Annotated in this window: 56 protein-coding genes, 1 other RNA gene, 1 pseudogene and 1 CRISPR repeat array (1 of these 59 cut by a window edge); of the genes and pseudogenes, 32 read left to right on the forward strand and 26 right to left on the reverse strand. The window is 65.4% G+C overall.

Annotated features, from left to right (window positions below; translation table 11 throughout):
• Positions 1–66, forward strand: the 3' portion of a protein-coding gene (locus H7A13_06240) for a sigma-54-dependent Fis family transcriptional regulator (protein MCP5332943.1). 1329 nt of this gene lie to the left of the window's left edge; only the last 66 of its 1395 coding nucleotides appear in the window; its start codon lies off the left edge, out of view; its stop codon occupies positions 64–66.
• 129 nt (positions 67–195) lie between these two features.
• Here H7A13_06240 and H7A13_06245 read toward each other — a convergent pair whose 3' ends face one another.
• Entirely contained in the window at positions 196–483 is a 288-nt protein-coding gene (locus tag H7A13_06245; protein ID MCP5332944.1) for a hypothetical protein, read from the reverse strand.
• A 105-nt stretch (positions 484–588) separates the two neighbouring features.
• On the opposite strand from H7A13_06245, the gene pcnB reads away from it, so the two are divergent.
• From pcnB to acs, 6 genes are all read left to right on the forward strand, one after another.
• On the forward strand, positions 589–1917 hold the full coding sequence (gene pcnB, locus H7A13_06250) for a polynucleotide adenylyltransferase PcnB (protein MCP5332945.1): 1329 nt from the start codon (positions 589–591) through the stop codon (positions 1915–1917).
• A gap of 9 nt (positions 1918–1926) precedes the next feature.
• Entirely contained in the window at positions 1927–2457 is a 531-nt protein-coding gene (folK, locus tag H7A13_06255) for a 2-amino-4-hydroxy-6-hydroxymethyldihydropteridine diphosphokinase (protein MCP5332946.1), read from the forward strand.
• 51 nt (positions 2458–2508) lie between these two features.
• Entirely contained in the window at positions 2509–3294 is a 786-nt protein-coding gene (gene panB, locus H7A13_06260) for a 3-methyl-2-oxobutanoate hydroxymethyltransferase (protein ID MCP5332947.1), read from the forward strand.
• 2 nt (positions 3295–3296) lie between these two features.
• Entirely contained in the window at positions 3297–4148 is an 852-nt protein-coding gene (locus H7A13_06265; GenBank protein MCP5332948.1) for a pantoate--beta-alanine ligase, read from the forward strand.
• A 91-nt stretch (positions 4149–4239) separates the two neighbouring features.
• Positions 4240–4620, forward strand: a complete 381-nt coding sequence (locus H7A13_06270) for an aspartate 1-decarboxylase (GenBank protein ID MCP5332949.1) — start codon at positions 4240–4242, stop codon at positions 4618–4620.
• Positions 4621–4791: 171 nt separating this feature from the next.
• A complete protein-coding gene (gene acs, locus H7A13_06275; GenBank protein MCP5332950.1) occupies positions 4792–6729 on the forward strand; it encodes an acetate--CoA ligase in 1938 nt (645 codons plus the stop codon).
• 43 nt (positions 6730–6772) lie between these two features.
• Here the strand turns inward: acs and H7A13_06280 are convergent, their stop codons facing one another.
• The 4 genes from H7A13_06280 to H7A13_06295 are packed head-to-tail and all read right to left on the reverse strand — an operon-like array spanning position 6773 to position 10667.
• Positions 6773–7612 carry an alpha/beta hydrolase gene (locus H7A13_06280; protein MCP5332951.1) on the reverse strand — a complete coding sequence of 280 codons (840 nt, stop codon included), beginning with the start codon at positions 7610–7612 and terminating at the stop codon, positions 6773–6775.
• A gap of 6 nt (positions 7613–7618) precedes the next feature.
• Positions 7619–8320, reverse strand: a complete 702-nt coding sequence (locus H7A13_06285; GenBank protein MCP5332952.1) for a hypothetical protein — start codon at positions 8318–8320, stop codon at positions 7619–7621.
• Positions 8321–8337: 17 nt separating this feature from the next.
• Entirely contained in the window at positions 8338–9426 is a 1089-nt protein-coding gene (locus H7A13_06290; protein MCP5332953.1) for an alcohol dehydrogenase catalytic domain-containing protein, read from the reverse strand.
• A gap of 59 nt (positions 9427–9485) precedes the next feature.
• Positions 9486–10667 carry an acyl-CoA dehydrogenase family protein gene (locus H7A13_06295; GenBank protein ID MCP5332954.1) on the reverse strand — a complete coding sequence of 394 codons (1182 nt, stop codon included), beginning with the start codon at positions 10665–10667 and terminating at the stop codon, positions 9486–9488.
• A gap of 117 nt (positions 10668–10784) precedes the next feature.
• Between H7A13_06295 and H7A13_06300 the strand changes: the two genes are divergently transcribed.
• On the forward strand, positions 10785–11081 hold the full coding sequence (locus H7A13_06300; GenBank protein ID MCP5332955.1) for a hypothetical protein: 297 nt from the start codon (positions 10785–10787) through the stop codon (positions 11079–11081).
• A gap of 24 nt (positions 11082–11105) precedes the next feature.
• On the opposite strand, the gene thpR is transcribed toward H7A13_06300, so the two are convergent.
• The gene (gene thpR / locus H7A13_06305; GenBank protein ID MCP5332956.1) at positions 11106–11630 is read right to left on the reverse strand and encodes an RNA 2',3'-cyclic phosphodiesterase; all 525 of its coding nucleotides are present in this window, start codon (positions 11628–11630) and stop codon (positions 11106–11108) included.
• A gap of 229 nt (positions 11631–11859) precedes the next feature.
• Here thpR and cas6 point away from each other — a divergent pair, with 229 nt between their 5' ends.
• The 15 genes and pseudogenes from cas6 (at position 11860) to H7A13_06380 (ending at position 27878) form a co-directional block, all read left to right on the forward strand.
• Positions 11860–12858, forward strand: coding sequence for a CRISPR system precrRNA processing endoribonuclease RAMP protein Cas6 (gene cas6, locus H7A13_06310; GenBank protein MCP5332957.1), 999 nt, complete (start codon positions 11860–11862; stop codon positions 12856–12858).
• Positions 12859–12911: 53 nt separating this feature from the next.
• Positions 12912–14045, forward strand: a complete 1134-nt coding sequence (locus H7A13_06315) for a TIGR02584 family CRISPR-associated protein (protein MCP5332958.1) — start codon at positions 12912–12914, stop codon at positions 14043–14045.
• A gap of 3 nt (positions 14046–14048) precedes the next feature.
• Positions 14049–15203 (forward strand): DUF1887 family protein, encoded by a 1155-nt coding sequence (locus tag H7A13_06320; GenBank protein MCP5332959.1) that lies wholly within the window; start codon positions 14049–14051, stop codon positions 15201–15203.
• 73 nt (positions 15204–15276) lie between these two features.
• Entirely contained in the window at positions 15277–16335 is a 1059-nt protein-coding gene (locus tag H7A13_06325) for a hypothetical protein (protein MCP5332960.1), read from the forward strand.
• Positions 16332–19316, forward strand: coding sequence for a type III-B CRISPR-associated protein Cas10/Cmr2 (gene cas10, locus H7A13_06330; GenBank protein ID MCP5332961.1), 2985 nt, complete (start codon positions 16332–16334; stop codon positions 19314–19316). The genes H7A13_06325 and cas10 overlap by 4 nt, the downstream gene beginning before the upstream one ends.
• Complete coding sequence (locus H7A13_06335; protein ID MCP5332962.1) at positions 19313–20518, forward strand: type III-B CRISPR module-associated protein Cmr3; 1206 nt, start codon at positions 19313–19315, stop codon at positions 20516–20518. Before cas10 ends, H7A13_06335 begins: the two co-directional genes overlap by 4 nt.
• A gap of 17 nt (positions 20519–20535) precedes the next feature.
• On the forward strand, positions 20536–21450 hold the full coding sequence (gene cmr4, locus H7A13_06340; GenBank protein ID MCP5332963.1) for a type III-B CRISPR module RAMP protein Cmr4: 915 nt from the start codon (positions 20536–20538) through the stop codon (positions 21448–21450).
• A 2-nt stretch (positions 21451–21452) separates the two neighbouring features.
• On the forward strand, positions 21453–21854 hold the full coding sequence (locus H7A13_06345) for a type III-B CRISPR module-associated protein Cmr5 (GenBank protein ID MCP5332964.1): 402 nt from the start codon (positions 21453–21455) through the stop codon (positions 21852–21854).
• Positions 21851–23068 (forward strand): type III-B CRISPR module RAMP protein Cmr6, encoded by a 1218-nt coding sequence (gene cmr6 / locus H7A13_06350; GenBank protein MCP5332965.1) that lies wholly within the window; start codon positions 21851–21853, stop codon positions 23066–23068. The genes H7A13_06345 and cmr6 overlap by 4 nt, the downstream gene beginning before the upstream one ends.
• Positions 23065–23358, forward strand: coding sequence for a CRISPR-associated protein Csx16 (gene csx16 / locus H7A13_06355; GenBank protein MCP5332966.1), 294 nt, complete (start codon positions 23065–23067; stop codon positions 23356–23358). Before cmr6 ends, csx16 begins: the two co-directional genes overlap by 4 nt.
• Position 23359: 1 nt before the next feature.
• On the forward strand, positions 23360–23875 hold the full coding sequence (locus tag H7A13_06360; protein MCP5332967.1) for a hypothetical protein: 516 nt from the start codon (positions 23360–23362) through the stop codon (positions 23873–23875).
• 76 nt (positions 23876–23951) lie between these two features.
• The gene (gene cas2, locus H7A13_06365; GenBank protein MCP5332968.1) at positions 23952–24239 is read left to right on the forward strand and encodes a CRISPR-associated endonuclease Cas2; all 288 of its coding nucleotides are present in this window, start codon (positions 23952–23954) and stop codon (positions 24237–24239) included.
• A 17-nt stretch (positions 24240–24256) separates the two neighbouring features.
• A complete protein-coding gene (gene cas1 / locus H7A13_06370; GenBank protein MCP5332969.1) occupies positions 24257–25213 on the forward strand; it encodes a CRISPR-associated endonuclease Cas1 in 957 nt (318 codons plus the stop codon).
• A gap of 594 nt (positions 25214–25807) precedes the next feature.
• Positions 25808–26173, forward strand: a pseudogene (gene cas2, locus H7A13_06375) (CRISPR-associated endonuclease Cas2).
• Positions 26174–26389: 216 nt separating this feature from the next.
• Positions 26390–27464: direct repeats of the CRISPR family, unit length 36 nt; unit sequence GTTCAAACACAGACCTGATAAAGAAGGGATTAAGAC.
• Positions 27465–27560: 96 nt separating this feature from the next.
• Positions 27561–27878, forward strand: a complete 318-nt coding sequence (locus H7A13_06380) for a hypothetical protein (GenBank protein MCP5332970.1) — start codon at positions 27561–27563, stop codon at positions 27876–27878.
• Between the two features lie 167 nt (positions 27879–28045).
• Here H7A13_06380 and rmuC read toward each other — a convergent pair whose 3' ends face one another.
• Positions 28046–29569, reverse strand: coding sequence for a DNA recombination protein RmuC (gene rmuC / locus H7A13_06385; GenBank protein MCP5332971.1), 1524 nt, complete (start codon positions 29567–29569; stop codon positions 28046–28048).
• 59 nt (positions 29570–29628) lie between these two features.
• Here rmuC and H7A13_06390 point away from each other — a divergent pair, with 59 nt between their 5' ends.
• On the forward strand, positions 29629–30258 hold the full coding sequence (locus H7A13_06390) for an MBL fold metallo-hydrolase (protein MCP5332972.1): 630 nt from the start codon (positions 29629–29631) through the stop codon (positions 30256–30258).
• Here the strand turns inward: H7A13_06390 and dapB are convergent.
• The 5 genes from dapB to hrcA all read right to left on the reverse strand — a co-directional run bounded on the left by dapB (position 30255) and on the right by hrcA (position 36081).
• A complete protein-coding gene (gene dapB, locus H7A13_06395; protein MCP5332973.1) occupies positions 30255–31058 on the reverse strand; it encodes a 4-hydroxy-tetrahydrodipicolinate reductase in 804 nt (267 codons plus the stop codon). The two genes, H7A13_06390 and dapB, sit on opposite strands and share 4 nt — an antisense overlap.
• Positions 31059–31081: 23 nt before the next feature.
• Positions 31082–32215 (reverse strand): molecular chaperone DnaJ, encoded by a 1134-nt coding sequence (gene dnaJ, locus H7A13_06400; GenBank protein MCP5332974.1) that lies wholly within the window; start codon positions 32213–32215, stop codon positions 31082–31084.
• Positions 32216–32317: 102 nt separating this feature from the next.
• Positions 32318–34243: a molecular chaperone DnaK gene (dnaK, locus tag H7A13_06405; protein MCP5332975.1), complete on the reverse strand. Its 1926-nt coding sequence runs from the start codon at positions 34241–34243 to the stop codon at positions 32318–32320.
• Positions 34244–34344: 101 nt separating this feature from the next.
• Positions 34345–34926, reverse strand: coding sequence for a nucleotide exchange factor GrpE (grpE, locus tag H7A13_06410; protein ID MCP5332976.1), 582 nt, complete (start codon positions 34924–34926; stop codon positions 34345–34347).
• 84 nt (positions 34927–35010) lie between these two features.
• Positions 35011–36081: a heat-inducible transcription repressor HrcA gene (gene hrcA / locus H7A13_06415; GenBank protein MCP5332977.1), complete on the reverse strand. Its 1071-nt coding sequence runs from the start codon at positions 36079–36081 to the stop codon at positions 35011–35013.
• Positions 36082–36149: 68 nt separating this feature from the next.
• On the opposite strand from hrcA, the gene recN reads away from it, so the two are divergent.
• Positions 36150–37847, forward strand: a complete 1698-nt coding sequence (recN, locus tag H7A13_06420; protein ID MCP5332978.1) for a DNA repair protein RecN — start codon at positions 36150–36152, stop codon at positions 37845–37847.
• Here recN and fur read toward each other — a convergent pair.
• Positions 37844–38263 carry a ferric iron uptake transcriptional regulator gene (gene fur / locus H7A13_06425; protein MCP5332979.1) on the reverse strand — a complete coding sequence of 140 codons (420 nt, stop codon included), beginning with the start codon at positions 38261–38263 and terminating at the stop codon, positions 37844–37846. The genes recN and fur overlap by 4 nt on opposite strands.
• 110 nt (positions 38264–38373) lie before the next feature.
• On the opposite strand from fur, the gene H7A13_06430 reads away from it, so the two are divergent.
• Complete coding sequence (locus H7A13_06430; protein ID MCP5332980.1) at positions 38374–38730, forward strand: outer membrane protein assembly factor BamE; 357 nt, start codon at positions 38374–38376, stop codon at positions 38728–38730.
• Here H7A13_06430 and H7A13_06435 read toward each other — a convergent pair.
• Both H7A13_06435 and H7A13_06440 read right to left on the reverse strand, forming a co-directional pair.
• A complete protein-coding gene (locus H7A13_06435) occupies positions 38722–39042 on the reverse strand; it encodes an RnfH family protein (GenBank protein MCP5332981.1) in 321 nt (106 codons plus the stop codon). The two genes, H7A13_06430 and H7A13_06435, sit on opposite strands and share 9 nt — an antisense overlap.
• A gap of 14 nt (positions 39043–39056) precedes the next feature.
• Positions 39057–39500 (reverse strand): type II toxin-antitoxin system RatA family toxin, encoded by a 444-nt coding sequence (locus H7A13_06440; protein ID MCP5332982.1) that lies wholly within the window; start codon positions 39498–39500, stop codon positions 39057–39059.
• A 104-nt stretch (positions 39501–39604) separates the two neighbouring features.
• Here H7A13_06440 and smpB point away from each other — a divergent pair, with 104 nt between their 5' ends.
• Both smpB and ssrA read left to right on the forward strand, forming a co-directional pair.
• Complete coding sequence (smpB, locus tag H7A13_06445) at positions 39605–40087, forward strand: SsrA-binding protein SmpB (protein MCP5332983.1); 483 nt, start codon at positions 39605–39607, stop codon at positions 40085–40087.
• A 119-nt stretch (positions 40088–40206) separates the two neighbouring features.
• Positions 40207–40567, forward strand: a transfer-messenger RNA (tmRNA) gene (ssrA, locus tag H7A13_06450).
• A 286-nt stretch (positions 40568–40853) separates the two neighbouring features.
• Here ssrA and H7A13_06455 read toward each other — a convergent pair.
• From H7A13_06455 to H7A13_06465, 3 genes are all read right to left on the reverse strand, one after another.
• Positions 40854–41051 (reverse strand): DNA-binding protein, encoded by a 198-nt coding sequence (locus tag H7A13_06455; protein ID MCP5332984.1) that lies wholly within the window; start codon positions 41049–41051, stop codon positions 40854–40856.
• 83 nt (positions 41052–41134) lie between these two features.
• Positions 41135–42259 (reverse strand): Fic family protein, encoded by a 1125-nt coding sequence (locus H7A13_06460; GenBank protein MCP5332985.1) that lies wholly within the window; start codon positions 42257–42259, stop codon positions 41135–41137.
• On the reverse strand, positions 42252–42674 hold the full coding sequence (locus tag H7A13_06465) for a hypothetical protein (GenBank protein MCP5332986.1): 423 nt from the start codon (positions 42672–42674) through the stop codon (positions 42252–42254). Before H7A13_06465 ends, H7A13_06460 begins: the two co-directional genes overlap by 8 nt.
• Positions 42675–42788: 114 nt before the next feature.
• Between H7A13_06465 and H7A13_06470 the strand changes: the two genes are divergently transcribed.
• The 3 genes from H7A13_06470 to H7A13_06480 all read left to right on the forward strand — a co-directional run bounded on the left by H7A13_06470 (position 42789) and on the right by H7A13_06480 (position 46246).
• Positions 42789–44942, forward strand: coding sequence for a YgiQ family radical SAM protein (locus tag H7A13_06470; GenBank protein MCP5332987.1), 2154 nt, complete (start codon positions 42789–42791; stop codon positions 44940–44942).
• Positions 44943–45038: 96 nt separating this feature from the next.
• Entirely contained in the window at positions 45039–45635 is a 597-nt protein-coding gene (locus H7A13_06475) for an NUDIX hydrolase (GenBank protein ID MCP5332988.1), read from the forward strand.
• A 20-nt stretch (positions 45636–45655) separates the two neighbouring features.
• Entirely contained in the window at positions 45656–46246 is a 591-nt protein-coding gene (locus H7A13_06480; GenBank protein ID MCP5332989.1) for an NUDIX domain-containing protein, read from the forward strand.
• A 21-nt stretch (positions 46247–46267) separates the two neighbouring features.
• On the opposite strand, the gene H7A13_06485 is transcribed toward H7A13_06480, so the two are convergent.
• From H7A13_06485 to ppsA, 6 genes are all read right to left on the reverse strand, one after another.
• A complete protein-coding gene (locus H7A13_06485) occupies positions 46268–46681 on the reverse strand; it encodes a YeeE/YedE family protein (protein MCP5332990.1) in 414 nt (137 codons plus the stop codon).
• The gene (locus tag H7A13_06490; protein MCP5332991.1) at positions 46678–47109 is read right to left on the reverse strand and encodes a YeeE/YedE family protein; all 432 of its coding nucleotides are present in this window, start codon (positions 47107–47109) and stop codon (positions 46678–46680) included. Before H7A13_06490 ends, H7A13_06485 begins: the two co-directional genes overlap by 4 nt.
• 74 nt (positions 47110–47183) lie before the next feature.
• Complete coding sequence (locus H7A13_06495) at positions 47184–47987, reverse strand: sterol desaturase family protein (GenBank protein ID MCP5332992.1); 804 nt, start codon at positions 47985–47987, stop codon at positions 47184–47186.
• Positions 47988–48011: 24 nt separating this feature from the next.
• On the reverse strand, positions 48012–48914 hold the full coding sequence (locus H7A13_06500; protein ID MCP5332993.1) for an alpha/beta fold hydrolase: 903 nt from the start codon (positions 48912–48914) through the stop codon (positions 48012–48014).
• 2 nt (positions 48915–48916) lie between these two features.
• On the reverse strand, positions 48917–49174 hold the full coding sequence (gene tusA / locus H7A13_06505) for a sulfurtransferase TusA (GenBank protein MCP5332994.1): 258 nt from the start codon (positions 49172–49174) through the stop codon (positions 48917–48919).
• Positions 49167–51545 (reverse strand): phosphoenolpyruvate synthase, encoded by a 2379-nt coding sequence (gene ppsA, locus H7A13_06510; protein MCP5332995.1) that lies wholly within the window; start codon positions 51543–51545, stop codon positions 49167–49169. Before ppsA ends, tusA begins: the two co-directional genes overlap by 8 nt.
• Before the next feature lie 239 nt (positions 51546–51784).
• Here ppsA and H7A13_06515 point away from each other — a divergent pair, with 239 nt between their 5' ends.
• Positions 51785–52600, forward strand: coding sequence for a kinase/pyrophosphorylase (locus H7A13_06515; protein MCP5332996.1), 816 nt, complete (start codon positions 51785–51787; stop codon positions 52598–52600).
• A gap of 64 nt (positions 52601–52664) precedes the next feature.
• On the opposite strand, the gene prpC is transcribed toward H7A13_06515, so the two are convergent.
• The gene (prpC, locus tag H7A13_06520) at positions 52665–53795 is read right to left on the reverse strand and encodes a 2-methylcitrate synthase (protein ID MCP5332997.1); all 1131 of its coding nucleotides are present in this window, start codon (positions 53793–53795) and stop codon (positions 52665–52667) included.
• On the reverse strand, positions 53795–54682 hold the full coding sequence (prpB, locus tag H7A13_06525) for a methylisocitrate lyase (GenBank protein MCP5332998.1): 888 nt from the start codon (positions 54680–54682) through the stop codon (positions 53795–53797). The genes prpC and prpB overlap by 1 nt, the downstream gene beginning before the upstream one ends.
• Between the last annotated feature and the right edge of the window lie 58 nt (positions 54683–54740).

The following is a 54740-nucleotide window of genomic DNA, read 5'->3' on the forward strand; positions in this document are numbered from 1 at the left end:
CTGTGGGAGCGCCGGCAGCGCTTCAGCATCCCGCGCAGTCGCACACCCGCCAAGAGGGCTGGCTAGCCGCCTGTCACCGCAACGCCGTGCCGCGATGTTACCTGTCGCGCGGCGTGGTCCCCAGAACGAGGGGGACGGTAACAGAAAACTGTTTCCCCGCCGTTTAGCAAACCACGATAATATTTCAACTTGTTGTTATTTAAGTGAATTTAATTTTGGCACGCCAAATGTATAGGAAGAGGACATAACAATAACAATAAACAATAAAAACGACGCTTCGGGTACAACAACAATAATTGCGCAGCCACCTGAGCTGCCGATCCGAAGAGGCAGATCGAGGTGCAGCATCGTTGTGATAACAACAAGCAGGTTTGGCTCATAACAATAACAATCCGGCGCTGGCCGGCAAATCTGTAAAACAAAGACACGGCGCGGCAGCTTGGCTCTTGAGTGACACACCTTGCAGTGGAATGCCTCAGGCATTCCACTGCAAACTCATCTGAAATCCACTTCCCTTCTTTCGGCTCGACGCGGTATCGATGTGGCGTGGTGTATACTTCGCGCGCGGATTTTGTTGCCACAGGTCTCATTGCCATCGAACAGACGCTTGCCAAGCCGACCGTCATCCCCCGTGACGCCCACACCCTCTCCCGCAGTCAGGTCAGCGCCGCCGCGCTCAAGGTGCTCTATCGGCTGAAGGATGCCGGTTTCGCGGCCTATCTGGTGGGTGGCTGCGTGCGCGATCTGCTGTTGGGCCTGACACCCAAGGATTTCGACATTGCCACCGATGCGATGCCGGAGCAGGTCACTCAGCTCTTTCGCAATTCCCGGGTGATCGGTCGCCGTTTTCGCATCGTGCATGTCCGTTTCGGCCAGGAGACCATCGAGGTCTCGACCTTTCGCGCCCATCACTCGCCCTTCGACGAAGAAGATCCCGACACTGAACCGCTCGAGCGGCGCCGTTCCGACAGCGGCATGATCCTGCGCGACAATGTCTATGGCCGGGTCGACGAGGATGCCGGACGGCGTGACTTCACCATCAACGCGCTCTACTACGACATCCGCGACTTCACGCTGCACGACTACGCCGATGGATTGCGCGACCTGAACGCCAGGCAGATCAGGATGATCGGTGACCCGGCCATCCGCTACCGCGAGGATCCGGTGCGCATGCTGCGCGCGGTGCGCTTTGCCGCCAAACTCGACTTCACGCTGGCCGAGGAGACCCTCAAACCGATCAGGACGCTGCGCACCCTGCTGCTGCAGGTGCCTGCGGCACGCCTGTTCGATGAGGTGATCAAGCTGTTCCTGACTGGCCATGGATTGAGCTCGTTTCAACTGCTGCGGGCGCACGGCCTGTTCGAGACGCTCTTTCCAGCCACCCAGGCCAGCATCGAGGCCGCGACACCCTTTGCCGTTGCGCTCATCGAAGCGGCGATGCACAACACCGACCTGCGCCTGGCCGAGGAACGTCCGGTCAATCCGGCCTTCATCTTCGCGGTGCTGTTGTGGCCGGTCCTCACGATCCGACAGCAGCAGCTCCAGCATGACGAGGGGCTGCCGCCGATCGCGGCACTCCATCAGGCCGCCCACGAGGTGCTGGGCGAGCAGGTGCGAATCACGGCCATTCCGCGCCGCTTCTCCACCATCGTCATCGAGATCTGGGAGCTGCAGTGGCGGCTGCCCCGACGCACGCCAGCGGCGGTGGCCAAGCTGATCGCGCATCCACGCTTTCGTGCCGGCTACGACTTTCTGCTGCTGCGCGAACAGGCGGGTGAAGCGCTCGATGGTCTCGGTCAGTGGTGGAGCAGCTATCAGATTGCCGACGAGGCTGAGCGGACGGCATTGGTCGCCACTGTTACGGCCCCCAAATCCAGGCGCCGCAGCCGGGTGCGGCGGCGCAAATCCCGCGACTGAGCCATCTGCATCGTGCGTTGCCATATCGCGCTGGGCAGTAACCTGGATGAGCCGCTGGTGCAGATTCTCACCGCCTCCCGGGCGTTGGCGGAAATTCCCGACAGCACGCTGGTTGCGCTCTCCAGTTGTTACCGCAGCGCACCGCTGGATGGGATGGACCAGCCATGGTACGTCAATCGGGTCGCCGCGCTCGACACCCAGCTGTCACCGGAAGCGCTGCTCGATGCACTGCAACGGATCGAACGGCGACAGGGCCGCATCCGCACCGTGCGCTGGGCGTCCCGCACGCTCGATCTCGACCTGCTGCTCTATGGTGACCTGGTGATGGAGAGCCCCCGGCTGCGGATTCCCCATCCGGGAATGGCGACGCGGAACTTCGTGCTGCACCCTTTGGCGGAACTGGTGGGCGACCTTATACTGCCGACCGGGCAGCGGCTGAGCGAGCTGTGTCGGTGCTGTACCGATGCTGGCCTGATCCGCATCGATCTCACCGCCGTGGAACCGGCGATCGCCGGGCCCGCGCTCACCCACGGCCGCTGACCCTGCGAACCGCATGCCCAGTCAGACAGAAGGAGCCACCGCGTGAATGCCATGACCCTGAACAGCCTGCGGGCGCTCAAGCGCGACGGCAAGCGGTTTTCCTGCCTCACCGCCTATGACGCCAGCTTTGCCCACCTGCTCAGCAGCAGCGGCATCGAAGTGCTGCTGGTCGGCGACTCCCTCGGCATGGTGGTGCGCGGCCATTCGTCGACCGTGCCGGTGCGGATGGAAGAGATGGTCTACCACACCCACTGTGTTGCCGCCGGCAACCAGGGTGCGCTGCTGATGGCCGACCTGCCCTTCATGAGTTACACCACCCCAGCCCAGGCACTGGAAAATTCGGCCCGGCTGATGCAGGCCGGCGCCAACGTCGTCAAGCTGGAGGAGTGCCAGCAGCTGGTCGAGATCATCGCCGCACTCAGTGGCTGCGGCATTCCCAGTTGCGCCCACATCGGTCTGGCCCCCCAGAGCGTCAACAAATTGGGCGGCTACCGGGTGCAGGGACGCGATGCCACGGCCGCGCAGGCGATGATCGAGCATGCCGTGGCACTCGAAGAGGCCGGTGCCGACCTGCTGCTGCTCGAATGCGTGCCCAGCCGGCTGGCCGAGACCATCACCCGGCAACTGACCATTCCGGTCATCGGCATTGGTGCCGGTGCCGCCACCGATGCCCAGGTGCTGGTGCTGCATGACATGCTCGGCATCACCCCCGGCAAGCCACCAAAGTTCGTCAGGAATTTCATGATCGGGGCCGACAGCATCCAGCAGGCCATCACCGGTTATCGCGATGCCGTGCTCGACGGCACCTTCCCTGGCCCGGAGCAGAGCTTCTCCTGACGATGGAGCTGCTGCACGCCATCGAACCACTGCGCGCACGGCTGCATGCACGGCGGCGTGCCGGCCACCGCATCGGCCTGGTGCCGACCATGGGCAATCTGCATCAGGGCCATCTCGATCTGGTCGAACGGGCGCGCGCACAGTGTGACGCCGTGGTCGTCAGCATCTTCGTCAACCCGTTGCAGTTCGGACCGCAGGAGGATTACGACAGCTATCCGCGCACGCTGACCGCCGATTGCGCACTGCTGGAGCCATTGCAGGTCGATTGGCTGTTTGCCCCCAACGTCGCCGAGATGTACCCGCAGGGTCAGGGGGCTGGAGTGATCCGCGTCGGCACCCCGGCGATCGCCGACATCCTCTGTGGCGCCAACCGTCCCGGCCACTTCAGCGGCGTGACCACCGTGGTCAGCAAGCTGTTCAACATCGTTCAGCCCGACCGGGCCTATTTCGGCGAGAAGGATTACCAGCAACTGGCCATCATTCGTGCGCTGGTGCGTGACCTCGACTTTCCGATCACCATCACCGGCGTGCCGACCCGCCGCGAAGCCGATGGCCTGGCGATGAGTTCGCGCAATGGCCGCCTCAGCAGCGACGATCGGCAACGGGCGCCACTGCTTTACCGGGCGCTGTGCGAGACGGCCGACCGCCTGCGCGCCGGTGACCGGAACCTCGATCAGCTCTGCGCACAGGCCCGTGACACTCTGACGGCAGCCGGTTTTGCCGTCGATTATTTCACCGTTCTGGCCGCCGATGATCTGTCGCCGGCACTGCCAGCGCAGCGGAATCTGGTCATTCTGGTGGCGGCCAAAATCGGCTCGACCCGGCTGATTGACAATCTGGTGGTAAATGTTTGAACGGGGTAATTCTTTGCGGCATACTGCCGCCCACGCTTTCCGGCAGGAATCCGGAAAGAGGCTATAACTCCAGCTGAAGAGGTGTGGCTGTATGGAATCCATCATGCTCAAGGCCAAGTTACATCGGGCATGTGTCACCCATGCCGAGCTTGAATATGAAGGTTCGTGCGCGATCGATGGCCAGCTTCTGGATCTGGCTGGCATCCGTGAATATGAGCAGATTCAGATCTACAACGTCGCCAATGGCGAGCGTTTCACCACCTATGCCATCCGGGCCGAAGAGGGTTCGCGGGTGATCTCGGTCAATGGCGCGGCCGCGCACAAGGCCAAGCCGGGTGACCGGGTGATCATCTGTGCCTATGCCCACTACAGCGCAGCCCAGCTGGCCAGCTTCAAGCCCTCGCTGGTCTATCTGAACGAAGACAACACCGTCAGCCACGCCAGCAACTCCATTCCGGTCCAGGTGGCCTGACCCTCCGCTCTTTCTGTACCGCCCGGCGCACCGCACCGGGCGGTTGCCCGACTCCACAGGCGACGAGTACACTCTCGGCACATCCACAAGTCACGTCCTGCCTCTCTGCAAGAGGGCCAGCGTCGACTTGGCATGCCATCACCATAAGCCACGCCGATGCAGGGAGTCACAGTGTCCGAAATCCATCTCCACCAGGTTCCAGAGAGCGCCAGGGCGCGTGCGCACATCACCCGCGACGACTATTTGCGGATGTACCGCAGCTCGATCGAACAGCCCGAGCAGTTCTGGGCCGAACAGGCGCAGAAGTTCCTCGACTGGTCCAGCCCCTGGAGCACCGTGAGCGAATCGGATTTTCGCCAGGGGCAGGCCAAATGGTTCATTGGCGCGACGCTGAATGCCGCCTACAACTGCATCGACCGCCATCTGCCGCAGCGGGCTGATCAGGTCGCCATTCTCTGGGAGGGGGATGATCCGGCCGACTCGAAGAAGATCACCTACCAGGAGCTGCACCAGCAGGTCTGCCGGCTCGCCAACCTGCTGAAGGCGCGCCAGGTCAGGAAGGGGGACCGGGTCTGCATCTACATGCCGATGATTCCCGAGGCCGCCTATGCCATGCTGGCCTGCGCCCGGATCGGTGCGGTCCACTCCGTCGTCTTTGGCGGCTTCTCGCCGGAGTCACTGAAGGACCGGATTCTCGACTCCGACTGCCGGCTGGTGATCACCGCCGACGAGGGGCTGCGCGGCGGCCGGCGGGTGCCGCTCAAGCAGAACTGCAACCAGGCGCTGGAGCGCTGCCCCGATGTTCATTCGGTCATCGTCGTGCGCCGCACCGGCGGTCCGATCGACTGGGTCGATGGACGTGACATCTGGTACCACGAGGGCATTGCCAGCGTCGCCAGCGATTGTCCGGCCGAGCCGATGGATGCCGAGGATCCGCTCTTCATCCTCTACACCTCCGGTTCGACTGGCAAACCCAAGGGGGTGCTGCACACCACCGGCGGTTATCTGTTGCAGGCCGCCATGACCCACAGGTATGTCTTCGACTACCACGATGGCGACATCTACTGGTGCACGGCCGATGTGGGCTGGGTCACCGGCCACTCCTACATCGTCTATGGCCCGCTCGCCAATGGCGCCACCACTCTGGTCTTCGAGGGGGTGCCCACCTACCCCGATGCCTCGCGCTTCTGGCAGGTGATCGACAAGCATCAGGTCAACATCTTCTACACCGCACCCACGGCCCTGCGGGCCTTGATGGGGCAGGGCGACCAGTATGTGACCCGCAGCGGGCGTCAATCGCTGCGCACGCTCGGCACGGTCGGCGAACCGATCAATCCCGAAGCCTGGGAGTGGTACCACCGGGTGGTCGGCGAAGGGCGCTGCCCGGTGGTCGACACCTGGTGGCAGACCGAAACCGGCGCGATCATGATCTCGCCGCTGCCCGGTGCCACCGACCTCAAGGCCGGCTCCGCCACGCTGCCATTCTTCGGCGTCAAGCCGGAGCTGCTCGATGCCGAGGGCCACATCATCAACGGCGCCGGCAGCGGCAACCTGGTGATCGCCCGCAGTTGGCCCAGCCAGATCCGCACCGTCTTCGGTGACCACCAGCGCTGTGTCGACACCTATTTCTCGACCTATCCCGGCTATTACTTCACCGGCGATGGCGCCCGTCGCGACGAGGATGGCTACTACTGGATCACCGGTCGGGTCGATGACGTGCTCAACATCTCCGGCCATCGCCTCGGCACCGCCGAGATCGAGAGTGCCCTGGTGCTGCATCCGGCGGTGGCCGAAGCGGCGGTGGTCGGCTATCCCCACCCGATCAAGGGACAGGGCATCTATGCCTATGTCACATTGATGAACGGGGTTTCGCCCAGCGATGCGCTGCGCAAGGAGCTGATCGACCTGGTCAGCAAGGAGATCGGTGCCATCGCCAAGCCGGACATCATCCAGTGGGCACCCGGCCTGCCCAAGACCCGCTCCGGCAAGATCATGCGGCGCATCCTGCGCAAGGTGGCGGCCAATGAGCTCGACAACCTGGGCGACACCACGACGCTGGCCGAGCCGGCCGTCGTCGATGACCTGATCAAGCACCGCGCGCTGCAATAGCGCGCTTGCCGTCAGGGGGTGCTCTTGCCTCCCTGACGCAGTTTCAGCGTGGCCAGTCGCGCGGCTGGTCGTAAAAGGCCCGCTCGATGAACTCCGCCACCCGCTGCCATGCCGTGGCCGTGGGTGACGGCTGCGGCCCGCTTGGCGGCAGGTAGTCGCCATGGCCATAGCCACTTCTGATCTGCCAGGGCCGCTCGACCAGATGGGCCGACCCGGCCGACGGGCCACCGTAGCCGAGTGCCGGCCGGGCGGTGATCGACTCGCCCTGCAGCAGGTCGGAGAGCGGATCGCCGACACGGAACGCCAGCTTCAGCACCTGATCATCCCTGGAGGCGAGCACGACGATCCGCTCGGCATTGGCGGCGGCCCGCTTGAATTCGGCCTCCAGCACGTCATGGTCGACGGCGGCCGCGGTCAGACAGAGCAGATGCAGCCGCCGTGACATGCGCTGTGCCGCGCTCAGGATCAGCCGGGCACCGAGACTGTGCGAAGCGAACGAGATGCTCTGCGCCGTTGCCAGCCAGCGGTCACAGAAGTCGGCCAGCAGCCGGCCGCAGTGGTTGGCATCGTTGCCCTCGAACGGGTAGTTGACCACCGGCAGCCAGGCATCGCCGGGCCAGAGGATGCCGATGAAGAGATCGGGTTCCGGCAGCGCCAGCCGGTTGTCGAGCCGGCCCAGCGCGCGGGTCCCCTCGGCATAGTTCACATTGAAGCCATGGCTGAGGAACAGCACGTTCTTTCCGGCGAACAGCGGCGGCAGCTCATGCCACTGCAACGCGCGCAGGGCCGGCTGCGGCTGGTTGCCATCGCCCTCCAGCAGGTAGGGCTCGACGATGCCGCCGTCGATGGCCGCGGCGCGAAAGTTGAGGTAGAGGTTCTGCATTGCGGCTCAGCGGCGTTTCGAGGCGGCAATCGCCGAGACCGCCGACGACAGTGCCGAGGAGAGATCCTTGGCGATCGGCGCCAGCGGCACCGACAGCGCGCCGACCAGCAGTGCCAGCAGCGCCTGCTCGGAGCAGAGGTAGGCCAGGGTGCCTTCCGACGACAGCAGTCCGCCGCCGACCAGGGCCAGTACCATCGCGGTGACGGCCGCGAAGGCCTTGGCCGAGTTGCGGTAGAGCTGGTCGGCCCGCTCATAGCCCAGATCGAGCAGCGCGCTCAACACCGTGTCGAACTGCCCGAGCAGGTTGATCTGCGCTGGCGTCAGTGGCGTGCCGTTGGCGATGCTGTCGGCCAGCTGTTGCAGCGCAGCCGGCGCAAGGTGGGTGGCCCTGGCCAGTTTGCTGGCGTTGTCCTGGGTCAGCGTCAGCCGGATCAGCGCCTTGGCGGCGGCCTTCTGCTCGGCCTTGCCGACCCCGTTGAGCCAGTTGGCGCGCAGGGTGTCGAGAATCTGCGGCGCACCCAGCGCGCTGTCGCCGGGGTCGGGCAGAAAGGGGCGCACCGCTGTTTCGATGTGGCCAAACCCCGGGTTGGAGGCGCCGCCGCGAATCGCCTTGGAGGTGTCGACCAACCCATAGGCGGCGGTGCCCAGCGCGGCGATGGCGGCGATGAGGCTGTCGATGTTGCTCAATATCAGCTCGGGCGGTGGCATGGGCGGCTCCGTGCTGTTTACAGGGACGGATCGATGGAGATGTGCACGCCCTGCTCACCGGCCACCTCGTTGCCGAGGGTGAGCAGCGCCTTTTCGGTGTCGCGCAGTGGCAGGGTGTGGCTGTGCATCAGCTCCAGCGGGAATTTGCGGCTCTCGATGATGCGGATGGCCGCCTCGTAGGAGTCGAAGTCGACCGCCAGCGCGCCGATCAGCGTCAGCTCCTTCATCATGATCTTGTTGCTGGGGAACTCCTGCACCGGCTTGTACTTGGCGCCGGCCAGCACGATCCGGCCGGCCTGCGCGGCCAGATCGAGCGCATCGCAGACCGGCTGGGTGGCGCCGCTGGTCACCTCGACCACCACCTGCGCCATCTCGCCGTTGGTCATCTCGCGCACCACCGCGACCACATCCTCCTGCTCGACATCGACCGTGCGGTCGGCACCGAAGGCCCGCGCGATCTCCATCTTGTGCGCATCGACTGCAAGGCCGGTGACGATCACCTGGCCGGCCCCGGCCGCCTTGGCGGCAACCACCGAGGCCAGTCCACGCTGGCCGCAGCCGAGAATGACCACGGTCTCGCCGATCGCCGTCTTCGGCAGTTGGCTGGCCCAGCGCACACCGGCACCCAGTGGGTTGAACATCACCGCCAGTTCGGGCGCCAGCGCGAGATCGACCTTGTGCACCAGACTGTGCGGATCGAGGTACATGTAGTCGGCATGGCCGCCCCACAGCGATGGGCGCTCATCGACACTCTTGTAGCCATAGGCGTGGATGAAGCCGGCACCGGCACGGCAGAGGTTGTAGCGACCCTTGACACAGGGGCGGCAGAAGCCGCAGGGCAGCATGGTTTCGAGCGCCACCCGGTCGCCTTTTTTCACCCCCCAGCGCTCGCTCGCCCTGGCGCCGATCTGCTCGATGATGCCGATCGGTTCATGGCCGGGAATGACGGTCAGATGGATGCCGTTCTTGTACTGCGACCAGTCGCTGCCGCAGATACCCGACTGTTCGACGCGCATGATGGCGTCGTCGTCGCCGATCTCCGGCACTTCGTAGTGGCGCATCTCGAGCTGGCGGATGCCGGTCTGGACGATTGCCCGTGATTTCATGGTCTGCTCCCTGGCGTTGGCGCCATCTTTATTGGAAGGTCACGATCAAAAATGTTGTCTCAGCCAGGTGACCGGCGCCCCGCCTGCCGCAACCGCTCACGGGCGATCACCCAGCGATGCACCTCGCTCGGCCCCTCGAAGATGCGCATCAGCCGCACCTGCTGTGCCATCAGTTGCAGTGGCAGCTCCTTGGTCATGCCCATGGCGCCATGGACCTGCATGGCATGGTCGATCACGTCGCTGGCCAGCTCGGTGCCGTAGAGTTTGATCATGCTCGCCTCGGTGCGCACATCGCGGCCGCTGTCCTGCTTGACGGCGGCATCCCACAGCATCAGCCGCAGGCAGTGGATGCGGGTGGTGGCATCGGCCACCCACCACTGTACCGACTGCCGATCGGCCAGCAACTGGCCAAAGGTGTGGCGCTGGTTGGCGTGGTCGCACAGCATGTCGAGCGCGCGGCCGGCCATGCCGAGACACCAGGCGCCCATCTGCAGCCGGCGCACCACCAGCCGCAGTTGCATCGGTGCGAAACCTTGCCCCTCGTTGCCGAGCAGCTGGCTGGCCGGCAACCGGCACTCGTCGAGCAGCACTTCGCAGGTGTAGCCGCCGCCGACCATCGGAATCTTGCGGGCGATCCCGAATCCCGGCGTGCCGCGGTCGACCAGAAAGGCCGAGATGCCGCCACGCGACCCCTTGGCCGGGTCGGTGACCGCCATGACGATGGTGAAGTCGGCCTTGTCGGCCCGGCTGATCCAGATCTTGCGGCCATTCAGCACCCAGTCGTCGCCATCGCGGCGGGCGCGGGTGGTCATGCCGGCCGGATCGGCTCCGGCACCCGGTTCGGAGATGGCGATCGCCGAAAGCGTCTCGCCGCGCGCGTAAGGCTCCAGATACTTGCTGCGCTGTGCTGCGTTCGCAGTGGCCAGCAGCATGTGCAGATTGGGCGAATCGGGCGGAAAGCTGAACGGCACCACCGTGCGGCCGAGCAACTCGTTGACGCCGGTCAGTGCCAGCGCCGGCAGGTCGGCGCCGCCGGTCTCGGCCGGGGCATCCAGCCCCCACAGCCCGAGTTCGCGGCATTTGGCGTGCAGTGGCTGCTCTTCCTGCGGTGTCAGACCGAACCCCTGGCCGCTGGCTTCGCGGGCCAATACCACTGACTCCAGCGGCATCAGCTCCTCATTGACGAAGCGTTCGACGGTCTGGTTGAGCAGCCGGTACTCTTCATTGAGCTCGAAATCCATGGTGCGCCTTGATTGTTCTTATCGGGTCGCCACAGCTCCGCCGCATAAATACCACGCGGCGCGCAGCGAGACCAGCCCGACACCGCACAAAGCGCCTCGGCGACGGTGGACAGCACCATGAGCGAGAGCATCACCCTCAGCGAAGCGTGTCTGGACCTCTCCGAGCACTCGCTGCAGGTGATCGACCGCCTCAAAGGGCTGGTCGATGAGATCGCGCAGGGCAACATCCAGAACTCCTCGGCCACCGAGCAGCAGTCGAGCGTGGCGACCGGAATCAGCAGAAACACCCTGCAGATCTCCGAACTGGCCAGCGAGTGCGTCCAGCATGCGCGCGAAAATGCCAGCAGCAGCGACACCCTGCGGGAGATTGCCGCCGAGCTGAAGAGCCTGGTGTCGCAATACCGCCTGGGGTGATGCACGCTGCATCAGGACGCTGCATCACTGGCCGAGCGGCGCCTGCGCCAGCACCGAGTAACCGCCGCCGCCCGCGACCGGCGATTGAAAGAGTGTGACCGCTGTCACCGGTTGACGCAGTGACAGCACCTGCTCAAGTGGATGGGCAGCGGCAATGCGCCGGCTGTGCCGACCCAGCCGCGCCAGCGTCAGATGGGGCCGAAACGGCTGCGTCTGACGCGGGTGAAATGCCTGCAACAGCGCATCATGCAGTGCCGTGAGCGTCGCGCTGGCGAGGCACTCCGCCCACAACAGACGCGGCTGGCGTGGATCGGGCGCATAGGTCAGCCGTACCAGCTCCAGCGTGAAGGCAGAAAAGCCGCCGGACACCCGAGCCAGCATGCCGGTGACGGCACTGAGGTCGGTTTCGTTCCACGGCGGCACCAGCGTCAGGTGAATGTCGGCGACGGCCACCCGCCGCACCTCAGGGTCGGCCAGCACCGCGGCCCGTTCCGCCAGCGCCTCGGCCAACGCCGCCGACGCCTTCAGACCGATGAAAATGCGAGGCATTGCAGCTCACCTCATGCAGCGATGTTCATGTTGCGGCATGCTGTTCCGCATGTGAGCGCAGCGTGAGAATGCGGTCCATTCCGCACCGGACCGCTGCACTTCGGGAGCAGGCCGCGCGGCATCGAAAAGGCCACTGTTCCAGGCGCCGTTGCTGTGGCAAGCTTGCCGTGCTCCCCGGCGCCGTGCTTTGCGTCGACAATGGATGCAGCTCGAAACAGGGAAGCGAAAAATGACGCCAGCAGCATCCAGTGACATCGCGTCAGACGAGACCGATGTGCAGCACGCGGATCCAAGCATACCCCTCGCCCGCCACCGCCTGCACCTGATCGCCGAAACCGCCGTGCGCCTGCCGGCCTACGCCGGCTCCAGCTGGCGCGGCGCGCTCGGCCATGCGCTCAAACGCACGGTCTGTGTCACCGGCGGCCGCCACTGCCCGGACTGCCTGCTGTACCGCTCCTGCGTCTATCCCTATGTGTTCGAGACGCCGCCGCCCGAGCGCGCCGAGAAGCTGCGCAAGTACCCGGCGGCGCCGCATCCGTTCGTCATCGAACCCTGGCCCGACTGCCGTGACCTCGCGCCCGGTGAGACCTTTGGCGTCGACCTGGTGCTGATCGGCCGCGGCCAGGGCCAACTCGCCTACTTCATCGAGGCGCTGCGCCGCGCCGGGCAGGGCGGCATCGGCAAGGGCGCGGCGCGGGGCGAGGGCCGCTATGCCCTGGCGTACGTCGAGCAGGAGACCGCCGCCGGCTGGCAGACCATCTACACCGCCGGCGGGCGGCTGGAATCGCAACCGTCGCACACGCCGAACATCCCGCCGCTGCCGGCCGGCCCGGTGTGCATCGAACTCTCGACGCCGTTGCGCCTGAAGGTGGCCGAGGACCTGGTCACGCCGGAGCGGCTGCGGTTTCGGGATTTTTTCTCGGCGCTGCTGCGGCGGCTATCGCTGCTGAGTTATTTCCATACCGACACGCCGCTCGACACCGACTTCCGCGCCCTGGTCCAGGCCGCCGAGGCGGTCGCGCTCACCGACGCCGATCTACGCTGGCACGACTGGATGCGCTACTCGGCGCGCCAGGATGCGCTGCTGCAGATGGGCGGTCTGGTCGGCACCTTCACGCTGCCCGGCGCGGTGCTGGCGCCGTTCTGGCCCTATCTCTGGCTCGGCCAGTGGACCCACGCCGGCAAGGGCGCGGTGATGGGGCTGGGCCGTTATCGACTCATCGTGTAACGGCAAGCTTGCGGCGAGGAAGGATGGACGCGCACCGAATGCACACTGCGGACATGAACACGCCCGATCCCATTCCCCGCGACCCCCCCGACTATCCGCGCCGCGTGCTGCTGGCGGTCAGCGGCCTGTCGCCGCAGATCGTCACCGAGACGCTCTATGCACTCGCGGTGCGCACCGAGCGGCCGTGGATTCCCACCGAAATCCTTCTGCTCACCACCGCTCGCGGCGCCGAGCACGCGCGGCTGAACCTGCTCTCCGGCGATCGCTGGTTCGGGCGCCTGCGCGCCGACTACGGCCTGCCGCCGATCCATTTCGATGCCGATTGCATCGAGGTGATCCGCGATGCCACCGGCGCGCCGCTCGGCGACATCCGCAGCCAGGCCGACAACGATGCCACCGCCGATGCACTGACCGAAGCCGTGCGCGCGCTCAGCGCCGATCCGGATGCGGCGCTGCACGTCTCCATCGCCGGCGGGCGCAAGACCATGGGCTATTACCTCGGCTATGCGCTATCGCTGTTCGGCCGCGCCCAGGACCGGCTCTCGCACGTGCTGGTGGATGAAGGCTACGAGGGCCATCCGCAGTTCTACTACCCAAGCCCGGGTGAGCGCGTGATCCACACGCTCGGGCCCAACCCGCGCCCGCTCGACTGCCAGCGCGCCGAGGTGACGCTGGCCGAGATTCCCTTTGTGCGCCTGCGCGAAGGCCAGCCGCAAGCGCTGCTGGCAGGCAGCGCGCGCTTTTCGGACGTGGTCGCTGCCCTCAACCGGGCACTCGCCCCGCCGCGGCTGGTGATCGACGTCACCGACGGGCAGGTCGAAGCTGGCGGTCGGACTGTACCGATGGCGCCGGCGAATCTGGCTTTTCTGCTCTGGTTCGCCCGCCGCGCCCGCGAAGGGCTGCCCGGCCTGCGCCGGCCGGCCGAAGGCGTGCCGGATGCCGACTATGCGCAGGCGTACCGTGCCGCATACGACCACCTGCAAGGACTCAACGCGCGCATCGAAGCCCGCTACCGCGACGGCATGTCGCAGGGCGACTTCGACGAACGGCGCACACGCGTGAATCAGGCTCTTCTGGAGGCGCTCGGCCCGCGCGAGGCGGCGCCGTATCTCATCGCCGGCACCGGCCGGCCGAAAACCTATCGCCTCGACCTCCCGGCCGGGGCGATCACGATCGAGGAGAACTGAACCATGCTCCAAGCGCCGCGCCATCCCGCGCCGCAGATCCATGTGTGCCTCGTCTCCGACCAGGCCGCGGCCAACCTGCTGCCGGCGCTCGATCCCGCGCTCAAGCCGCGTGAAGTGGTGCTGATGGTCAGCGGCAAGATGCGGGCGCGGGCCGACGCGCTCGAGTCCGTGCTGCGAGAGGCCGGCGTCGGCGTGAGCCGCGTCGATCTGGCCGACGAGCATGACTACGCTCGGCTCGAAACCGCGCTGTTGGAGGTCGCCAGCGAGCGCGACGGCCAGTCCATTGCGCTCAACGTCACCGGTGGCACCAAGCTGATGGCCTTGGCCGCGCAGGCAGTGGCGGTGGCGGCCAACTGGGCGGTGTTCTATGTGGATGTCGACACCGACGAGGTCATCTGGCTGGTTCCCGACCGGCATCGCCAGCCGCTGCAACAGCAGCTGCGCCTGCGCCACTACCTGGGCGGTTACGGCTTCAGCCTGGACGAGGGCATCGAGCGCCCGCGCCGTGAGCAACGCCACGACGACCTGCTGCGCACCCTCATTACCCAGGTGGGCAGCCTGGAACAGCCGCTCGCGCAACTGAACTGGCTGGCCCAGCAGGCCGAGGACCGGCGCAGCCTGCACGCAACGCTGACCGAACAGCAGGCCGACTCGCGTGCCCTGGACGCGCTGCTGCGGGAATTCGAGGACGCTGGCGCGCTCGCCAAGGAAGGCGCCAAGCTGATCTTCGCCAGCGAAGCCGAGCGCGACTTCGTCAAGGGCGGCTGGCTGGAGCGGTATGTATTCCAGACGGTAGACGGCCTCAGCCGCGAACTGGAACTGCGCGACAAAGCCGCGAACCTCGTGGTGCGCGATCCAGGCGGCGTCAAGAACGAACTCGACGTCGCCTTTCTGGCCAGGAACCGGCTGTTCGTCATCGAGTGCAAGACCGCGCGCATGGACCAGCCCGAGGCGCCCAAGGCCAACGACACCCTGTTCAAGCTGGCCGAGATCTGCCGCCGCGTCGGCGGGCTCGGCACGCGCGGCATGCTGGTCAGCTACCGGGGGCTGCGCGAGGAGGAAAAGCGCCTTGCAGCCGCACTGCGCATCGAGCTGGCCACCGGCGGCGAGCTGGCGCGGCTGAAGGAGAAGATCAGAGGCTGGGTGGGCGTGCAATGACGGCAAGCTTGCGAATCCGCTGCCCATTGAACTCTGGCCCCCATCATGGCGACCGAAACGACGGAACCGAACGATGAAAAAACTCGAATACGAACTGCGCTTCCTGACCCCGGCCTTTCTCGGCAATGCCGAGCAGAGCGCCCAGTGGCGCACACCGCCGATCAAGGCGCTGCTGCGCCAGTGGTGGCGGGTGGTGTGGGCGGCCGAAAACGGTTTTTCCAATGACGTCGCGGCGATGCGGCGCGAGGAGGGGTTGTTGTTCGGCGTCGCCAGCGACGGTGAAGGCGACAGCCGCAAGAGCCGCATTCGCTTGCGACTGGACCGGTGGGACGAAGGGGCATTGAAAAAGAGCCAATGGCCACCGGACGACACAGTGCTTCACCCGGAGGTCCAGAATCGTCAAGGACAAGCGATGCAAGTTGGTAGCGCGCTTTATCAAGGATTTGGCCCTCTCATCTATGACAGGGAGCGCAGGTCAACGACACTCAAGGCCAACGCCGCCATCCAGTCAGGCGAATCCGCCGGGTTTTCGCTCGCCGTACCGGACACCGACACGCTGGCCCTTGAACGCGCGCTGGCGCTGATGCACGGCTTCGGCACGCTCGGCGGGCGCAGCCGCAACGGCTGGGGCTCGTTCGTGCTTACGCCGCAGGGCGACACCGGCCCGCTGGCTTTAGACCTGCCGCTGCGGCTGTGGCGCGACTGCCTGGATCGCGACTGGCCGCACGCCATCGGTGGAGACGACAAGGGCCCGCTGATCTGGCAGACCGCGCCGCAGCCAGACTGGAAAGCGCTGATGAAGACGCTGGCGGTGGTCAAGATCGGGCTGCGCACGCAGTTCGTCTTCACGACCGGCAAAAACGCACCGAATCCCGAAGATAGGCACTGGCTGAGCTACCCGGTCACCAACCATTCGGTTCAGCCGTGGGGTGGCAACGCCCGCCTGCCCAACAGCCTGCGCTTCAAGGTCCGCGCCTTGCCGGACGGCAGGCTCGCCGGCGCGATCTTCCATGTCCCCTGCCTGCCGCCAGCCGCATTCCGACCGAATCGCAGAGCAATCGAAGGCGTCTGGCAGCACGTGCATGCATTTCTGGACGCACCCCAACAACAGCTGACCCGGAGCCCGGCATGAGCAGCGATCGCCTGTGGCAAACCAAACTCGCCGCCCGCCTCCACGATCCGGCGGAAAAGGCGCTGGTGCTGCTGCGCGACCCGGCCGGGCACGAGGGCGGCAGCATCGTCGAGGTCGGCAAGGCCGTCGGGTTCGAGGCCCATTGGCACACGCGCCGCGACGGCTCGCAGGTGGAGCGTTTGAAGCTGCCTTACGACATGGAGCGCATCGTCGGCCAGGCCGATCGCTGGGCAGCGGCGGCCGACCGCGCGCAGTTCCCGCGCGACGATCAAGAGCGCTTCGTTTCCTGGGCACGGGTGCACTTCGCTGATCACGGTGAGCTGCTGCACCCACTTTCAGGCGAGCGTTACCCGGTGCACGGTATCGGCCAGGACGTACTGGCCGGCCATATCCGCGCCGCCAGCTCAGACCTGTTCAAGTCGCTCATCCATCGCGATGCGGACGGGGCGGTCGATCCGCGGCTCACGGCGCTGGCGTTCTGGCGTTTCGGCCCCGAACTCGGGCGCGAGCTGCAGGGCATCGGTCATCTGTGGAGACTGCTGCCGGCCGACACCCGCACGCCGGATCACAGCATCTGGCAGCACCTCGATCTCACCTCCGCGCTGGCCGGGGCGATGACGGACGGCGGTCGACCGGCGCTGCTGACGGTTTCGATCGGGCCGGTGCAGGAGTTCATCGCCGCCGGCCGGTCCACCTCCGACTTGTGGGCCGGCTCGCACTTTCTGTCCATGTTGGCCTGGCAGGCCATGCGGGTGGTCGCCGCCGAATACGGTCCGGATGCCATCCTGTTTCCGCAGTTGCGCGCAGTGCCGGTGGTCGATCTGTGGCTGATCGAACAAGGGCTGCGCCCTGACCTGTTCGGCCATGCCGCCTGGAACGACACCGCGACCGACTACAACCCGCTGTTCGTCGCCGCCCTGCCCAACAAATTCGTCGCCTTGGTGCCTGAGCAGGCCGGTGTGCAACTGGCCGGGCGTATCCGCGACCGGCTGCGTGAGTGGGCCATGCAGACCGGGCGGGCGATGTTGGATCGGGTGCTGCGGGAGATTGGGGAAACACCCGACGGCCAGCACTGTTACACACAGCTCGAAGACCAACTGCGCGATTTCCCGCAGGTGCACTGGTCGCTCGTGCCCTGGCTGGAACAGCCCGCACTCGAAGCCGCGCTGCGGCCTTTCTATTCTGCCGACGGCAACAAACGCCCTGGCCTGTTTGGCAGCAAGGTCTGGGAGACCCTGACCGCGCCGATCGAACCGGCGCAGGGATGGCGCTTCTGGGAGCCGAACGACGGTACGCTTTACCCGGCGGTGCACGACTTGGGCGAGCATTATCTGGCCGCCGCCAAAACTGCGCGGCCATTTGGCCAACTCCGGCAGCAGGGCTACCGCGATGCGCTGACCGGCGAGTACGAATGGCTGACGCTCGACGAAAACCAGCTCGCGCAGGGCTCGCCGCGCCAGCGCACTGACACATTGTGGGCGCGAGTGGCGTGCCGGCGTCCCAATTGGGCCAAGGGCGATAAAGACGGCCGCAAGGCCGAGCATCTTTCCGCCTTCGGCCTGATCAAGCGGCTGTGGCCCGAGCAGTTCGCCGCCTGGGTGCGCGCGAGCCGCTGGTTCCGGGAACTGGCCGACAAGGCCGACTTGTCCCGTTACGTTGTTTCGACTCATGTGATGGCGCTGGCGCCTGCACTCGAACGTCTGATGCGGCAGGGGCCGACGGACGATGAGGCGGCCAAACGCGCCTACGACGAGTTGGCGGGGGCGGTGGCAGATCAGGATCTCAAGCGCCTCGCCCTGCCGCGGCGTTTGATGCGCCGCGAACTGCGCGAAAAATCCTGGTGGGAAACGGCGTCGCGGCTCCCGACGCTGTTGGAGCAGGCGAGCGAACGCGCTGACGAGGCCGAGGAAGACCAGCGTATCGAGCGTGTCCTCGGCCGGATCGAAAAAGCCATCGGCGGCCGTGTGGAGCGCTATTACGCCCTGCTGCTGATGGACGGCGACCGGCTCGGCGCTTGGCTGGCCGGTGAGCCGTCCCTCACCTTCGAGCAGACCTTCCATGAACGGGTCAAGGCCGGTCTTAAGAACTACCGGCATCCGGCGCTCGACGCTTATTTGCAGATGCGCCGCCCCGTGTCGCCGTCCCGGCACATGGCGATTTCATCCGCGCTCAATGGCTTTGCGCTGGACCTGGTACGCCAGGTGGTCGAGAGCGAGTGCCTGGGCAAGGTGCTCTACGCCGGCGGCGATGACGTCATGGCCATGCTGAGCGTGCGCGATCTGTTCAAGGCGATGGCGCTGCTGCGCAGCGCCTATTCCGGCGGGCTGCCGCCGGATGCAGCCTTGCCTGCGCATCAAAGCGAGCTGCAACTGCAAGGCGGCTTCGTGCGCCACCGTGATCGGCTCTATCAGGTGATGGGCCGTCACGCCACCGCCTCCACCGGCGCCGTGATCGCCCACCACCAAGCGCCACTGTCCGCGGTGCTGCGCGAGCTGCGTGCGGCGGAAAAGCGCGCCAAGGCGTATCGCCGGCCGGATGAAGACGGCCAATGGGTCGATCGCGATGCGTTCTCGATCACCGTCATCAAACGTTCCGGCGGCGCGCTACACCTGACCGAGAAATGGGGCGAGCCGGTGAAGTTGCTGGACGACACCATCGCCTTTCTGGCTACCGAGGGCACCTCGCGCCGCGCCGTCTACAACACGCTGGAATGGCTGACAGATCTGCCCGACCCTAAGGCGCAGCCGGACATGCTGCACGCCCTGCTCGGCTACCAGCTCGCGCGGCAGGCGCGGGGCACGGCCAAATCGCAGGCGCCCGAGCTGGCGCGCCGGCTCGCTGCGCTCACCAGCCAGCAGGAAAGGAACGGCCTCGACTGGCTGCGCAACTTCCTGTCGGTGGCCGAATTCCTGGCCCGGGAGACCCGCACGGGCGCACCTGCCACGCAACCGGCCGCCGCGGCCCAGGGAGCCCCCGCATGAGCACCAGCGTTTTCATCGAGCCGCTGGACGTGCTGCTGCTGCGCGGCAACAAGCTGTTCGGCGACCCCGGCAGCCATGGCGAGGCGCTGATCCCGCCCTGGCCGTCGGTGGCGGCCGGCGCCTTGCGCTCGCGCATGCTGGCCGACGACGGCGTCGATCTGGCGGCCTTCTCGCGCGGGGAGGTGGATCACCCGATCCTGGGCACGCCGGCCATACCGGGGGCGTTCACCGTCGCCGGCTTTCATCTGGCGCGCCGCTACGCGGACGGGCGGGCGGAACTGCTGATGGCGCCGCCCGCCGACCTGGTCGTGTTCGAGGCGGAGGGCGATCGGCTTTTCGCCGTGGCGCGCATGGCGCCGACCCCGCCCGCCGCCGGGCTCGCCAGCTCTGCGGAGCTGCCGCTGCTGCCGGTGCTGGCGCAGGCGGATCGGCACAAGCCGGCCGGCGGCTATTGGCTGACCGAAGCAGGTTTCGGGAAATATCTAGCTGGACGAGTGCCCGACGATGCCCAGATCGACTGGGTCAAATCGAACGCGCTGTGGCAGTTTGAGCATCGCGTCGGCGTCGGGCTGGACGCCGCGCAACGCCGCGCCAAGGATGGTCAGTTGTTCTCGATGCAGGCGGTGGCGATGCTCAAACGGGGTCATCGCCTCGACAGGCGCAACGAGAAAGAGCAGCCGGTGGGGTATGACGTGGGCTTTCTCGCCACCGTCAGCGGCGCCGAGCCGCCGACCTCCGGCCTCGTGCGCCTGGGCGGTGACGGCCGCGCCGCGGCGCTGCATCCGGTGAACGACTACCGGCCACCGGCACCGGACTACGAGGCCATCGTCGCTGCCAGGTGCTGCCGCTTGCTGCTGACCAGCCCCGGCCTGTTCGCGGGCGGCTGGCTGCCCAGCGGCGCCAACGCCGCCACCCGCCGCGCCGATGGCGCCATCCGCTTCGAGTTGCACGGGGTTTCCGGCTGGCTTGTCTGCGCCGCCGTGCCGCGCGCCGAGGTGGTGTCGGGCTGGGACCTGGCGCGCTGGCAGCCCAAGCCCGCGCTGCGCGCCGCGCCCACCGGCAGCGTCTGGTGGCTCGACGAGCTGGATGCCACACCCGATGCGCTGCGCAAGCTTGCCGAAACCGGCCTGTGGCGCGAGCCCTGCGACGATGCCGCCCGCCGCGCCGAAGGCTTCAACCGTATTGCCATCGCAGCCTACTGATTCCAACGGAGTCCGCCATGTTTCAACAACAATCAGCCCTGTTCCTTTACGCGGTCAGTCCCGTCCACATGGGCGCCGGGCAGGCCATCGGCGTCATCGACAACCCGATCCAGCGCGAGCGCCACACCGGGCACCCCTGCTTTGCCGGCTCCGGCATCAAGGGCGCGCTGCGCCATGGCTTCGAGGCCATCGGCGGCGATGCCAAGCTGATCGACCGCCTGTTCGGCCCCGAATCCGGCAGCAGCGACCTGCACGCCGGCGCCGTCAGCTTCGGCGATGCCCAGCTCGTCGCGCTGCCGGTGCGTTCGCTCAAGGGCGGCTACGTCTACGCCACCTGCCCGCAGGCGCTGGCGCGGGCGCAGCGGCTGCTGGCATTGAGCGGCGCTGCGGCGAGCTGGCCCGCGCTCACCGTCGATCCCGGCCACTGCCTGCTCGCCAATCCCGCCCTGTTGTCGGGCGACAAGCTGCATCTGGAAGCCTTCGAGTACACGGCCAAGGTGAGCCAGCAGTTGCCGGCGCTGTCGACCGATCTCGCCGCCAGGGCGCTGCCGGCTGATCCCGCCTATGCGTTTTTCGTCGACAAGATCAAGACCGATCTGGTGGTGCTGTCCGACACCGACTTCGGCTACTTCGCCGAGCACGCGATGCTGGTCGAGCCCCATGTGCGCATCGACGAGAACACCGGCACGGCCAAAGGCGGCGGGCTGTTCTACACCGAGAACCTGCCGCCGGAATCGCTGCTGATCGCCCCGCTGATGGCCAGCCAGACGCGCACCCCCATGAAAAAGGAGGAAAAGGAAGGCTGGGAAAACGACGCCAAGGATGTGCTGATCAAGCTCACCAGCCTGCTCACCGCCCGGCCGCTGTTGCAGCTCGGCGGCGATGCCACCACCGGCCGCGGGCTGGTGCTGGCCAAAGTGGTGGAGGGCTGAGCATGGCGACGAACACGAAAGAGCAACCGCGCCAGACGCTGGAGCAATTGCGGGCGCAGGATGCCTGGGACAAGGCCGGCGATGGCATCGCCCGCCATGGCAAGGACTACGTCAACGACGCCAAGGGCCTGCCGGCGCTGATCATGAACTCCGGCCTGATGCAGGTGGTGGCCTACCTCCAGGACAAGGGCGGACGCCATGACACCCTCGGCCAGCACCTACGGCAGTGGTTGCGACGTCGCTTTCCGCAGCAGATTACCGGTGACGACTTCCCGTCCTTCATGCAGTCCTTGCTGAAGATGAAAGAGCCAGGCGACTACCAGGCCATCACCGCCGAAGCCTTCGCCTGGCTGCGCTGGCTGCGGCAGATGGCCGCGGCGCGCAATGGAGACAACAACGCATGAGCATTGCAGCGGTTCCCTACTATCTTGGCGAGGATTTCCGCGAGGCGTCGCCGGGGATGCGGTTTGGCATGTACTTGGCGGCATGGGAAAGCGCTAACTGGGCCAAGACCAAAGATCAGCCTCTTGCCGGGGCAAAGCGCCTGACGGACAACGACCGGAAAACGATGCAGTCGCTGTGCAAGCGTCAGAACCTGCTGTTCGACACGATTCCGCCCGCCGAAGGGTTGCGCCTCGACGCCAGGGCCACCGCACCCTTCACCACTGGGCTTGGCAACGAACACCCGCTCGAAAACGGCTTTGCGTTCCTGAACCCCTACGGCCTGCCCTACCTGCCGGGTTCCGGCGTCAAGGGCGTGCTGCGCCAGGCGGCGCGGGAACTGGCCGGCGGCGATTGGGGCAATGCGCACGGCTGGCGGGGTGATGACGAAAAGCCGTTTTCCGTGGTGATCCAGAACAAGACGGTCGCGCTCTCGGTGTGCGATGTGCTGCTCGGGCGCGAGTCGCGGGACGGGGACTCCGATCATGTCCGCGGCGTGCTGTCGTTCTGGGACGTGATTCCGCAGATTCAGGGCGACCACCTGCACGTCGAGATCATGACCCCGCACCAGGGCCACTACTACCAGCAAAGGCAGGATCGCAGGGCCGGCGACAGCGTCTCTCCCCACGAATCCGGCCAGCCCATCCCCATTCCGTTTCTGACCGTGCCGCCCGGCTCCGGCTTTGCCTTTCACGTGGTCTGCGATCTCGCCCGCCTGCACCGGCTGGCGCCCGCACTGGCGCAGGACGACCGTTGGAAAACGCTGCTCACCGCCGCCTTCGAGCACGCCTTTGAATGGCTCGGCTTCGGTGCCAAGACCGCGGTGGGGTATGGGGCAATGGCGCGAGATCAAAAGGCTGAAGGCGCACGGAAGGCAGCGCTTGAAGCGAGCGAACGGGCTGCCGCCCGCGCAGTGATGAGCGAGCAGAAACAGACGATCGAAGACTTTCGGGAAGCGTTCTACACGGCGCGCGACCGCGGCGCACACCAGCCGGGCGGCGAATTCGATGCCAAGCGCCTGGCTCTTTTCAAGGCTGCTTTGGAGTGGAGCGATGCCATTGATCGGCAGGGTGCGGCCGAACTGCTGCGCGAGACCATCCAGTGGAGTGGCTTGCCCGGTAAGAAAGAGCGCAAGCAGGAATTTAAGAGCTGGCTGGCCACGTTGGAGCGTGAATGACCACCTTCTTCGTTTCCCGCCACCCCGGTGCCGCCGACTGGGCGCTGGAGCAGGGGCTGGCGGTAGATCGCGCCGTGGCGCACCTCGATCCAGCCGAGGTAGAGGCCGGTGACGTGGTGATCGGCACGCTGCCGGTGAACCTCGCGGCGCAAGTCTGTGCGCGCGGCGCCCGCTACCTGCACCTCACGCTCGATCTGCCGGCCGACTGGCGCGGGCGCGAACTCAGTGCTGCCGACATGGCCGCCTGCGGCGCACGCATCGAGGAATATCGCGTGCAGCGGGAGGGCTGACATGGAGACACTGCGCACCTTCATTGCCGACTGGCTCGACCCGCTCGGCATCGTGCTCGGGCTCATCGCGCTGGTGCCGATCTTCTGGACCTGGTGGGATGTCGTGTTCGGCCGGCGCCGGCGCGAGCGGCGCTGGTTCGCCGAGATCAGCCGCCGGCCGGGCGAGCGCCCGGCAATTCTCATCGTCGATCTGCTCAAGGAGAAGGGCGTGCGCCCGGCGGTCGAGAACTTCCGTCGCACCGTGCCCGAACTGGCAGAGATTCCGGACGAGCGCATCGCCATCATCGCGCGGCAACAGGCGCTCACGCCCGCCGACCTGCCCGAGCTGCACCGCGAGCTGCGCGCCGCCGCGGCGCAACTGCTCAACGCCGGCGCCGACTGCATCCACTACTTCCACGCCGGCCCGGCGATCGCCGCGGCGCTGGTCGGCGCCGAGTTCGCCAACGGCGCGCGGGTGCAGCTCTATCAGCACGAAGGCGGCACCTACCGCAACTTTGGCCCGCTGCGCGTCAACTGAGGCGCGGCAAGCTTGCCGCGCGCAGGATTCCGGGAGATTTGCAGTTTTACTGGTGGCTCACAGCGAGAGTGCCACCATGACCCAACGCCAGCTCCACCTCGTCGCCTACGACATCGCCGACCCCGGCCGGCTCGATGCCGTCATGCAATCGGTGCGTGCCTTCGCCACCGGCGGCCAGAAGTCGGTGTATGAGTGCTTTCTCACGCCGGCCGAGCGCGGCGCGCTGCTGGCCGATCTGGCACTGCTGATCGACGAAGAGAGCGACCGGCTGTTGCTGCTGCGGCTCGATCCGCGGCCAAAGGTGGTCACCCTCGGCATCGCCGTGCCGCCGGTCGATCCGCCCTATTACCTGGTCGTCGGCTGAACGGGAGGAATCGGACCATGGGCACGCTTTACCTCGACCGCCGCCATGCCGAGCTGCAACTCGAAGCCGGCCGCCTGCGGGTGCGCCACCCCGAGACCGGTCTGCGTGACCTGCCCATCGCGCTGCTGGAGCGGGTGGTGATCACGGCGGGCGTGACGCTGGAAAGCAGCCTGCTGGCCGCACTGGCCAGTGCCGGCGTGGCAGTGCTGATTCTCAACCCGCGCAACCTCGACCGCGTCGCCTTCGTGCTCGGGCGGCCGCACAACGACCTGGCCCTGCGTCTCAGCCAGTATCGCCACCTCGATGACTCGGCCTGGCAGGCGCGCTGGGCCCACCACCTGGTGACGGCCAAACTGCGCGGGCAGCGCCAGTTGCTGGGCGATGCCCTGACACAGCGGCCCGATCTGCGCCTTGCCCTGGTCAAGGGCGGCGAGCGGCTCGATGCCGCCCTGGCCCGCTGCACCGCCGACGCCAGTCCCGAATCGTTGCGCGGGCAGGAAGGCGCGGCGGCGGCTGGCTATTTCCAGGCGCTGGGGGCGCTGTTTCCTGCATCGCTCGGCTTTGCCGGCCGCCAGCGCCGGCCGCCGCCCGATCCGGTCAATGCCCTGCTGTCGCTGACTTACACCCTGCTCCACTTCGACGCCGTCCGTGCCGCCTATGCCGCCGGGCTCGATCCCTACCTCGGCTTCTACCATCTGCCGGCCTTCGGTCGCGAGTCACTCGCCTCCGATCTGGTCGAACCGCTGCGACCACTGGCCGACCACTTCGTCTGGCGGCTCTTTGCCGAGCAGACCATTCGCCCCGACCACTTCAGCCGTGACCGCGGCGCCTGCATTCTCGGCAAGGCCGGTCGCGCCCAGTTCTACACCCGCTTCGAAGAATTCGCGGCGATTCCCCGCGCCCGGCTGCGTCGCCAGTGCCGTGCGCTGGCCCGGGTACTGCGCCGCAGCGCGCCCGAGTTGGCCGATGACTGACCGCCGCCCCCTCTACCTGCTGACCGAACAGCGCATCACCGTGGAGTTCGCCGCGCCGGCACTGCGCGTTGCCGCAGCCGACCGCGCCTCGACCTTTCATCCGCTGGCGCGGCTGTCGCGTGTGCTCAGCCGTGGCCCGGTTGAGTGGGCCGGCGACGCCCTGATGGCCTGTCTGGAAGCGGGCGTGCCGGTGCTGTTCGTCGGTGACGACGGGCGGGTGCGTGGCCTGCTCGACCCGGCCCGTACCGATCCCGCAGGACTGGGCGAACACCTGCGCTGTGCCGTGGAGTCGCCGGATTGGCCGGAACGCTATGGCAACTGGCTGCGTGCCCAGCAGCATCGGTTGATCGCTCATCTCGGCGCCGCACTCGGCTGGCGGATCGCGGACATGCGCCCGGTGCTGGTACGGCGTCAGCTCGACCAGATGCTGTTGCGCCGCTGGCAGCGCTCGCCCCAGCAACTGCTGGCGCCCTATGCGCCGCTGCTTCGCGCCAGCGTCACTGCCGAATTGACGACGGCAGGCATCGATTCCGCCATGAGTGCCGGTGTCTGGGGTGGCGTTGATTTGACGCAAGACCTCGTCGGACTCGCCACCTGGCCACTGCGTGGACGCCTGTTGCTGGCGCAGCGGTTGCCGCCAGACTCGTCCGCCGAGGTGATCGCCCACTACGAAGCGCGGCTGGCGCAGCCGATGGCGCGCACCATCACGCGGCTGATCCGCTACCTGTGGCGCATCCCGCTGTGAGCGGTACACGCCGCTATCTGCTGGCCTACGACATCACCGATCCGCGGCGACTGGCGCGCGTCGCCCGGCTGGTATCAAAAGAGGCACTGCGCATCCAGTACTCGGTCTACCTGACCGAACTTTCACCCTCACGACTGCGCGACCTGATCGCTGCGCTGCGCGCACTCATCGACCCCCGGTTCGATGACCTGCGCATCTATCCACTGCCGAGCCGGCTCGATGCAGTCTGGTACGGACGCGCCACCTGGCCGGAGGGTATTCAGTTCGAGGGTTCGCCCTGGACGAAGTTGACTGCGGGAGACGCGACCGGCTACCGTACCGGCGCCCCCCTGCTGCCAGAAGAGCGTGAAATGACCCACCCGCCCGGACCGGAAAATTCCGCTGAACGGTCTGCCAGCGCATTGAAAAAAGGAGGAAAATCGACACCAGCGGTTCAAACACAGACCTGATAAAGAAGGGATTAAGACTCAACTTCGCCGCCTGGGTTGCAAATACAGTTGCAGTTCAAACACAGACCTGATAAAGAAGGGATTAAGACATCATTTCGTTCTCCTTTTTGTGCGCATCGCGGTTCAAACACAGACCTGATAAAGAAGGGATTAAGACTGACCTGCAGGTATAATCCACCGCCATCGGGTTCAAACACAGACCTGATAAAGAAGGGATTAAGACGGCGCGCTTTGATCGTGGCACCACCCCAACACCGTTCAAACACAGACCTGATAAAGAAGGGATTAAGACCCAAAATCCTTCCCATACTCCTTCCCATACTCCGTTCAAACACAGACCTGATAAAGAAGGGATTAAGACGCTACGGGGTCCTCTAACAGCCATCCTTTATATGTTCAAACACAGACCTGATAAAGAAGGGATTAAGACGCCACCGGGCGGCCGGCAGTCGCCACACCCACCGTTCAAACACAGACCTGATAAAGAAGGGATTAAGACGGCGTTTTCGCGGGCGTCCCTGTTTCTTCTCAGTGTTCAAACACAGACCTGATAAAGAAGGGATTAAGACCAGCGGCCGCTGCCGGTTTACCGCCAGCGCGCGGCGTTCAAACACAGACCTGATAAAGAAGGGATTAAGACGGCAGTTTCGCCAAACCGTCGGCGCCAGCGGTCGGTTCAAACACAGACCTGATAAAGAAGGGATTAAGACCACGGATGCTTGTCGAATCTCTGCATGTTGGCGTTCAAACACAGACCTGATAAAGAAGGGATTAAGACAGCATGGTCAACCCCCAAAGTAGAAATGAGATGCGTTCAAACACAGACCTGATAAAGAAGGGATTAAGACGCTAGGTCTAGCAGGTCCTTCTCGAATTGCTCGCGTTCAAACACAGACCTGATAAAGAAGGGATTAAGACGTGCTCGGCCCACCAGAGCCGCTCGATGACCATGGTTCAAACACAGACCTGATAAAGAAGGGATTAAGACTTGCGGCTTGGTATTGCCCTTCACTGGTCGCAAGTTCAAACACAGACCTGATAAAGAAGGGATTAAGACCTGTCGCGATTACGATTTTTAAATCATGAAACGCGCAAGTGCTGAGCTGTCGATTGCGTTGTGCACACATTCGGGCCATGACGGAGGCAAAAGGAAATGAAGCATGAATTCGAGCTCTGGCGACCCGGCAAAGACCAGCCCGATGGGCGGATCACTTGGGACAGTGACGCCGGCACACTGAGTGGTGATCTGGCCGAGGAACTGGAAAAGCTGATCGATCAGGCCATCGCCGATGGGGTGCTGGTGAGCCACCCGATGCCGACCAGCTATCGCATCACGCGACCGCTGCACGACGCGGCTCAACTGGGTGCGATCATCAGTCTGCGCTGGCGCACCCCCGAACTGCTGGCCGATGCGATGATGCGGCAGGGTGGCGATCCCGCTGCAAAGAGCAGCGTCGAGCTGATTTACTGATGACCGCCCGAGGGTTTGCAGTCGCGCGATGCTGTGAGCCGACCCCGACCGGCATCGTGACTCGCAACGGGAATCGAACCTCTTCATCCTGTCGAGGGGGCGCCGCATGAGGCGGCGGCAGGCATCGGCCATCCGCGCGCCGGTTCCCCGGCCGGCCGGTGACCGGTTCAATCGCTGGCCGGTGCTTCGGGCTCTTCTTGCTGCATTTCGATTGCCTGCAGGGTGCGGGCGCTGTGGTCGAGCGGTTCGAGCAGGGCGATCTCGGCCCCTTCGGGCGCTGCGTGCAGTTCGCGAAAGCGGCGCGCCTGCACCAGCACGCGCGACTCCAGCGTGGCAGTGGCCTTGTTGTAGTACTCCATTGCCTGGTTGAGCCCCTTGCCGACCTTGCCCCAGTGCTCGGCCAGGGTGGCGAGCCGCTTGTAGAGCTCGCGCCCCAACTCGCTGATCTCCTGGGCATTGCGCGCCTGGGCCTGCTGCCGCCAGCCGTAGGCGACCGCGCGCAGCAGCGCGATCAGGGTGGTGGGGGTGGCCGGAATGACCCGCTCGCCGACACCATATTCGATCAGTGACGGGTCTTCCTGCAGTGCGGCAGAGAAGAACATCTCGCCGGGCAGGAACAGCACGACGAACTCGGGTGCCGGGTTGAACTGTTCCCAGTACTGCTTCTTGCCGAGGGCGAGGATGTGGTTGCGCACCTGCCGGGCATGGTCGGTCAGCAGGGTGGCGCGACTGAGGTCGTCGCTGGCTTCCATCGCCTCCAGGTAGGCGGCCAGCGGCGCCTTGGCATCGACGACGATCTGCTTGCCGCCGGGCAGGCGAACGATCAGGTCAGGCCGCAGCCGTCCTTCGTCGCTGCTGCGGCTGCTCTGCTGCTCGAAGTCGCAATGTTCGAGCATCCCGGCCATCTCCACCACCCGCTGCAACTGGATTTCGCCCCAGCGGCCACGCACGTTGGGCTGGCGCAGCGCCTTGACCAGGCTGGCGGTCTCGCTCTTGAGCTGCGGCAGGTGGGTTTCGACCAGCGCCCGCATCTGCTCGTTGAGGGCGCTGTAGGCACTGATGCGCGCCTGCTCAAGTTCGCCGAGCTTGCCGTCGAACCGGGCCAGTGACTCGCCAATCGGTTTGATCAGCGCATCGACGGCCTGGTGGCGGCTGTCGAGGTCGGCGCGCGCGCCCTCCTGAAAGCGGGCCAGGTTCTGTTGCGCCAGTTCGATGAAGGCCTGGTTGTTGCTTTTGAGCGCCTCGGCGGAGAGTGCCTTGAAGGCATCGCTGAGCCGCAGTTGCGCCTGGTCGACCAATGCCAGCTTGTCGGCGGCAGCACGACGCTCCTGCTCCAGCCGTTCGCCCAGTTCGGCCAGGGTGGCCTGCCGTTCGCTCAGCGTCTGGAGCAGCCGGTCGCGCTCGCGCAGCAGTTCGGGCAGCGCCTCGGCGCTCTGTTCGGCGGCAGCGCGGCGGGCAGTCTCTTGCCGCAACTGCTCCTGCAACTGGGCTTCGCGCTCGCTGACCTGATGCAGCGCCTGCTCCAGCGCGCCGTTGCGCGCCTGCGTCTGCTGCAACCGCTCCTGGATCAGCGCCAGTTCGGTGGCGGTGGTCGTCTGCCGGCTGCGGCTCGCCAGCAGGCGCCATCCCAGCCAGAGCAGGAGCAGTCCGAGCAGGGGCAGTGCAATCTGGATGGGCGTCAGTGCTGTCATGGTATAGTCCAAATTCAGGTCATCGCCGCGGCGATCGTTCGGCAGTCAGGGTCTCAATCATGAAATATGCGGTCATTCCGGTCACCCCCTTTCAACAGAACTGCACGCTTTTCATCTGCGAAAAGAGCAGCAAGGCAGTGGTGATCGACCCCGGTGGCGAGGTTGACCGCATCCTGCAACTGGTGGCGCAGCAGGGCGCCACGGTCGAGAAGATTCTGGTGACCCATGGCCACCTCGACCATGCCAGTGGCGTGGCCGATCTGGCCGAACGGCTCGGGGTGCCGATCGAGGGACCGCATGAGGCGGACCGCTTCTGGATCGAGCAGATTCCCAAGCAGGGCGAGATGTTCGGCTTCAAGGGGCGCAGCTTCGAGCCAGACCGCTGGCTGGCCGATGGTGACCGGGTCCGCTTTGGCGAGGTGACCCTCGAGGTGCTGCACTGCCCGGGCCACACGCCGGGCCATGTGGTCTTCTTCGCGCCCGAGGCGCGGCTGGCCCAGGTGGGGGATGTGCTCTTCGCCGGCTCGATCGGCCGCACCGACTTTCCGCTCGGTGACCACCAGACGCTGATCGACTCGATCACCCACAAGCTCTGGCCTCTGGGCGATGATGTCACCTTCATTCCGGGGCATGGTCCGGAGTCGACCTTCGGCTACGAGCGCAAGACCAACCCCTTCGTTGCCGATTAGCGCAGCCCCAGCACATCCTGCATGTCGAACAGCCCGTGCGGCCGGTCGGCCAGCCACTGGGCGGCGCGCAGCGAGCCGCGCGCATAGGTGATGCGGCTGCTCGATTTGTGGGTGATCTCGACCCGCTCGCCCTCGCCGGCGAACAGCACGGTGTGGTCGCCGACGATGTCGCCGGCGCGCACCGTGGCAAAGCCGATGGTCTGGCGGTCACGCACGCCGGTCTGCCCTTCACGGCCATAGAGCGCGCACTGCGCCAGATCGCGGCCGAGCGCCTGGGCCACCACTTCGCCCATCCGCAGCGCCGTGCCCGAGGGGGCGTCGACCTTGTTGCGGTGGTGCGCCTCGATCACTTCGACATCGACCTCATCACCCAGCACCTGGGCGGCCAGTTCGAGCAGCTTGAAGCAGAGGTTGACGCCGACGCTCATGTTGGGGGCCAGCACGATGGCGATCTCACGGCTGGCGGCTTCGATGGTGGCGCGCTGCGCGGCGGTGAAGCCGGTGGTGCCGATCACCATGCGCTTGCCTGCCTGCCGACAGAGCGCCAGATGGTCGAGCGTGGCCGTGGGGGTGGTGAAGTCGATCAGGGTGTCGAACCGATCGAGCTGCCGTGCCAGCCCGGCGCTGATCGGCAGATCAAGGCGGCCGATGCCGGCCAGCTCGCCGGCGTCGGCACCGACCAGCGAGCTGCCGGGTCGCACCGTCACCGTGGTGAGCCGGCACTGTGCCGTGCTGGCGGAGGCCTCGATCAGCGCCTTGCCCATGCGTCCGGCGGCGCCGACAATGGCGATGCGGTTCATCTGTGCTTGCGTCTGCAACGGGGTCATTGGGTCAGGTCGTCGAAGAACTTCTTGACGCCGTCGAACCAGGAGTGGGTCTTTGGCGACTGGTTCTTGCCCTTCTGCTCCAGGCTGCGCTGGAATTCGCGCAGCAGCGTCTTCTGCTCTTCGCTGAGGTTGACCGGGGTCTCGATGGTGACCCGGCACAGCAGGTCGCCGGCGGCACCGCCACGCACCGGCGCCACCCCCTTGCCCCGCACGCGGAACAGCTCGTTGGTCTGGGTTTCGGGTGGAATCTTCAGCGCCACCCGGCCATCGAGCGTCGGCACCTCCAGCTCGCCACCCAGGGCGGCATCGACGAAGGAGATCGGCACGGTGCAGTAGAGGTTGCGGCCGTCACGCTCGAAGATCGGATGCTCGCGCACCACGATCTGCACATAGAGGTCGCCGCTGGGGCCGCCCTTGAGCCCTGCCTCGCCCTTGCCGGAGAGGCGGATGCGGTCGCCATTGTCGACACCGGGCGGCACCTTGACCGACAGGGTCTTCTGCTGCTCGACCCGGCCCTCGCCCCGGCACTTGGGGCAGGGGTTGCTGATCATCTTGCCGCTGCCCCGGCACTTCGGGCAGGTCTGCTGCACCGAGAAGATGCCCTGCTGCATCCGCACCTGACCGATGCCGCCGCAGGTGGTGCAGTTCGAGGGCGTCGAGCCCGGTTTGGCGCCGGAGCCATCGCAGCTTTCGCACTCTTCGAGAATCGGCACACGGATGTTGACGGTGTGGCCGCGCACCGCCTCTTCGAGGTTCAGCTCGAGCGTGTACTGCAAGTCGGCACCGCGCTGCGGCCGGTTGCGGCGTGCACCGCCGCCGCCCCCGCCACCGAAGATGTCGCCGAAGACATCGCTGAAGATGTCGCTGAAGTTGGCGCCACCAAAGCCGCTGCCACCGGCGGCACCTTCGAGCCCGGCATGGCCGAAGCGGTCGTAGGCGGCCCGTTTGTCGGCATCGGAGAGCACCTCGAAGGCTTCATTGGCCTCCTTGAACTTCTGCTCCGCATCAGCATCGTCGCTGTTGCGGTCAGGGTGGTACTTCATCGCCAGGCGACGGTAGGCCTTCTTCAGATCCTGCTCGGAGGCATCGCGGGCGACACCCAGCACTTCGTAATAATCGCGCTTCGACATGGCTCTAGGGGTTGCTCTGTTTCGCAGTCAGTCAAACAAAAAGGACGCAAAGCGGGCTTTGCGTCCAGAGCGTGCACCGCCGGTGCGGTGAATCAGAGGGCCTTACTTGTCATCCTTGACCTCTTCGAACTCGGCATCGACGGCGTCATCGTCGCGGCCGCTGCTGCGGCCGGCGCCGGCCGACTGCGCTTCGCCGCCGCCCGCCGCAGCCTGCTCGGCGTAGAGCTTCTGCGCCAGTTCGGCGGAGAGTCCGCTGAGCGCCTCGCTGGCGCTCTCGATGGCCTTGACGTCATCGCCCTTGATGGCGGTTTCGAGTGCGGTGATGGCGGCCTCGATCTTCTGCTTCTCGTCGCTGCCGACCTTGTCGGCGGCCTCCTGCAGCGTCTTGCGGGTGGCGTGGATCAGGCCATCGCCACTGTTGCGCGCGGCGACCAGCTCGCTGAAGCGGCGATCCTCCTCGGCGTGGGATTCGGCGTCGCGCACCATGCTGGCAATCTCGTCATCCGACAGGCCACTCGATGCCTTGATGACGATCGACTGCTCCTTGCCGGTCGCCTTGTCCTTGGCCGACACGTTGAGGATGCCGTTGGCATCGATGTCGAAGCTCACCTCGATCTGTGGCATGCCGCGCGGTGCCGGCGGAATGTTGGCCAGATCGAACCGGCCCAGCGACTTGTTGTCGGCGGCACGCTTGCGCTCGCCCTGCACGACATGGATGGTGACTGCGGTCTGGTTGTCGTCGGCGGTGCTGAAGATCTGCGACTTGCGGGTCGGGATGGTGCTGTTCTTTTCGATCAGCACGGTGGCGACGCCGCCCATGGTCTCGATGCCGAGCGACAGCGGGGTGACGTCGAGCAGCAGCACATCCTTCACGTCACCCGACAGCACGCCGGCCTGAATGGCTGCGCCCAGCGCCACCGCCTCGTCAGGGTTGACATCCTTGCGCGGCTCGCGACCGAAGAACTCCTTCACCTTGGTCTGCACCATCGGCATGCGGGTCTGGCCGCCGACCAGGATCACCTCGTCGATTTCGCTCGGCTTGCGGCCGGCATCCTTCAGTGCGATGCGCACCGGCTCGATGGTGCGCTCGACCAGTTCGTCGACCAGCGACTCCAGCTTGGCGCGGGTCAGCTTCAGCACCAGGTGCTTGGGACCACTGGCATCGGCGGTGATGTAGGGCAGGTTGATGTCGGTCTGCTGGCTGCTCGACAGCTCGATCTTGGCCTTTTCGGCCGCCTCCTTGAGCCGTTGCAGCGCCAGCGGATCGTTGTGCAGGTCGATGCCGCTCTGCTTCTTGAACTCCTCGGCCAGATATTCGATGACACGCAGGTCGAAGTCCTCGCCACCCAGGAAGGTGTCGCCATTGGTCGAGAGCACCTCGAACTGATGTTCGCCGTCGACCTCGGCGATCTCGATGATCGAGATGTCGAAGGTGCCGCCGCCGAGGTCATAGACCGCCACCACCGAGTCGCCCCGCTTCTTGTCCATGCCGTAGGCCAGGGCCGCGGCGGTCGGCTCGTTGATGATCCGCTTGACGTCGAGCCCGGCGATGCGCCCGGCATCCTTGGTCGCCTGCCGCTGCGAGTCGTTGAAGTAGGCCGGCACGGTGATCACTGCCTCGGTGACCTCTTCGCCAAGGTAATCCTCGGCGGCTTTCTTCATCTTTTTCAGCACCTGTGCCGAGATCTGCGGCGGCGCCATCTTCTGCCCCTTCACCTCGACCCAGGCATCGCCGTTGTCGGCCTTGGCGATCTTGTAGGGCACCATCTTGATGTCCTTCTGCACGACATCGTCGGTGAACTTGCGGCCGATCAGCCGCTTGACCGCGTAGAGGGTGTTCTCGGGGTTGGTGACCGCCTGCCGCTTGGCCGACTGGCCGACCAGAATCTCGTTGTCGCTGGTGTAGGCGATGATCGAGGGGGTGGTGCGGTCACCTTCGGAGTTCTCGATCACCTTGGGAGAACCGCCCTCCATCACTGCCACGCAGGAGTTGGTGGTGCCCAGGTCGATGCCAATGATTTTTCCCATTCGTCTCTCTCCGCTTTGCTGGATCCGGGCCTTGCTTCAGCCCGCTCTGGATGTTGTGCTGGATATTGGCGTCATTGCGCCATTTTCAAGGCCGGATCGGTTCAGACGCGCTGATCGACCGAGCCGCTGACCCCCTTGGCGACCGCCACCATGGCGGCCCGCAGCAGCCGGCCATTCAGACTGTAGCCCTTCTGGACCACATCGATGACGCTGCCAGGGGCGGCGCCGGGCAGCTCGACCATCGCCACCGCCTGATGCAGTTGCGGGTCGAACGACTGGCCGGCCGGGTCGATCGGTTCGATGTTGAAGCGGGCCAGGGCATCGAGCAGTGACTTGAGGGTCAGTGTCATGCCCTCGGCGAAGAGTTGCAGATCTTCCCGCTGCGGGTCGATGGCACGCAGGCCGCGCTCGAGGTTGTCGACCACCGGCAGCAGTTCGAGCGCGAACTTCTCCAGCGCGAACTTGTGGGCCTTCTCGATCTCCTGCTGGCTGCGGCGCAGCAGGTTCTGCTGCTCGGCCTGCAGGCGCAGCGCGCGCTCTTCGGCCGCGCTGACCTTGGCTTCGGCCTCGGCCAGCTTCTGCTGCAATTCGACGAGCTGTTCTGCCGTGCTGGCCGGATGTGATTCTGCCATCGCTTCGCCGTGGGCGGCGTCGTCAACGGGTGTCGGATCATGGTCGGACATGCCAAGGGCTCCCTGAAATTTTCAAGAATACGAAAGCGCGCCATCACCCTCACGGGCGAGGCAGGGCCGATGTGGGGCTATTCTTCAGCGATTCAAGGAGGTGGAGAGCAATTGGGCCGCAGCACTGACCATCGGGATCACCTGCTGGTACGCCATGCGCAGCGGACCGATGAGGCCCAGCACGCCCACCTGCCGGCCCTGGTGGCAGTAGGGCGCGGTGACCACGCTGCACCCCTGCAGTGAGTGCAGCCCCGACTCGGCACCGATGAGGAGGCGGACGCCCTCGGTGTGCAGCGAGCGGTCGAGCAGATGGAGGATCTCCTGCTTGTGCCGCAGGGTTTCAAACAGCTCGCGGGCCCGATCCAGCGTGACCAGATGCTCGCTGCTGAGCAGGTTGGCTTCGCCCAGCACCAGACAGTCGGCCGATGCCTCTTCAGGCTCGGCGAAGGTTTTGCTGGCCACCTCCAGCACCGTCTCCATCAGCTGGTCCATTGCCGCGCGGTCCTGCGCCATCGTCAGCAGCAACTGATCGCGAATGTGCTGCAGCGAGCCGCCGGCGAAGTGGAGGTTGAGGTAGTTGGCGGCCTGCTGCAACGTCATGGCGCTGTAGTCGCGCTCGACCCGGATCACCCGCTGCTGCACCTCGCGCTCATGCAGCACCAGAATCACCAGTACACGGCGGTCGCTGAGGGGCAGGAACTCGATGCGCCGCAGATTGACATGGTTGAGCCGGGGCAGCGTGACAACACCGGCCATGCCGGTCAGGTCGGCCAGCAGCCGCGAGGTCGATTCGACCATCTCCGGGGCCGACAGCGAGCGGTCGACCTGACGCCAGAGCTGGCTGATCTCGGCGGTCGGCAGCGTCGGATGCAGCAGATGGTCGACAAAGAACCGATAGCCGCGCGCGGTCGGCACCCGGCCGGCCGAGTGGTGCGGCGAACTGAGATAGCCCCGCTCCTCCAGCCTGGCCAGCGTGTTGCGCACGGTGGCCGAACTGACGCAGAGGCCGCTTTCGCTGACCAGACTTTTCGAGCCGACTGGCTCGCCATCACGAATGAAGCGCTCGATCAGAACGCGCAGCAACAGACGCTCGCGGGTGTCGAGTGCAGGGTCTGCATTACCGTGACTTGCGACGGTGTGACGGGTGCGCACCATGGTCTTGGGTCCTTGATCCCTCTTACAATCACCCCGGCGGGGCAACAGCACAGATATTCATCAACTATATGCTGACACATTTGCTGATTTCAAATTATGCCGTGGCCGAACGGCTCGAAATCGACTTTCAGCCAGGCATGACCGTGATCACCGGCGAGACCGGTGCCGGCAAGTCGATTCTGCTCGATGCGCTGGCGCTGGCGCTCGGTGACCGTGCCGACAGCGCCTCGATCCGCGAAGGGGCCGAGCGTGCCGAGATCCACGTCGAATTCGACCTGACCCACCAGCCCGAAGTGCGCGCCTGGCTGGCCGAACAGGAGCTCGACAACGGCGAGGCACACTGCCTGCTGCGTCGCACGCTGCTGCGCGATGGCCGCTCCCGCGCCTACCTGAATGGACAGCCGGTGCCACTCACCCTGCTGCGCGATCTGGGGCATCAGTTGATCGACATCCAGGGTCAGCATGCCCATCAACGACTGCTGCGCCGCGAAGTGCAGACCGCGCTGCTCGATGGTTACGCCATGGCCCAAGCGGAGGCGGAACAGGTGGCCGCATTCTGCCAGCGCTGGCGGCAGGTGCAGACGCAGCTTCGAGCGCGCGAGGAGGAAAATGCCGCCACGCTGGCGCGGCGCGAATTGCTGGAGTTCCAGCACACCGAACTCGAAGCGGCCCAGCCGCTGCCCGGCGAATATGCCCAGCTCGAAGCCGAGCAGCGGCTGCTGGCCAATGCCGAATCGATCCTGCAGCTGGGCCATCAGGCGCTGGGCGCGCTGCGCGGCGATGACGACGGCAACCTGCTGCAGGGGCTGCGCCGTCTGCGTCAGTTGCTGGCCGACTGGCTGCGGCAGGGCGGCACGCTGCCGATCCTGACCGAGCTGGTGGAAGGCGCCGCGATCCAGTTGGAGGAGGCCGCCACGCTGCTCGACCGTTACCTCGACGAACTCGAGGTGGACGAAGCCCGGCTGCGTGCCGTCGACGAGCGGCTCACCACCCTGCATCGGCTGGCGCGCAAGCATCAGGTTCCGGTCGATGAACTGGCATCGCTGCTGGCGTCGCTCGATGCACAGTTGCAGCGGCTGCACTCGGTCGAGGGTGAAACCGCGCAGTTGCAGGCCGAGCTGGAGCAGATCGCGCAGGGGTATCAGACCGCCGCCACCGCCCTGGGCGACAAGCGGCGCCAGGCCGCCCCCCGCTTCGCGGCGGCGGTGACCGCCCGGCTGCGGCGGCTCAGCCTGCCCGATGCCCGCTTCGAACTGCAACTGACCGACAGCGCCAGCGACCTGCCGCGTCCAGAGGGTCAGCAGAGCGTCGAATTCCTGATCGTCACCAACCCGGGCATGCCGCCGCGACCACTCGGCAAGGTGGCTTCGGGAGGTGAGCTTTCCCGCATCGGTCTGGCGGTGCAGGTGACCGCCGCCACCACGGTCGCCACGCCCACCCTGGTGTTCGATGAGGTGGATGTCGGCATTGGCGGTGGCGTGGCCGAAGTGGTCGGCCAGGCACTGCATGAGCTGGCCGAACACGGGCAACTGCTCTGCGTGACCCATCAGCCGCAGGTGGCGGCCCAGGCCGACCACCACCTGCAGGTGGTCAAGCAGGTGATCGATGGCCGTGCCGCCACCCGGCTGGTGGAGCTGGATCGAGAGGCGCGCACCCAGGAGGTGGCGCGAATGCTGGGCGGGACACAGATCAGCGCACGGGCGCTCGAACATGCCCGCGAGCTGGTGGCCAGGGGCGCGCAGTCATCCCGGGCTGCCGAAAGTTAGGGCTTGGCGCCCCGGCACTGGGGGCAGATGCCGTAGAGATAGAAGCTGTGACCAGTCAGCTCATAGCCCATCTCGGCGGAGATTTTCTCCTGCCGCGCTTCGACCACGGCATCGGAAAACTCCTCGACCCTGTCGCACTTGATGCAGACGATGTGGTCGTGGTGGTCGACATCGGAGAGTTCGAAGACCGAGTTTCCGCCCTCGAAGTGGTGGCGGATGACCAGCCCCGCCGCCTCGAACTGGGTCAGCACCCGGTAGACCGTCGCCAGACCGACATCCTCGCCGGTCGCCAGCAGCGCCTTGTAGACATCCTCGGCGCTCATGTGCCGCCGATTCGATACTTCGAGCAGCTGCAGAATCTTGACACGCGGCAGCGTGACCTTGAGGCCGGCGTTTCTCAGCGCCTGGTTGGACATGGTGTGATCAACCCGTGCTCGTGTAGGGGGCTTGGAATTAGGGTATGATCGCTGGCCGTGTCTGCCTGCGGTGACACCCCGCTCACCAAGATAATGGAATCGAACCCTCGATGCAAAAGGTTAAGCTGCTGATTTTGGCCCTGTTTCCGTTTATTTTGTGGGGCTGTTCGAGCACGCACGACTTCCGTTTTCCGTTTGCCTACCGCATCGACATCCAGCAGGGCAACCTGGTCAAGCCCGAGGCGGTGGCCGCGCTCAAGAGCGGCATGACCACCCAGCAGGTGCGCTATCTGCTCGGCTCGCCGATGCTGACCGATCCCTTCCACCCCGACCGCTGGGACTACTGGTACGACCTGCAGGCCGCCGATGGGCGCACCGAACGCCAGCATCTGATCCTCTACTTCACCCAGGGCAAGCTGGCGCGGGTCGAGCGCGACAACGCACCGCCGCCGGCCAAGTCAGAGTGAGCGTCCGCGAGCGCGCTGTTTTTTCCTGATCGCGGCGCGCTGGCGCCGCCGGCTCTTGGCATCGATCCGCAATGGCCGGTAGATCTCCACCCGGTCTGCCTCTCGCAGCCGGTGCTGCGCCGGTGCTTCGATCGGCTGCGAAAAGATCCCCATTCGGCAGTGATCCAGATCGATCTCGGGAAACTCCAGCGTGATGAGCGACTGCTCGACCGCCTGCAGCGCCGTGCAGTCTTCGGCCACCTCCAGTTCGATCAGCCGCTGTCGCTGCGCCAGTGCATGGACCACCTCGACCCTGATCCTGCCCTTTGCCATCGCCACCTCGTGCCTCAGGGTCTGGCTGCGCCCAGCAGCGTGTGCGCCCGCAGGCAGATGGCATCGACCATCTGATCGGCCACACTCTGGAACAGTTTGCCGGCGGCCAGACTGATCAGCTTGCTGGCCAGTTCGAACTCCAGATCGAGACTCACCTTGCAGCCCTGCGTCCCCAGGGCATCGAGTTGCCACTGGCCGGCGAACTGGCTGAATGGCCCCGCCTCCAGCTCCATCCGGATCGAGTGGGGGGGGTGCAGGTGATTGCGCGTGGTGAAGCTCTGCCGCAGCGGTCCCTTGGCCAGATCGAGCCGGGCCACCAGTGTGTCTGGCTCGACGCAGAGCAGTTGCGCACCGACGCAGCCCTCCATGAACTCGGGATAGCGTTCGATGTCGTTGATCAGCGCATAGAGTTTCTCGACCGGATAGGGCAGCAGGACAGTGCGGCGGATGCGGGTCATCGATCAACTCTGGCCAGAGGTAAACTGCTTGAAGGGGCGACCATTTTGCGGCGCCGTTCCCGGCAGCTCAAGCATCTTCGTCGCCGTCGCCCTATAATGGCACGATGAGCAAACCCGCCAAGACCGCCCCGCAGGGCGGCACCATTGCCCTCAACCGCCGCGCCCGGCACGACTACGCGCTCGAAGAGCGCTTCGAGGCCGGCATTGCGCTGGAAGGCTGGGAGGTCAAGAGTCTGCGTGCCGGCAAGGCGCAACTGGTCGATGCCTATGTGCTGCTGAAGGAGGGCGAGGCCTTTCTGCTCGGCGCACTGATCACGCCGCTCGGTACCGCTTCGACCCACATCACGCCCGACCCCACCCGCACCCGCAAGCTGCTGCTCAACCGTCGCGAGCTGAACCAGTTGATCGGTGCCGTCACCCAGAAGGGCTACACCTGCATCCCCACCGCGCTCTACTGGAAGGGCAACCACGTCAAGTGCGAAGTGGCCCTGGCCAAGGGCAAGAAGCTGTACGACAAGCGCGCCAGCGAAAAGGAGCGTGACTGGGCGCGGGAGAAAGAGCGGGTGCTGCGTCACACCACCCGCTGATCAGCCGCGCGGTCTCAGGCAAGGGTGGGTCTGTGCACCAAAGAGAGGAATTCGAACCACGAAACCCGAGGGCACTTGAAAAAAACCGGCAACAGCCCCATTCTGTCAGCACACGCTAGGGGGGCGACTTGGCTTCGACGCCGGTTGCAAGGCCCAAGGTGCATGCCGAGAGGGTAGTGACTCTCGTAAATCAATCGCTGCAACTACTATAGTTGCCAACGACGAAACCTACGCCCTGGCCGCTTAAGCCGGCCAGCCTTCGACCAGACTGTGCTTGTGCAGATCTGGAATTCGGAGGTCACACAATCACAAGATCGCAGCGGCGCTCGCCTGGGGCAAGGCTGTCAAAAAACTCCAGGACCATCGAAGACAACCCTGTCGGTCGGGTCGTCTTCGGTCAGATCAATAGACCAGACTAAGCATGTAGATCTGAGGGTTGAGGACTGACGGACGCGGGTTCGATTCCCGCCGCCTCCACCAATAATGAAACCCCAACCGTTCTCGGTTGGGGTTTTTTCTTGCCTGATCGCGCCGGTTCCCGCGTGTTGTTGGGGGGTTCCTGCAGACTGCGCCAGCCGCCCGAATTGGCCGTTCCGGGCCACATTCCACTCCTCCTGACCATTCCTCGCTCCGACCTCGCTTCCTGAAACCGGCCCGAAGTCCGCAAGGGTCGCACTTTAAACTTATATAAATCAATTAGTTGAGTCATGACGGATCAAGCGGTTCACTGACCACCTCTGACGCAAAGCGCCAAACTGGTCACCATTCAACGCGGCGATGCGCTGGTTGATACCTGCAGGCAAGATTCCTCGCATGACTCGATGTCGACCTGCCTGTAGAGCACCCGACCGCAGAGCTTCAGGAACTTGGGTCCGATCCCCTCGCTGCGCCAGCGCTCAAGGCAGGCCTCGCTGAGATGCCAGCGCGCGGCCAGTTGCTTTTGATTGAGGTGAACGACGTCCATCTTGGTCTCCTTCCGAATGAGTTGGCAGGAGTCCATGAATGCGCTGCTCCGCCCACGAGCCAACGCAATTCCAGGAAACGCAGCTACTCTGGCAGATCGTTCAGCTCGTAACTGGTACTGCGCCCACCCGCATCCGATTTCCGCAGCACACCCCGCGCAAGCAGGTCATTGATGTCGCGCAGGGCCGTGTCCGGTGAACACTTGGCGATGGCCGCCCACTTGCTGCTGGTGAGCTTGCCTTCGAAGCCGTCGAGCAGTCGGTTGAGCAGCTTTACCTGCCGCTCGTTCAAGGGCGTTGCCGCCCAGCGCTGCCAGAAGCGCGCCTTGGCCAATACGGCATCGAGTGTGTGGTGCGCCTGATCGACGGCGCGATGGAGGGTGTCGAGGAACCAGGCGAGCCACTCGGTGACGTCCATCGACCGCTTCTGGGTCCGCTCCAGGATGTCGTAGTACGCCTTGCGCTCCCGCTGGATCTGCGCCGACAGACTGTAGAAGCGTTGCGGGCTGCCGTCGGCGCGCGCCAGCAGCAGGTCGGAGATGGCCCTCGCGATACGTCCGTTGCCGTCGTCGAACGGGTGCAAGGTGACGAACCAGAGGTGGCCAAGACCGGCCTTGAGCAACGGCGGTTCGCTTGATGCGCTATTGAGCCAGCTCATGAATCGGCTGGTTTCGGTCTCCAGACGACCGGCGGGCGGCGCCTCGAAATGCACGCGCTGGCGGCCGATGGGACCGGACACCACCTGCATCGGACCGCTGGCATCGTCGCGCCAGCCGCCGACCTTGATCCTGGAAAGGCCTGAGTAGCCGGCAGGAAACAGCGCTGCGTGCCAGCCGAACAGCCGCTCCCGTGACAGCGGCGCATGGCAGTTGGCGGTGGCATCCAGCACCATCTCGACCACGCCTTCGACGTGACGATCCACCGGGGCCAGCGCGCCGATGTCCACGCCCAGCCTGCGGGCGATGGATGAACGCACGGATTCGACATTGAGCTGCTCGCCCTCGATCTCGCTGGTCTTGACCACATCCTCCGTCAGCGCCGCGAGGCTCGCCTGATCGCGCAGCGCCACGCCCACGTCGGCCAGACGGCCCATCAGGAGCCCCTGGGCACGACTGACCTCGGCCATGGGCCCAGCCAGAGCTCCCAGGTCGAAGTGCCAGTTCGGCCAGTCGCCGGCCTGCCAGATGTATGCGTAACCACCGCTATTCATGCGGATGATCATGGCCTTCAATCTCCGCATGTGCAAGGTATTCGCCGCATCTTGTGCGGCGATAGAAGATGCCATTCGCCGCAAGACGGTCTGCGAAACCCATGCAATGGGTGTAAATGGGTGTGCCCTTGGATAGTCGTTTGGTGCGGGGTTCCACCCCACCACCAAATTGAAGGGCTCGGACAATCTCCGGGCCCTTTTTCTTGGCCAAAATCCCTGCACTACGCAGGGTTCCGGCCATCTGTGCTGCGGGTGGCCATCCGCCGAAATGCCCTGTTTTCAGCGTCTTTGGCTCCAAGTCTGTCTCTACTCTCCGTTTGGTCTGCGGGCAGGCATCAAACGCCGTTACCACTTCCCCTGCATCACCCAGTCGGTCGGCAGTGGGTTGCGCTGCAACCACAGCAGGCTCATGCACCGGGGCTGCTTCCCGGCCCGGATGCTCTGCGCTGACGGCAGCAGAGCACGCCTGCTGGACTGAACCGGGGTGAACAGCCGAGACGGCGCTGGAACTTCAGCCTAGAATGGGCCGATGCAAAACGCCAAAAGTCTCTTCTCTTACCGTAAACATTGGGCCGCACGCTTCGGTGTCACACCCTTTTTGCCGATGTCCCGTGACGAGATGGAGCAACTCGGCTGGGACAGTTGCGATGTCATTCTGGTCACCGGCGATGCCTACATCGACCACCCCAGCTTCGGCATGGCGCTGGTGGGCCGGCTGCTCGAAGCGCAGGGCTTTCGCGTCGGCATCATCGCCCAGCCCGACTGGCACGATGCCGAGCCGTTCCGCGCGCTGGGCCGGCCCAACCTCTACTTCGGCATCACCGCCGGCAACATGGATTCGATGGTCAACCGCTACACCTCCGACCGTCGCCGCCGTTCCGATGATGCCTACACGCCGGGCGGAGCGCCGGACCGTCGGCCCGACCGGGCGGTGATCGTCTATGCGCAGCGCTGCCGCGAAGCCTGTGCCGGAGTGCCGGTGGTGCTCGGCGGCATCGAGGCCAGCCTGCGCCGCATCGCCCAGTACGATTACTGGTCGGACAAGGTGCGCCGCTCGGTGCTGGTCGACAGCAAGGCCGATATTCTGCTCTTCGGCAATGCCGAACGGGCGCTGGTGGAGCTGACCCATCGGCTGGCGCGGGGCGAGCCGATCGAGCAGATCACCGACCTGCGCGGCACCGCCTTTCTGCGCCGGCATGGCGCCCTGCCACCGGGCTGGAGCGAGATCGACTCCAGCCTGCTGGATGCACCGGGGCGCATCGAGCCGCCGGTTGATCCCTATGCGATGACGCCCGTCGGCGGCGAACCGGCCTGCGCCAGTGGCGAGCCGGCCACGGCACAGGTGATCCGCTTCGAGCCGGGCAAGCGGCGGCTCGACCGCGACCGCACCGTGGTGCGGCTGCCGGACTTCGAGGTGGTGAAGGAAGATGCCGTGCTCTACGCCCACGCTTCGCGCACGCTGCATCTGGAGTCGAACCCCGGCAATGCGCGGGCGCTGGTGCAGCGCCACGGGGACCGCGACCTGTGGCTCAATCCACCGCCGATTCCGCTCACCACCGCCGAGATGGACGGGGTGTTCGACCTGCCCTACGCGCGCGCGCCTCATCCGGCCTATGGCGATGCCCGCATCCCGGCCTGGGAGATGATCCGCTTCTCGGTCAACATCATGCGCGGCTGCTTCGGCGGCTGCACCTTCTGCTCGATCACCGAGCATGAGGGGCGGATCATCCAGAGCCGCTCGGAGGCGTCGATCCTGCACGAGATCGAGGAGATCCGCGACAAGACGCCCGGCTTCACCGGCGTGATCTCCGACCTCGGCGGCCCCACCGCCAACATGTACCGGTTGCAGTGCAAGGATCCGCAGATCGAGTCGAGCTGTCGCCGGCTCTCCTGCGTCCATCCGGGAATCTGCCCCAATCTCAATACCGACCATACCCCGCTGATCCAGCTCTACCGCAAGGCGCGCACGCTGCCCGGCATCAAGAAGGTGCTGGTCGCCTCGGGGCTGCGTTATGACCTGGCGGTGCGCAGCCCGGAGTATGTGCGCGAACTGGTGACCCACCATGTTGGCGGCTATCTGAAGATCGCGCCGGAGCACACCGAGCCGGGCCCACTGTCGGTGATGATGAAGCCGGGCATCGGCAGTTACGAGGCGTTCCGCGAGATGTTCGAGCGCTTCTCGCGCGAGGCGGGCAAGGAGCAGTATCTGATTCCCTACTTCATCGCCGCCCACCCCGGCACCACCGATGAAGACATGCTCAACCTGGCACTCTGGCTGAAACAGCACAACTTCCGCCTCGACCAGGTACAGACCTTTCTGCCGACGCCGATGGCGCTGGCCACCGCCATGTACCGCAGCGGCCGCAACCCACTCAAGAGCTTGAAGCGTGACGAGCGGCTCAGAATCCCCAAGGGCGAGCGCACCCGCCGGCTGCACAAGGCTTTTTTGCGCTATCACGATGCCGAAAACTGGCCACTGCTGCGCGAAGCGCTGCGCCGCATGGGCCGCGGCGACCTGATCGGCAATGGCCGGCACCATCTGGTGCCAAGCTGGCAACCGGCCGGCACCGGCCAGACCCCCGAAGGGGCGCGCGCGCCGCGCCGTCCGGCCAGCGGGCCAAGCCGAAGCCCCGCCGGGCGTGGCGCCGGCAGAACCCTCCCGAAACGCAAAGGCCGCGGGTGAGCCGCGTGCGCTCGGGTGAATCGGGTATGATGCGGCGATTCAACCTGGAATTTCGAGCCGCCGACCTGGCCGGCTTCTGGTGAACGGCCTGCAAAGATGAAACAACCGAACGGCAAGGTGGCAACGCCAATTCCAGCCGCCACCGTGGTGCCGCTGCGCGATGGCGATGACGGGGTGGAGATTCTGCTGCTGCGGCGCAATGCCCGGCTCGACTTCGTCGGTGGTGCCTGGGTCTTTCCCGGCGGACGCCTCGATGAAGAGGACTACGCCCAGGCGCCCGGCCGCGACGAGTTGATCGCCGCCCGCCATGCGGCAGTGCGCGAAGCCCACGAGGAGAGTGGACTCACGCTCGCGCTCGACCAACTGGTCTGCCTGTCGCACTGGACCACGCCGGGCTCGAGTCCCAAGCGCTTCGCCACCTGGTTCTTTCTGGCGCCGCTGTCACAGCCGCAGCAGGTGGTGATCGATGGCTCCGAGATCCATGAACATCGCTGGTACCGGCCACAGGCGGCGCTCGATGCCTACCTGCGCGATGAGATCTTCATCATCATGCCCACCTACCACACCATCGAGGCGCTGATCGGCTTTGCCGACTGCGCCGAACTGCTGACCCGCTACCGGAACGCAGCACCCACCATCGTGCCGCCCGAGCATGGCAAGATCATGCCGTTGCCGACCGGCAGGCGCCATTGAGCCCGACAGGAGGCCCCGCGATGGTCCCCGCCAAGCATGCCGCCACCGTGGTGCCACTGCGCGATGGCGTCGACGGGCTGGAGATTCTGTTGCTGCGCCGCCATGCCCGGCTCAGCTTCGCCGGCGGTGCCTGGGTCTTTCCTGGCGGTCATGTCGATCCGGAAGATTGGCCCACCGATGCGCCAGATGATCACCATGGTGCTGCCCGTGTCGCCGCCGTGCGCGAGGCGCGCGAGGAGGCCGGCCTCGAACTGTTGCTGCATCAGCTGATCACCCTGAGCCACTGGACCACGCCGCTCGACCAGCCGAAGCGCTTTGCCACCTGGTTCTTCGCGGCACCGGCCCACCACGGTGCCCAAGTGCAGGTCGACGGGGTCGAGATCGACGACCACCGCTGGCTGCGGCCACAGACGGCACTCGACACCCATCAGCGGGGCGAGATCTTTCTGCCGATTCCCACCTATGCCACCGTCGAACTGCTGCTCGACTTTGCCAACGTCGACACAGCGCTCGCAGCACTGGCCGCACGGCCGCCGGAGATCGTGCCGGTCAAGGCACAGAGTCCGCGGCAGGAGTTCGCCCGCGTCTTTGCCGGACGACCGCCGCCCTGAGCCGGCCGCTCCAGCCGTGCTTCAGCGGCCGAGCCAGCGCGGTTGCAGCCAGGCGCCAAGCAGCATTGCCAGCACGAAGGGAACCGCCTCGGCCGGGTTGATCAGCAGGGCGGCAATCGCCGGACCGGGACAGTAGCCGGCAATCGCCCAACCGATGCCGAACAGGGCAGCGCCCAGCAGCAGGTTGCGGTCGATGTCGCTGCGGGTCGGCAGGCTGAACCGTTCAGCCCACAGCGGTCGACCCCGGCGCTGAATCCACGGAAAGCTCAGCACGGTGACCAGCACCCCACCGCCCATCACCAGCAGCAGGCTCGGATCCCACTGGCCGGCGACATCGAGAAAACCCAACACCTTTTTCGGGTTGACCATCTGGGAGACGGTCAACCCCAGGCCGAACAGAATGCCACTGATCAGGGCAGCCACCCGCGCTTTCATGACAGCACTCCCAGCACATGGCGCAACAGGAAGAAGGTGACCATCGCCACCAGCACGAAGGTCAGGGTGGCGGCCAGCGAGCGCGGCGAACGGCGGCCAAGGCCGCAGATGCCATGCCCGCTGGTGCAGCCATTGCCGAGGCGGGTGCCGGTGCCGACCAGGAATCCGGCGACCAGCAGCGCCCAGAGTGGAAAGCCCTGACGCGGTGCGAAGGTGAGCGTGGGAAGCTGCCAGGCCAACAGGGTGCCGAGCAGCAGGCCGCCCAGAAACATCAGCCGCCAGCCACGCTCGCCGTTGCTGGCCGGCAGCAGTCCGAAGGCGATGCCGCTGATGCCGGCGATGCGGCCGCTGCCAAGCAGCAGCAGTGCCGCACTGCCACCGATCATCAAACCGCCGATCAGTGCGGAAATGGGCGTGAAGGTGGTCATGGTGTGTGCTCGCTCGCAGGTGAATCGAGTCTGGAAGCATACACCGGCCGGGAGGTTCGGTGCAGCGGCCCGATTCAGCGCAGCGGTTGGAGCAGCATCCGGTCGAGCCACAACTCGCGCGGGGCGCGAAACCGCTCGAGGCCGATCACCATCCGCTCATGACCCAGTCCAGGCTGGGCGCGCCAAGTGCCAAACAGCCGATCCCAGCAGCTCAGATTGAAACCGAAGTTGCTGTCGGTCTCGTCCGGATCGATGGAGTGGTGGACCCGATGCATGTCCGGCGTCACCAGCAGCCGGCGCAGCCACCGATCCAACCGCTCGGGCAGGCGGACATTGCCATGGTTGAACAGGGCAGTGCCGTTCAGCAGCAGCTCGAACAGCAGCACGGCAATGGCCGGCGCACCCAGCAGAGCGACCACCGCCAGTTTGATCGCCATGGACAGCAGGATTTCACCGGGATGAAAGCGCAACCCGGTGGTGACATCGAACTCGAGGTCGGCATGGTGCAGCCGGTGCAGCCGCCACAGCAGCGGTACGGCATGGAACAGCCGGTGTTGCAGGTAGATGGCCAGATCGAGCAGCAGCAGGGCCACGATGCCGGCCAGCCATGGCGGCAGATCGATCAGGTTGAACAGGCCCCAGCCGCGCTGCTGCGCAAGGCTGGCGAACGGCACTGCCAGCAGCGGAAAACCGAGCCGCAGCAACAGCGTGTTGAGCACAGCCAGCGCCAGGTTGTTGCTCCAGCGCAGCAGTCGGGCGATGCGCTGTGGACGCCGTGGGGCAACGCTCTCCCACAGCGCCATCAGCAACAGCAGTGCGATGAAGAGGGTGAGACGAACCGCCGGTTCGTGGGCCAACAGCGTCGCGCCGAGGGTCATGGCAGCCGGCCGAAAGCGGCCCCCTCAGCCATCACCCGGGTGGCGCTGGATGAAGTCGGCCAGCAGCGCGGCAACCTCGGGCGCCTGCCGTTCGAGGTGCAGATGGTGGTTGCCGGCCAATCGATGCAGTTCGAGCCGACGGAAGGCATCGAGCTGCTGGTCGAACTCGGCCATGCGGTCGAAGCGCCCCCCCTGTGCCAGAATCAGCAGCGTCGGTGCGGCCACGGCTGCGGCGAAGGCGCGCGCCTGGGCTGGCGTCAGCTTCACCATCGAGGCCAGCCGCAGTCGAGGGTCGGCACGCCAACTGTAACCCCCCTCGACCTGCATCAGGCCGCGGGCCGTCAGCAGTTCGGCCGCTTCGAGGGATATTTCGCCGATGATGCGGGTGCGGGCCTCGACCGCCTCGGCCACGCTGCGGTAGATCGGCTTCTTCTTGCCGGGCAGCAGCGCCTCGTCATGCAGCGCGGCGGTCAGCTGCGCCGGGGCGGCGGCATCCTCGGTGGTGCCCGGCAGGAAGTTCTCGATCAGTGTCAGGCTGATGACCCGCTCCGGCACCGCTGCCGCCAGCAGGGTGGCGATGCCGGCACCGCGGGAATGGCCCAGCAGATGAAAGCGTTGCCAGCCAAGCTGGTCGGCGCACTGCAACAGCTCCGGCAGATCGTCCCAGATGTGCGACCGGCAGCCGGCCGGCCGATGGCTCGACAGCCCATGGCCCGGCATGTCGAGCGCCACCAGCCGCAAATGTGGCAGCAACGGTGCCAGTCGGTCGAAGCTGGCGGCGTTGTCGAGCCAGCCATGCAGCGCCAGCAGCGGTGTTGCATCATGCTCGCCCCAGCTCTTGGCGGCGATGCGCAGCGTGCCGAGGTCAAATTCGAGCTCTTCGGCCGGACTGGGCGCCGCAACGGCAGGTGGCCGGCCGCCGGACATCGTCAACCCTTGCGGATGTAGTAGGTGAACAGCTCATCCTGTTGTCGCTGCTCGACCAGTTCGTGGCCAAGAAAGGTACAGAATTTGGGGATGTCACGCGTCGTCGAGGGGTCGGTGGCGATCACCTCGACCACCTCGCCCTGCTGCATCACCCGCACCTGGTCATGCAGCATCATCACCGGCTCGGGGCAGTAAAGCCCGGTCGCATCCAGTTGATGCTGGACGGCAACCGGGGCGGCCGGTCGGTTCGGTTCAGCCATGGTTGTTGAGGTGGTCGGCCAGCGTGATCCAGGCATCCATCACGGTGTCGGGATTGAGCGACATGCTGTCGATGCCCTGATCCATCAACCACTTGGCGAAGTCGAGGTGGTCCGATGGCCCCTGTCCGCAGATGCCGATGTACTTGCCCATCGATTTGCAGGTGGTGATCGCCATTTGCAACAGCGCCTTGACGGCGTCGTTGCGCTCATCGAACAGGTGGGCCACGATCGCGGAGTCGCGGTCCAGCCCCAGCGTCAACTGGGTGAGGTCGTTGGAGCCGATCGAGAAGCCATCGAAGTGCTCGAGGAACTGCGCGGCCAGCAGCGCGTTGGTCGGCAGTTCACACATCATGATGATGCGCAGGCCATGCTCGCCCCGTTTCAGCCCATTGCTTGCCAGCAGTTCGACCACCTGCCGTGCTTCGCCGACGGTGCGCACGAAGGGCACCATCACCTCGACGTTGGTGAAGCCCATCTCCTCGCGCACCCGCTTCAGCGCCCGGCATTCGAGCTCGAAACAGTCGCGGAACTGGTCGGAGATGTAGCGCGAAGCCCCACGGAAACCGAGCATCGGGTTCTCTTCGGTCGGCTCATACTGGGTGCCACCGATCAGGTGGGCGTATTCGTTCGACTTGAAGTCGGAGAGCCGCACGATCACCTTCTTGGGCGCAAAGGCCGCCGCCAGCGTGGCGATGCCCTCGACCAGCTTGTCGACATAGAAATCGACCGGTGAAGCATAGCCGGCCATGCGCCGGTCGATGCTCTGTTTGAGATCGGCCGACAGGCTCGCGTAGTTGAGCAGCGCCTTGGGGTGGACGCCGATCATCCGGTTGATGATGAACTCGAGCCGCGCCAGCCCCACCCCTTCGTTGGGCAGGCCACAGAAATCGAAGGCGCGGTCGGGGTTGCCGACGTTCATCATGATCTGCACCGGCAGGTTGGGCATGCTCGACACACTGTTGGCACGGACCGAAAAATCGAGCGCCCCTTCGTAGATGCGGCCGGTATCGCCTTCGGCGCAGGAGACGGTCACCTGCTGGCCATTTTTCAGCAGTTCGGTGGCATGGCTGCAGCCGACGACCGCCGGAATGCCCAGCTCGCGGGCAATGATGGCGGCGTGACAGGTGCGGCCACCGCGGTTGGTGACGATGGCCCGCGCCCGTTTCATCACCGGCTCCCAGTCGGGATCGGTCATGTCGGTGACCAGCACATCGCCCTCCTGCACCTGATCCATCTGCTGCAGGGAGGTGATCACCCGCACCGTGCCGCTGCTGATCTTGTGGCCGACGCTGCGCCCTTCGAGCAGCACCCGGCCCTGCTCCTTGAGCAGGTAGCGCTCCACCACCGCGTTGCCGCTGTTGCTCTTGACCGTTTCGGGCCGCGCCTGGACGATGTAGATCTCGCCGTCCTCGCCATCTTTCGCCCATTCGACGTCCATCGGGCGGCCATAGTGCTGCTCGATCAGCATGCCGGTTCTGGCCAGCGTGGCCAGATCGGTGTCACTGATGCAGAAGCGCTGGCGCTCCGCGGCCGGCACATCGACCGTCGCCACCGTCTCGTGGTGGTCGGCGGTCGAGCGGTAGACCATCTTGATCGCCTTGGCGCCAAGATTGCGCCGCAGCACCGCCGGGCGGCCCGCCTGCAGCGTCGGTTTGTGCAGGTAGAACTCATCGGGATTGACCGCCCCCTGCACGATCGGCTCACCCAGGCCGTAGGAGGCGGTGACGAAGACCACGTCACGGAACCCCGACTCGGTGTCGAGGGTGAAGAGCACGCCACTGCAGCCGAGGTCGCTGCGCACCATCTTCTGGATCCCGGCGGAGATGCCGACCTGATCGTGCGCAAAGCCCTGGTGTTCACGGTAGGCGATGGCGCGGTCGTTGAAGAGCGATGCGTAGACCCGCTTGATCGACAACAGGGTCTGGTCGATGCCGCGGATGTTGAGATAGGTCTCCTGCTGGCCGGCAAAGGAGGCGGTTGGCAGATCTTCGGCGGTGGCCGAGGAGCGTACTGCCACGGCGAAGGAGTCCTTGTCATCGGTCAGGGTCCGGAATGCCTGCCGTACTTCATCTTCCAGCCGCTTCGGCAGTGGTGCATCAAGAACCCACTGCCGGATCCGTGCACCGGTCGCGGCCAGCGCGTTGACATCATCGACATTGAGCGCCTTGAGCGCAGACTGGATGCGGTCGAACAGGTCGTTCTCATGAATGAAGTCGTAGTAGGCCCGGGCGGTGGTGGCAAAGCCCTGCGGGACCTTGACTCCCGCCTCGGAGAGGTTGCGGATCATCTCGCCCAGCGAGGCATTCTTGCCGCCCACCTGGCCGACGTCATGCATGCCGACCTCTTTGAACCAGACCAGATACTTATCCAAGGCTACGCTCTCCTGTTGATGAATTGGGACCGACGCGGACCTGCGTTCGACATCCGTTGCTGAAATTGGTGCGCCTGCTGGCGGCTGGGCCGCCCATTTTAGCCAAGGCGCAGCCATGGCGATAAGGTGATTCGCTGCTGCGTCAGGTTGAATCAACCACGCACTTGCATAATGAGGGCCAGTTGATGAATGCTTGCCTGACGCGGTTGTATCCTCTGTGAAATCATAGGCAGTAAAGCATGAAACGGACAGTTTTCTTCATCTCCGACGGCACCGGCATCACTGCCGAGACCATGGGCAAGAGCCTGCTCTCCCACTTTGAAACCCTCTCGTTCTCCTACAAGACCATTCCCTATCTGACCGCAGCGATGGCCGAAGAGGTCAGGTTACGCATCGACGCGGTGCATCGGGAGGATGGCCTGCGGCCGATCGTCATCGCCACCATCATCGATGAGACACTGCTGCAATCGATCCGCTGTGCGAATGCGTTCTTCATCGACCTGCTGTCGACCTTTCTCAGGCCACTGGAAGAGGAGTTGCAGACGCCCTCGTCACATACCGTAGGCAAGTACCACTCCATCAGCCAGGATCTGAACTACAAGATTCGCATCGATGCGGTCAACTTCGCCCAAGACAACGACGATGGTGGGCGCACCCGCAACTACGACACCGCCGACATCATCCTGGTGGGGGTCTCGCGCTGCGGAAAGACGCCGACCTGCCTTTACCTGGCACTGCAATTTGGCATCAAAGCCGCCAACTACCCGATCACCGAAGAGGATCTCGGCGAGTTGAAGCTGCCCAAGGCGCTGCTGGAGTACAGGCAGAAGCTCCATGGCCTGACCATTGCCCCGGAGCGGCTCTGCGCGATTCGCAACGAGCGGCTGCCCAACAGCAAGTATGCCTCGCTCCATCAGTGTCAGCATGAGATCCAGGAGGCCGAGGCGATGTACCGCCGCCATGGCATTCCTTTCATCGACTCGACCCACTACTCGATCGAGGAGATTTCAACCCGCATTCTGGCTGCCGCCAACATCGAACGGCGGCTGCACTGAGCGGTTTTGTTTCAGTCCAACGCAAGAGCGGCCATGACGGCCGCTCTGGTGGTGCACGCTTGGCTCAACCGCGCTGGGCGATGTCGACCCACTCCGCGCTGTCGGGGCCGGTGTATTCGGCGCTGGGGCGGATGATGCGGTTGTTGCTGCGCTGCTCCAGCACATGGGCGCACCAGCCGCTGACCCGGCTCATCACGAACAGCGGCGTGAACAGCTTGGTCGGAATGCCCATGAAGTGGTAGGCCGAGGCATGGTAGAAGTCGGCATTGGGGAACAGTTTCTTCTCGTCCCACATCACCTTTTCGATCGCCTCCGACACCGGATAGAGCCGGCTGTCGCCCACTTCGTCGGCCAGCCGCTTCGCCCAGGCCTTGATGATCGGGTTGCGCGGATCGAATTCACGGTAGATGGCGTGGCCAAAACCCATGATCTTCTCCTTGGCCACCAGCATCCGCTGAATCTCGCGGGTGGCCTCGTCGGCGGAACTGAACCGCTCGATCATCTCCATCGCCGCCTCGTTGGCGCCGCCATGCAGCGGTCCACGCAGTGAGCCGATGGCACCGGTCACGCAGGAGTGGATGTCCGAAAGCGTCGAGGCGCAGACCCGGGCGGTGAAGGTCGAGGCGTTGAACTCATGCTCGGCATAGAGAATCAGTGAAACATCGAGCACCCGCTGATGGGTGGCACTCGGTTTTTTGCCATGCAGCAGATGGAGAAAGTGGCCGGCGATCGAATCGTCATCGGTCACGGTGTCGATGCGGATGCCATCGTGACTGAAGCGGTACCAGTAGCAGATGATCGACGGAAACAGCGCCAGCATCCGATCGATGCGGTCATGTGCCTCGGCGAAGTCGAGCTCGGTTTCGAGGTTGCCCAGCATCGAGCAGCCGGTGCGCATCACATCCATCGGATGGGCTGAGCGGGGGATGTTCTCCAGCACCGTCTTCAGCGGCTGCGGCAGCGCGCGCAGCCCCTTCAGCTTGGCGACATAGCCATCGAGCTCCGCCTGGTTGGGCAGCTTGCCCCGGAGCAGCAGGTAGGCCACCTCCTCGAAACGCGCCTTCTCGGCCAGAAGCTCGATCGGATAGCCCCGATAGGTGAGGCCGGCGCCCTCCTTGCCCACGGTGCAGAGCGCCGTCTGCCCCGCAACCTGTCCCCGCAGTCCTGCACCCGAGAGTGGTTTCGCTGTTGCCATCATTCCGACTCCGACTTGAATAGTTCGTCCAGTTTCTGTTCATAGGCATGGTAATCGAGATAGGCATACAGCTCATCGCGGGTCTGCATCGTCTCGACCACCTTCTGTTGGCTGCCCTCGGCCAGGATGGTGCGGTACACCCGTTCGGCCGCCCGGTTCATGGCGCGGAATGCGCTCAGCGGATAGAGCACCATGGCCACACCGACGGCGCCCAACTGCTCGCAACTGAACAGCGGGGTCGCGCCGAACTCGGTGATGTTGGCCAGCACCGGCACCTTGACCGCCTCGACGAAGGTGCGGTACTGCTCCAGTTCGCGCATCGCCTCGGGGAAGATCGCATCGGCGCCCGCTTCGACGCAGAGCAGCGCACGTTCGACCGCGGCCTCCATCCCCTCGACCGCCAGCGCGTCGGTGCGCGCCATGATCACGAAGTCTGGATCGGTGCGGCCATCGACCGCAGCCTTGATCCGATCGACCATCTCGCCCTTGCTGACGATGGCCTTGTTGGGGCGGTGGCCACAGCGCTTGGCGGCAACCTGGTCCTCGATATGGACCGCCGCCGCGCCGGCGCGGATCATCTCTTTGATCGTGCGCGAGATGTTGAAGGCGCTGCCCCAACCGGTGTCAATGTCGACCAGCAGCGGCAGATCGCAGGCAGCGGTGATACGGCTGACATCGGTCAGCACATCATTGAGTGAGGTGATGCCCAGATCGGGCAGGCCATAGGAGGCATTGGCGACGCCGGCGCCAGAGAGATAGATCGCCTGATGGCCAATCTTCTGGGCCATCGTGGCGCTGTAGGCGTTGATGGTGCCGACAACCGGCAGCGGATGGTGGTTGACAAGTGCGGCGCGAAAACGGGCGCCTGCGGTCGGGGGTTGTGGCATCATTCCATTCCTTTAATATCGGCACATATCACGCCGGGCTCACCGGAGCCGGCCTGGC

Source organism: Pseudomonadales bacterium (assembly GCA_024234215.1).
In the GTDB taxonomy this organism is placed as follows: Bacteria; Pseudomonadota; Gammaproteobacteria; order Pseudomonadales; family UBA5862; genus JACKOQ01.

Excerpts from the sequence above, each read along its gene's own strand:
- H7A13_06455 (MCP5332984.1), bottom strand. The coding sequence starts at position 41,051 with ATGGACGTCGTTCACCTCAATCAAAAGCAACTGGCCGCGCGCTGGCAT.
- panB (MCP5332947.1), top strand. The coding sequence starts at position 2,509 with ATGACCCTGAACAGCCTGCGGGCGCTCAAGCGCGACGGCAAGCGGTTT.
- dnaJ (MCP5332974.1), bottom strand. The coding sequence starts at position 32,215 with ATGTCGAAGCGCGATTATTACGAAGTGCTGGGTGTCGCCCGCGATGCC.
- tusA (MCP5332994.1), bottom strand. The coding sequence starts at position 49,174 with ATGGCTGAACCGAACCGACCGGCCGCCCCGGTTGCCGTCCAGCATCAA.
- H7A13_06320 (MCP5332959.1), top strand. The coding sequence starts at position 14,049 with ATGCTCCAAGCGCCGCGCCATCCCGCGCCGCAGATCCATGTGTGCCTC.
- H7A13_06475 (MCP5332988.1), top strand. The coding sequence starts at position 45,039 with ATGAAACAACCGAACGGCAAGGTGGCAACGCCAATTCCAGCCGCCACC.
- H7A13_06430 (MCP5332980.1), top strand. The coding sequence starts at position 38,374 with ATGCAAAAGGTTAAGCTGCTGATTTTGGCCCTGTTTCCGTTTATTTTG.
- H7A13_06490 (MCP5332991.1), bottom strand. The coding sequence starts at position 47,109 with ATGACCACCTTCACGCCCATTTCCGCACTGATCGGCGGTTTGATGATC.
- dapB (MCP5332973.1), bottom strand. The coding sequence starts at position 31,058 with ATGAACCGCATCGCCATTGTCGGCGCCGCCGGACGCATGGGCAAGGCG.
- H7A13_06460 (MCP5332985.1), bottom strand. The coding sequence starts at position 42,259 with ATGAATAGCGGTGGTTACGCATACATCTGGCAGGCCGGCGACTGGCCG.
- smpB (MCP5332983.1), top strand. The coding sequence starts at position 39,605 with ATGAGCAAACCCGCCAAGACCGCCCCGCAGGGCGGCACCATTGCCCTC.
- cas10 (MCP5332961.1), top strand. The coding sequence starts at position 16,332 with ATGAGCAGCGATCGCCTGTGGCAAACCAAACTCGCCGCCCGCCTCCAC.
- H7A13_06360 (MCP5332967.1), top strand. The coding sequence starts at position 23,360 with ATGGAGACACTGCGCACCTTCATTGCCGACTGGCTCGACCCGCTCGGC.
- fur (MCP5332979.1), bottom strand. The coding sequence starts at position 38,263 with ATGTCCAACCAGGCGCTGAGAAACGCCGGCCTCAAGGTCACGCTGCCG.
- cmr4 (MCP5332963.1), top strand. The coding sequence starts at position 20,536 with ATGTTTCAACAACAATCAGCCCTGTTCCTTTACGCGGTCAGTCCCGTC.
- H7A13_06485 (MCP5332990.1), bottom strand. The coding sequence starts at position 46,681 with ATGAAAGCGCGGGTGGCTGCCCTGATCAGTGGCATTCTGTTCGGCCTG.
- cas1 (MCP5332969.1), top strand. The coding sequence starts at position 24,257 with ATGGGCACGCTTTACCTCGACCGCCGCCATGCCGAGCTGCAACTCGAA.
- hrcA (MCP5332977.1), bottom strand. The coding sequence starts at position 36,081 with ATGGTGCGCACCCGTCACACCGTCGCAAGTCACGGTAATGCAGACCCT.
- H7A13_06280 (MCP5332951.1), bottom strand. The coding sequence starts at position 7,612 with ATGCAGAACCTCTACCTCAACTTTCGCGCCGCGGCCATCGACGGCGGC.
- H7A13_06325 (MCP5332960.1), top strand. The coding sequence starts at position 15,277 with ATGAAAAAACTCGAATACGAACTGCGCTTCCTGACCCCGGCCTTTCTC.
- H7A13_06345 (MCP5332964.1), top strand. The coding sequence starts at position 21,453 with ATGGCGACGAACACGAAAGAGCAACCGCGCCAGACGCTGGAGCAATTG.
- H7A13_06435 (MCP5332981.1), bottom strand. The coding sequence starts at position 39,042 with ATGGCAAAGGGCAGGATCAGGGTCGAGGTGGTCCATGCACTGGCGCAG.
- H7A13_06290 (MCP5332953.1), bottom strand. The coding sequence starts at position 9,426 with ATGAAATCACGGGCAATCGTCCAGACCGGCATCCGCCAGCTCGAGATG.
- cas2 (MCP5332968.1), top strand. The coding sequence starts at position 23,952 with ATGACCCAACGCCAGCTCCACCTCGTCGCCTACGACATCGCCGACCCC.
- prpC (MCP5332997.1), bottom strand. The coding sequence starts at position 53,795 with ATGGCAACAGCGAAACCACTCTCGGGTGCAGGACTGCGGGGACAGGTT.
- H7A13_06390 (MCP5332972.1), top strand. The coding sequence starts at position 29,629 with ATGAAATATGCGGTCATTCCGGTCACCCCCTTTCAACAGAACTGCACG.
- dnaK (MCP5332975.1), bottom strand. The coding sequence starts at position 34,243 with ATGGGAAAAATCATTGGCATCGACCTGGGCACCACCAACTCCTGCGTG.
- H7A13_06470 (MCP5332987.1), top strand. The coding sequence starts at position 42,789 with ATGCAAAACGCCAAAAGTCTCTTCTCTTACCGTAAACATTGGGCCGCA.
- cmr6 (MCP5332965.1), top strand. The coding sequence starts at position 21,851 with ATGAGCATTGCAGCGGTTCCCTACTATCTTGGCGAGGATTTCCGCGAG.
- H7A13_06380 (MCP5332970.1), top strand. The coding sequence starts at position 27,561 with ATGAAGCATGAATTCGAGCTCTGGCGACCCGGCAAAGACCAGCCCGAT.
- H7A13_06270 (MCP5332949.1), top strand. The coding sequence starts at position 4,240 with ATGGAATCCATCATGCTCAAGGCCAAGTTACATCGGGCATGTGTCACC.
- prpB (MCP5332998.1), bottom strand. The coding sequence starts at position 54,682 with ATGCCACAACCCCCGACCGCAGGCGCCCGTTTTCGCGCCGCACTTGTC.
- H7A13_06335 (MCP5332962.1), top strand. The coding sequence starts at position 19,313 with ATGAGCACCAGCGTTTTCATCGAGCCGCTGGACGTGCTGCTGCTGCGC.
- H7A13_06495 (MCP5332992.1), bottom strand. The coding sequence starts at position 47,987 with ATGACCCTCGGCGCGACGCTGTTGGCCCACGAACCGGCGGTTCGTCTC.
- cas6 (MCP5332957.1), top strand. The coding sequence starts at position 11,860 with ATGACGCCAGCAGCATCCAGTGACATCGCGTCAGACGAGACCGATGTG.
- H7A13_06315 (MCP5332958.1), top strand. The coding sequence starts at position 12,912 with ATGAACACGCCCGATCCCATTCCCCGCGACCCCCCCGACTATCCGCGC.
- H7A13_06265 (MCP5332948.1), top strand. The coding sequence starts at position 3,297 with ATGGAGCTGCTGCACGCCATCGAACCACTGCGCGCACGGCTGCATGCA.
- recN (MCP5332978.1), top strand. The coding sequence starts at position 36,150 with ATGCTGACACATTTGCTGATTTCAAATTATGCCGTGGCCGAACGGCTC.
- grpE (MCP5332976.1), bottom strand. The coding sequence starts at position 34,926 with ATGTCCGACCATGATCCGACACCCGTTGACGACGCCGCCCACGGCGAA.
- H7A13_06245 (MCP5332944.1), bottom strand. The coding sequence starts at position 483 with ATGCCTGAGGCATTCCACTGCAAGGTGTGTCACTCAAGAGCCAAGCTG.
- H7A13_06440 (MCP5332982.1), bottom strand. The coding sequence starts at position 39,500 with ATGACCCGCATCCGCCGCACTGTCCTGCTGCCCTATCCGGTCGAGAAA.
- H7A13_06500 (MCP5332993.1), bottom strand. The coding sequence starts at position 48,914 with ATGTCCGGCGGCCGGCCACCTGCCGTTGCGGCGCCCAGTCCGGCCGAA.
- H7A13_06285 (MCP5332952.1), bottom strand. The coding sequence starts at position 8,320 with ATGCCACCGCCCGAGCTGATATTGAGCAACATCGACAGCCTCATCGCC.
- rmuC (MCP5332971.1), bottom strand. The coding sequence starts at position 29,569 with ATGACAGCACTGACGCCCATCCAGATTGCACTGCCCCTGCTCGGACTG.
- H7A13_06295 (MCP5332954.1), bottom strand. The coding sequence starts at position 10,667 with ATGGATTTCGAGCTCAATGAAGAGTACCGGCTGCTCAACCAGACCGTC.
- thpR (MCP5332956.1), bottom strand. The coding sequence starts at position 11,630 with ATGCCTCGCATTTTCATCGGTCTGAAGGCGTCGGCGGCGTTGGCCGAG.
- csx16 (MCP5332966.1), top strand. The coding sequence starts at position 23,065 with ATGACCACCTTCTTCGTTTCCCGCCACCCCGGTGCCGCCGACTGGGCG.
- H7A13_06300 (MCP5332955.1), top strand. The coding sequence starts at position 10,785 with ATGAGCGAGAGCATCACCCTCAGCGAAGCGTGTCTGGACCTCTCCGAG.
- H7A13_06515 (MCP5332996.1), top strand. The coding sequence starts at position 51,785 with ATGAAACGGACAGTTTTCTTCATCTCCGACGGCACCGGCATCACTGCC.
- H7A13_06480 (MCP5332989.1), top strand. The coding sequence starts at position 45,656 with ATGGTCCCCGCCAAGCATGCCGCCACCGTGGTGCCACTGCGCGATGGC.